Source organism: Variovorax sp. LjRoot175, from assembly GCF_964253805.1.
Lineage (GTDB): Bacteria > Pseudomonadota > Gammaproteobacteria > Burkholderiales > Burkholderiaceae_C > Variovorax.
Genome location: NZ_CAXURY020000002.1, coordinates 943,977 through 997,949 on the forward strand (window position 1 = coordinate 943,977; position 53,973 = coordinate 997,949).

Here is a 53,973-nt window from a genome sequence, read left to right on the forward strand (position 1 = left end):
CTTCGAGAACGGCGTGGCGGCCCGGCTGGACTTCAGCTTCTCGGGGCCGCAGGGTGCACGCCTGGCCAAGCTGGTGTCGGCCGGGCGCATCGAGATCGGCGCAATCCACACGTACCTCGAGCTTTTTGCGCGCTACTTCGTCGACCTGACGCCCAAGGTCGCGCTGGTCGCGGCGCAGGCGGCGGACGCCGAAGGCAATCTCTACACCGGCCCCAACACCGAGGACACGCCGGCCATCGTCGAGGCCACGGCGTTCTCGGGCGGCATCGTGATCGCGCAGGTCAACGAATGGGTCGACGGCAAGACCACGACGCTGCCGCGCGTCGACATCCCGGCCGACTGGGTGAGCTTCGTCGTGAAGGCGCCTCGCCCCAACTTCATCGAGCCGCTGTTCACGCGCGACCCCGCGCAGATCAGCGAGGTCCAGGTGCTGATGGCGATGATGGCGATCAAGGGCATCTATGCCGAGTACGGCGTGCAGCGTCTGAACCACGGCATCGGCTTCGACACCGCCGCCATCGAGCTGCTGCTGCCGACCTATGCCGAATCTCTCGGCCTCAAGGGCAAGATCGGCAAGCACTGGGCGTTGAATCCGCATCCGGCACTGATCCCGGCGATCGAGGCGGGCTGGGTCGAATCGGTGCATTCCTTCGGCTCCGAGCTGGGCATGGAGGACTACATTCGCGCGCGCTCCGACGTGTTCTTCACCGGGCCCGACGGCAGCCTGCGCAGCAACCGCGCCTTCTGCCAGGCGGCCGGGCACTACGCCTGCGACATGTTCATCGGCTCGACCCTGCAGATCGACCTCGACGGCAACAGCTCCACCGCCACGCTGGGTCGCATCGCCGGCTTCGGCGGTGCGCCCAACATGGGCGCCGATGCGCGCGGCCGGCGCCATGCCAGCCCCGCCTGGCTCAAGGCCGGGCGCGAGGCGCGTGCCGGGCGCAGCGGCGCGGCCGGCACGCCGCGCGGGCAGAAGCTGGTCGTGCAGATGGTCGAGACCTTCCGCGAGCACATGCAGCCGGCCTTCGTTGAAAAGCTCGACGCCTGGACACTGCAGGAGCAGGCCGGCATGGCGCTGCCGCCGATCATGATCTACGGCGACGACGTCTCGCACATCCTCACCGAGGAAGGCATCGCCAACCTGCTGCTGTGCCGCAGCGACGCGGAGCGCGAGCAAGCCATCCGCGGCGTGGCCGGCTACACCGCAGTGGGCCTGGCGCGCGACCGGCGCGCAGTCGAGAACCTGCGCGACCGCGGCGTGATCCGCCGGCCGCAGGATCTGGGCATCGACCCCCGCCAGGCCACGCGCAACCTGCTGGCCGCACGCAGCATGCGCGACCTGGTGCGCGCCTCGGGCGGGCTGTACCAGCCACCCAAGCGCTTCAGAAACTGGTAGCAGGAGATTCAACGATGAGCGACGTTCCCGCAGGGCTCGAAACCCTGGACTTCTTCTTCTCCGGCGGCCGGCCGGCCGGCGCTTTCCCGACGGTGCTGGTCGGCGTCGTCGGCTCCGGCAACCTCGAGGTGATGCTCGAGCCCGCCGCCGGCAATGACTGCGCGGTGCGCGTCGAGACCTCGGCGCGTGGCTTCGGCCCGATCTGGCAGGCCGTGATGAACGACTTCCACGCGCGCCATCCGCTGGCAGGCGTGCGCGTCTCGATCAACGACATGGGCGCCACGCCCGCGGTGGTGAGCCTGCGGCTCGACCAGGCCGTAGCCGAGATCACCGGAGGCAAGCCATGATCAGCTATGCCGAATGCTCGGCGCGCGAGCGGCTGGCGCTGCTGCTCGACCCCGGCAGTTTTCACGAGTGGCTGCCACCGAGCGAACGGGTCACCAGCCCGCACCTGGCGCAGCTCGGCGTGCCATCGGCCTTCGACGACGGCGTGGCGATCGGCCGGGCGACGCTCGACGGCCACGAGGTCTTCGTGGCCGCGCAGGAAGGCGCGTTCATGGGCGGCGGCGTCGGCGAGGTCCACGGCGCCAAACTGGTCGGACTGCTGCAGCGCGCCCTGCGCGACCGGCCGGCGGCGGTGCTGTTGCTGGCCGAATCAGGCGGCGTGCGATTGCACGAGGCCAATGCCGGATTGATCGCAGTGTCGGAAGTGATGCGCGCACTGCTTGACGTGCGTGCCGCCGGAATCCCGGTGATCGTGCTGATCGGTGGCGCCAACGGCTGCTTCGGCGGCATGGGCATCGTGGCGCGCTGTGCCGACCACATCGTGATGAGCGATGCGGGGCGCCTGGCGATGTCGGGGCCCGAGGTGATCGAGGCATCCCACGGCGTGGAGGAATTCGATTCGCGCGACCGTGCGCTGGTCTGGCGCACGACCGGCGGCAAGCACCGCTGGCTGACCGGCGACTGCGACGCGCTGGTCGAAGATGACGTCGCGGAATTCCGCGCGGCGGCTGTCGCGGCGATCGATGCGTCCAGGCCATTGACCCTGGCGGCGCTGGAGCAGGAGCACGCGTTGCTCACGGCGCGCCTGCACGCACTGCCCTCTGACACGGTCGGCCGCGATGAAGCGACGCTGCTCTGGAGCGCACTCGGCATCGCCGACGCGCAGCGGGTCCCGCAGCTTCCGGTGGAAGCCGTGCGCGCGCTGCGCGCTTACTAACCGAGGAGCATCACATGCAATGGAATTCCCTTGTCACCCAGCTCTTCGGCTCATACCACGGCATGCGCGCGGACGGCGACTTTCTACAGGGCGAGGTGATATTCGAAGGCGAACCGCTCACAGTGATCGGCACTACAAATCATGCGCCGATCGGGGTCCGTCTCGCGCTTGCGCAGGCCCGAGTGGTGCTCGACACCATCACGCAGCACGCAGGTCGGCCTATCCTGCTGCTGATCGACACCCAGGGTCAGCAACTGCGCCGACGCGATGAATTGCTCGGCATCAACCGTGCGATGGCGCACCTCGGCGCGAGCATCGACCTGGCGCGGCGCCGCGGCCACCGCGTGATCGGCCTGGTGTACGACCAAGCCCTCTCCGGCGGCTTCATCACCTCGGGGTTGATTGCCGACGCCTGCTATGCGCTGCCGGATGCCGAGATCCGGGTGATGCGTATTCCCGCCATGGCGCGCGTGACCAAGCTGCCAGAGGACAAGCTCACGGCGTTGTCGAAGTCCAACCCGGTGTTCGCACCGGGCGTGCGGAACTACGTGGCGATGGGGGGCGTGCGTGCGCTGTGGGAGGGAGACTTGCAGGCCGCGCTGCACGATGCGCTGGCCCATACGCCGACGCAAGATCGGCGCGCGCAGGACGGCGCCGAGCGCGGTGGACGCCAGCTTGCCGCCGCCGTCGTGCAGCGGGTGCTGGACGCCGCCTGACCGTCGTAAGCGCCATGGTCTTCCTGCGCCGCCACCAACTCGCCCGGCTCTCGGAGGCTGGGTGGTCCGCCGTCCTCGCCCGGCCCTGGGACAGGCATGCGCGCGACTGCCTGACGCATTGGGCGACGCATCGACTGCCGCTGGTGGTGACACGTCAGTCCATCGACGCCGCCGCCAACGGATGGATCGCACTGGGTCTGCCGTCGCCTGAGCGTTGGGAAAAGCGTCGGCTGGCGCTGCAGGTGCCGCGCGCTGCGGTGCTTGGCCTTGACGAGTTCCCGCGCCTTGCCGAAATCCAAGGGCTGCTGCCGCCGTCGGCGCGACGCGCGGTGAGCGATCTTGGTGACGAGCTCGACGCGTGCCATGCGGCAGCGCGCGTCTTCGGAAGCTACGGCTGGCAAGCGATCAGCGGTCTCGATCACGTGCGGCCGGACTCCGATCTCGACATGTGTTTGGCGGTCGAAGGAGCGGCGCACGGGGACGCTGTGACGCGTGCGCTCCAGTCCTTCGGCACCACACGGCCCCGGCTGGACGGCGAGCTCGTGTTCGGCGACGGCGCGGCGGTGGCGTGGCGCGAATGGGCCGCGTGGCGCGCCGGACACGCGCGGGCGGTGTTGGTCAAGCGACTGGACGGCGTGACCCTGCAGCGCGACACCGCGTGGTGCGAACATGCCGCATCGGCGGAGTTGGCCGAATGAGAACCGCTGCGCTCTCATTGCAACCCGACCCGCGGCTCACGCCCACGGCGATCGGGCGCGCGGCCACGCTTGCGCTGTATGACGAGCTGTCGCTGACACCCAAGCCAGGACTGGTGACACTGATCGACCGCGGCAGCCACGAGGACATGGACGCGCACACCTTCATGCGCAGCCTGTTCGCGCTGCGCCGCTACTTCGCCCAGATCGCCGAAGCCGGCTTCGGCGGCGTAGATTTCGTCGTGCTGGAACGGTACGGTATTGCGGCGGAAGCACGCATGCTCGCCGCCACCGGTGGCATCAACACGCATCGCGGCGCGATCTTCATGCTCGGCCTGCTGTGCGCCGCGGCGGGCGCCGCCCTGCGTGAGCACGGCGGCGCATCGCATCCACTTCAACTGCGTGATGCGTTGCGCCGGCACTGGGGCGATGCCCTGGCCACGCGCAGCCGACGCCCGCCCACCCTGCCCGGGGGCATCGCCGCACGCCGTCACGGCCTGCGCAGCGCGTCCGAAGAGGCGGCGCTGGCGTTCCCGGTGCTGTTCGAGACGGCGCTACCCGCGCTGAGGGCCGCGCTGGCCCGCGGCCTGACGTCGCAACAGGCTCGGCTCGACACCTTGTTCCACATCATGGCCGTCCTGGACGACAGCAATCTCGCGCACCGCGGCGGCCTCGACGGCCTGCGCCACGCCCAGCGTGCTGCGCGCGGCTTTCTGGATCGAGGGGGCATTGCGCGGCCGGACGGCATTCAGGAGGCGAGAGCCATTGCAAAAGCCTTTGTCGCGAGGCGACTGTCGCCCGGTGGCGCGGCAGACACGCTCGCCGCGGCCTGCTGGATCACTCGCGTGTGTTCAAGCCGATGAGCTTTGCTCTGCTCTTTTCCGGCCAGGGAACCCAGCATCCTGCAATGCTGCCCTGGTTGGCGGACGATGAACGCGTGCGCGACACGTGCGTGCGCCTCGGCGTCGACGACTGGCGGCGCGCCCTCGCGGATCCTTTCTGGGCAGAGCGCAACGACAACGCGCAGACGCTGCTGACGGGCCTCGCCTTGGCGGCCTGGGGTCAACTGGCGCCACTCATCATCCCGTCGCCAGCGGCAGTGGCCGGCTATAGCGTGGGCGAGCTGGCGGCCTTCAGTGCGGCCGGTGTGATCGAGCCCGCCACAGCCGCGGCCCTGGCGCCGCTGCGGGCCGAGGCCATGGATCGATGCGCCGCCCGTGTGCCCGGCGGGCTCCTCGCCATCAGCGGCATTTCCGAGCCAGAGCTCGAGCGGCTGCGCGTCAAGGCCGGCGTTGAACTCGCCATCCGCAATGGCGGCCCGAACGTGATCCTCGGCGGCCCGCTGGTCGCGTTGGAAGACGCCGAACGCATGGCCGTGGCCGCTGGCGCGCAGTGCACGCGATTGCGGGTCAATGTGGCATCCCACACGTCCTGGATGCGCGAGGCGGCAGAGAGCTTCTCGCGCACGCTGGCGGATGTGCCGTTCCACGCGCCGCAAGTCGCGTTGTTCAGCAATGCGGCGGACCGCATCCGAGATGCAAGTTCGGGCCGGGCTGCGTTGGCCGCCCAGATCGCTCGAACGGTTCGCTGGGACGAATGCATGGAGAACGTCATGGCCCGGCAGGTGCGTTGCGTGCTGGAAATAGGTCCGGGCCAGGCGCTGGCGCGCATGTGGAATCAGCGCTGCCCCACCGTTCCGGCTCGCGCCTGCGACGACTTTCGCAGTCCCGCAGCGATTGCAGCGTGGCTGAGCAGCCACGCGGACCGATGAATCAACCCCGTCCATTGGATGTCTTAGCTCAAGGCTGCACAGGAGATCTACCGTGAACGAGAACGAAACAAAGACCCATCCGATTCCAGTCCCAGATATGAAGGACGCCCATGTGCCCGGCATAGCGGCCTACGACAAGCTGGTAGCCGAGGCCGATGCCGATCACAGCGCCTACTGGTCGCGCCTCGCGCGCGAGTTCCTGATCTGGAAGACGCCGTTCACGAAGGGGCTCGACGACAGCCGGGCGCCGTTCTTTGAATGGTTCGAGGATGGCACGCTGAACGTCTCGTACAACTGCCTCGATCGTCAGGTCGAGCGCGGCCTGGGCGACAAGACGGCGATCATCTTCGAGGCCGACGATGGGCAGGTGACGCGCGTCAGCTACCGCGAGCTGCTGGCGCGCACCTGCCGCATGGCCAATGCGTTGAAGGCGCGCGGCGTCAAGAAGGGCGACCGCGTGGTCATTTACATGTCGATGAGCATCGAGGGGGTGGTCGCGATGCAGGCCTGCGCGCGCATCGGGGCCACGCATTCGGTGGTCTTCGGCGGCTTCTCGGCGCAGAGCCTGCGCGACCGCATCCAGGATGTCGGCGCAGTGATGGTCATCACCGCCGACGAGCAGCTGCGCGGCGGCAAACAACTGCCGCTCAAGGCCATCGTCGACGATGCCATCGCGTTGGGCGGCTGCGAGGCGGTGAAAGATGTCATCGTCTACCGGCGCACAGGCGGCAAGATCGCCTGGGATCTGTCGCGTGACCGCTGGCTGCGCGAGGAGATGCAGAACCAAGCCGAGACCTGCGAGCCCGAATGGGTGAGCGCCGAGCATCCCCTGTTCGTGCTGTACACCTCAGGCTCGACCGGCAAGCCCAAGGGTGTGCAGCATTCCAGCGGCGGGTACCTGCTGCACGCGGCGTTGACCACGAAGTGGACCTTCGACCTGAAGGACGACGATGTGTTCTGGTGCACCGCCGACATCGGCTGGGTCACTGGCCACACCTACATCGCCTACGGCCCGCTCGCGCTGGGCGCAACCGAGGTCGTGTTCGAGGGCGTGCCCACCTATCCCGACGCAGGCCGCTTCTGGAAGATGATCCAGGACCACAAGGTCAGCGTGTTCTACACCGCGCCCACTGCCATCCGCTCGCTGATCAAGGCGGCTGAGGCTGACGAGGCGGTGCATCCGAAGCGCTACGACCTGTCGAGCCTGCGCATCCTGGGCTCGGTCGGTGAGCCGATCAATCCCGCTGCCTGGGAGTGGTTCCACCAGCACATCGGCGGCGGCCGCTGCCCGATCGTCGACACGTTCTGGCAGACCGAGACCGGCGGCCACATGATCACGCCGCTGCCGGGCGCGACGCCGCTGGTCCCGGGCTCCTGCACCCTGCCCTTCCCGGGCATTGCCGCGGCAATCGTCGACGAGACGGGCGCCGACGTGCCCAACGGCCGGGGCGGCATCCTGGTGGTCAAGAAGCCCTGGCCGAGCATGATTCGCACGATCTGGGGCGACCCGGAGCGCTTCAAGGCGAGCTACTACCCGCCCGAGCTCAAGGGCTACTACCTCGCTGGCGATGGCGCCATCCGCGATGCAACGACGGGTTACTTCACGATCACCGGCCGCATCGACGATGTGCTCAACGTCTCGGGGCATCGGATGGGCACGATGGAGATCGAATCTGCGCTGGTGTCTTGCACCGATCTGGTTGCGGAAGCCGCGGTGGTCGGCCGCCCCGACGAAACCACGGGCGAGGCGATCTGTGCCTTTGTCGTGCTGAAGGGTCCCCGCCCGAGCGGCGAGGAGGCGAAGAAAATCGCCAATGAACTGCGCAACTGGGTCGCCAGGGAGATCGGCCCAATCGCCAAGCCCAAAGACATCCGCTTCGGCGACAACCTGCCGAAGACGCGCAGCGGCAAGATCATGCGCAGGCTGCTGCGCTCCGTCGCCAAGGGCGAAACCATCACGCAGGACACGTCTACGCTAGAGAACCCGGCGATTCTGGAGCAGTTGGCCCAGAGGAACTGAGACGGTCGACGTGGCCTTCGGCCCGACCGATGAACCTCTCGACAAAATGCCCGCGCGTTCACCTCGATCCTGCGTGGAAGGTCGCCGACCCATCAATCAACAACCCATGCCCTTCGACAAAGTCTCCCCCGGCAAAGACGCTCCCGAAGCCTTCAACGGCGTCATCGAAATCCCGATGAACGCCGACCCGATCAAGTACGAAGTCAACAAGGAATCGGGTGCGATCTTCGTCGGCATGACGAAGTCGCCCAAGACCCCTGTCTACTCGTTGATCGAGCGCAGCTATGGGGTGCGCATCACCAAGGTGCAGCAGGACATCCACGGAACCCTGATCGCCGGGGCGAGCGCCGCAGCGCTGAATGTGTCCGACGGCGCGGCAGAACTCTTCATCATCCGCCGGTACTACATCGACGCTGAACTGGTCGAAGTGACCACCGGCCTTCATCCGGCGGATCGTTTCGTCTATTCGATGGCGTTCCAACTGGCCACGAAGTGAGCGGGTCGAATGCTCTAGGCGCAAGCCCCGCCAAGCAGGATGCAATGCACATGGGGGGGTGCGTCGGCGCTGATCCCCAGGACCCAAATGTCCATATCGATGGGCCTCGGTACCTTTCCAGTGCCCAAAGGACTGACCGCCCGGTCACCTTGGTCTCCACTTTCTGTCCGAGCCGCTCAACGCGAGCTTCCCTGCGCTCGTAGTCAGAGCAACGCTTCATTCAAGCTTGGCCCCTCGAGGTCGGGCCCTCGACCTTCGACCGTGATGGCAAGGAAACGTCCTACATTGTAGGCAAAATGGCTAGTTTTGGCTACAATGCACGGCATGCCTGCTCAGTCAACTCTTGAAAGTTCGCTTCAAAACCAGCTGCTGCGCCAGCTCGGTGAGCGCCTGCGCCTGATGCGAAAGGCCAAGCGCATATCGGCAGTTGAGCTCGCTCAAGCCGCAGGAATCTCGCGCTCGACGCTCCACGCAGTCGAGTCTGGGGCCGCATCCCCAACGATGGGCACCTATTTGAGAGTGCTCGCTGCCCTGGGGGCGGCTGCTGATTTGGCGTTGGTTGCAACCGCTGAGCCGGACCGCAGGCCCGCATCGCCCGCCAGCAATCACATCGCACAGGACTATCAGAGCTGGCTCATGCACCAAGAAGCGGTACGGCGCATCACCAACGACCCTTCGCTCGCGGGGCGCGCTGAAGCCACGCTCGAAAAGTGGATGGCCAAGGGCGATGCGCGGACCATGCCGCTGTGGACGAAGTGGCGCGAAATTCTTGCCGGACGTCGATGGGACCTGGCGTTGGCGACTTCAGAAGAAGCCCGTGAGCTGCGTCAAGCCTCACCGCTGTCGACGGTGCTTCCGCAGGAAGTCCGCCTTGACATCATCTCCAAGGTTCGAGGCCTCAAAGAGCTGAGCAGTGCAGAAGGCTGACTTGGAGCACATCATCCGCGCGGCGGCTGATGTCACCAACGAGTACGAGATCATCATCGTCGGAAGCCAGTCCATTCTGGGCTCGATTGCGCACCCGCCTGAGGTCTGCACGATGTCGGCCGAGGCAGACGTGCTGCCGATGAACGATGAGAAGCGGCTATCGGACCTTGTCGATGGCAATCTCGGAGAGGGCTCCCTGTTCCATGAAACGTACGGCTACTACGCCCAGGGTGTCGATTCGACCACCTCGAAGCTGCCCATCGGGTGGCGCGAGCGCCTCGTGCGCGTTCAGAATCAGAATACGAACGGCAAGGTCGGACTCTGCTTGGCCCCCCTTGACCTCTTCTTGGCCAAGTGCGTTGCGAACCGAGAGAAAGACCGGAATTTCAATCGTGCGCTGCTTGCGTCGGGCATCGTGAAGTTCGATGAAGCGGTCCAACGGGCTTCGTTGTTGCCGGTCAGCAAGGTTGCCCAGGAAAGGATCGTGGCGCTCATCCATCGGCTCGCAGCGGAGGCCGGTGTCAAGGTGCCCTAGCCCATCTGGCCCTGAAGTCGACAGCCTGATGTCCGGTGCGGGTCGCAGGCCTCAGTCGGTACTCTGGAACGACCCGGAAAAATGGCCTCCTCCCAGAAGCGAGTTGTCGGGAAAGGGTCAGCAAGCTCGCTTGTTGCGAACGTTTCTCACAGCACCGCTGACCCATTGCATGCCCAGCGACACGGGCGAGCGCTCCGCCGGTTTAGAAATTGCGGTGAAGATCGCCCAAGCGGCATCTGCCTCGGCTGGCACCATCCTTGGCGAAACGCCTCGGGTCGAAAGAGCCGGCTATAGCAGAGGTCGCTCCCGCTGGGGAATTCATGTCTGTGATGGCTGTCGTAGGCGCTCAAGGCGTCGCGTAGTTCCTCTTTCGCTCTCGTAGCAAGTCCGCGAAAGCTGTGCGGTGCTACCAGGAAGCGTCCCGTTAAGTCCGTGCGCCCTCGTCTCAGCAGACTGACCTTGACCTTCCGGTCGAGGTTGGGATGCGCGAAGATGATTGTCACGCACACGACGCGACGACAGGTCTGTTTACTATCCTGAACTACACTATGATCAATATATTGACTATCATTTAGTAAAGTAAATTTTACTTCCTGCACCATGCCTATCCTCAACGAACTCGCCACACTGGTGAAACGCCAGCGCGCCGAGATGGGCCTGACGCAGGAGCGCCTGGCCGAGCTTGCCGGTCTTTCCAGGGTAACCATCAACCAACTCGAAACCGGAAAAATTGGCAACCTGAGCCTTATCAACGCAGAGCAGCTCGCCAACGTTCTTGGCTATGGGTTGGGTGTGATCGGTGTGCGCAAGGCCAAGGATGACGTTTCCCAAGCATTGGAAATCGCTGCGAAGACGGCAAGCGTCAGCTACACCGATCCAATCCCGCCAGAAACGCTTCGATTGGCCATCCTGCATGGGGTTGTTGCTCCGAATTACATTCCGCAGTTGAGGGTGCTCCTGGACGAGGCCCCGGTGGGCGTGCTTTCGGACATCACGAGGCAACTCGAGCGAGAAGACGGTGTGCGCCCCCGGTCGACGTGGCAAAAAATGCGCCAGTTGGCGGCTGCCCTGGGTTGCACACGAGGAATCTGGTCGTGAGTGCCCCAGACTTCACGCGCCCGGGAGTCTGGCAAGAGTTGCTCGCGCAAGCGCTGCAACTTACCGATCACCTGGCCGATGTAGTGCGCAACCCAACCTGGAGTTTCGGTGGCGGCACCGTTCTCATGCTGCGTCTGAATCACCGCTTCAGCAAGGACATCGACCTGTTTGTGCCCGACCCGCAGTACCTTGGTCACTTCTCCCCTCGCCTCACAGACGTCGCCGAAGCCCTGACCACGGAGTACGAGGAGGCTGCAGAGTACACAAAGCTGTTCCTGCCGGCGGGCGAGATCGACATCGTCGTGGGCACTTCGCTGACCGACAACGCCTGGGACGCCGTGCAGTACCAGGGCCGAACCATACGCGTGGAATCCTGCGCGGAAATCGTCGCCAAGAAGATGCATCACCGCGGAAACTTGGCCAAGGCGCGAGACCTTTTCGACCTCTGCGCCGTCGCAGACATGGAGCCGGAGGCGATTGAAGTCGCGCGACCGTTCTTTGTGAAGCACGGGAAAGCATTCCTGCAGCGCCTGCGGGATTACAAGGACTTGGCGAATGACGAGTTCGACAAGATCGACCGGCTCGCGTACGACCGATCGTTTGACTACTGCTTGGGGCGTGCGGAAGGCCTATTGGCCAGTCCAGGATCCGGGCGGCCTTGAGTTCGCCGACACCCGGCACCTGATGCGTTCGACCAGAGCGAAAAGCGTCAACACGCCGGCGCGCTCGAGCCGGGCGGCGAGCGAAGGATGGAGCCAGGCCGCAACGCTGTCGACTAGCCCTGCCCACCGGGCCCTCGCGCCATCGCAACGCTTGCAGCTGGTGGTCGATGACTCGGGCGTGACGCTTGGCCCCCCTTGACCTCTTCTTGGCCAAGTGCGTTGCGAACCGAGAGAAAGACCGGAATTTCAATCGTGCGCTGCTTGCGTCGGGCATCGTGAAGTTCGATGAAGCGGTCCAACGGGCTTCGTTGTTGCCGGTCAGCAAGGATGCCCAGGAAAGGGTCGTGGCGCTCATCCATCGGCTCGCCAGCGTAGGCTGGTGCAAGGTGCCCTAGGACAGCTGGCCCTGAAGTCGTCAGCCTGATGTCCGGGCGGGTCGCAGGCCTCAGTCGGTACTCTGGAACGACCCAGATAAAATAGTTGGTGATGACGACCTCCGTGACCACGAACAAGCTTTCCAACGACGGCTTCCGCTATGTCAAGAAGACCGTCGGGACCATCATCGAAACCCCCCGCGCCGAATCCATGATGTCGTGCTTCCGCTGCGGCAAGTTCAAGCTGCGTAACCTTCTGGTCTCCAAGCGATTTCTCGGCAAGAACATGCTGGTGTGCGCAGAGAAGTGCACGGGTTAATTCCTGCGCGGCGACTCGCTCAATAGCAGCCCGGGTACACGGCTGGTTGACGGTCGAGCGTTCAGTTCCCTTGCTCGACGGCAGTGCCCTTGAGCTCCTGCCCAACCTCCTCGCACCGACGGCACAACGCCGACAAGAGCGACAACCGGTCATGTCGACGGCATCGCGGGCAGAGACCGCGGCTCGTTCGGCGAACACGGACCCCGACCGACGTGCCCGCAGCCACCCCGACGCGCGCGACACCGAAGAAATCCCTCATCTCGTCCGGCATCACCAGGAAGAGCTCCTCTGAGCAAGGCAGTGTGACCTCCAGCTCAAGCTGGGCTGCGCTCTTCAAACCGTTGGCCAGGCCCGCCTCCACATGTTGGTGGACCCGGTGTTTGAGACCGCTCAGCTGTTCGTAGGCCGCCCGCAACTCGACAGCTCGCTCCACCTTCGGCATTTGCAGTCCCTCGAGCGTCAGAAGCAAGGCCGAGGCCTCGGCACAGCCCATGGGCTTGCGGACCAACTGGAAGACTTCTTCAGCCGTGTATGGCAGCACCGGCACCAACAGCCGCATGAGCGTGTCCAGCACCCGGCCGAGCACGAACTGCGCTTCACGCCGGCGGGCAGAGTTCGCGGAGTCACAGTAGAGCGCGTCCTTGACGGCCGTGAAGTAGTCGCTTGAGACCGCGTCGGCGTACTGCATCAGGGCAGCCGTTGCACCTGCGAAGTCGTAGCGTCCCGCGGCGGCCCGCACCGTGGCCACGAGCTCTTGGAGTTTGACGAGCTGCAGCCGATGCATCGAGTGCGTGAGCTCGGCGGGCGCTTTGAACTCGAAGTCGACCAGGTTCTGCAGGCAGAACCGCAGCGTGTTACGCAGCTTGCGATAGCGCTCCACGGTACGTTCGAGCGACTGCGGGGATAGCTTCAACTCCTTGGTGAAGTCTTGCTGCAGGGTCCAGAGCCTGAGCACGTCAGGGCTGTATCGCTTGAACATCTCGTCCATCGGCAGATAGTTCTTGCTCGACTTCGAATACTTGCGGCCGTGCTCATCCACGACAAAGCTATGGGTGAGCAGCGCCTTGTAAGGCGCCGGCCCGCCTGCGGCCACCGCTGTGAGCAAGGACGACTGGAACCAGCCGCGGTGCTGGTCAGAGCCCTCCAAGTAGACGTCCGCCGTCCTGCCAAAACGTTTGCGCATCACGAGCTCGTGAGTCACGCCACTGTCGAACCAGACATCGAGGGTGCGGCGTGGCCCGTCCGCCTGCCATGCCTCGACGCCCTCCTCCGCGACCCGCGCGAGCAGCGCGGCGTCCGCGGCGTTGCCCGTGTCTGCAAGGGGCGTGCCCCACAGGCGATTGCGCGACAAGCACCAGGACGTCCGCGACCGCAGCATGTTCCCAAGCCGCTCGCGCGCCGTCTTCGGTACGAACTGCACCTCCTTCAACGCCGCGAGGGCGCGTGGCCCCACTTCCGCCAGTTCAAGAAACCATTCCTCTGAGGCCTTGAAGAAGACGGGCCGCTTGTGCCGCCAGCAGTGCGGGTACTCGTGCTGGAGGGTCGCGCGCGAGTGCACCAGGTCGCCCACACGCGCGAGGACGTGGTCCGACCCTTCGCGCAGCGTCATGCCCGCCATATCGCCGTGCAGGAAGCGGCCACCCTCGTCGACGTAGTGCTCAACGCCCAGCCCGTGAGCTTCTCCGACTCGGAAGTCGTCCATCCCAAAGGCTGGCGCCAAGTGCACCAGGCCGGTTCCGCTCGACGTCACATAGTCCGCCGCCAGCAGGGGCACGAGGTCGCCCGTGTAAGGGCTGCGCGCGTGAAGGCCGTGCAGGTCGACGGCCACGCCCGTCATTGCTTCACCTGGCGGCTGTGCTCGGACAAGGGTCCTGCCGCCCTCCTCGACCGCTGCGTAGTCGAGGGCGGGATTGAATGCGACCGCCTTGTTGGCAGGCAGGGTGTAGGGCGTGGTGGTCCACACCTGCAAGAACGTGTTTTCCCGTCCCTCCAGGGCGAAGAGGACCACCACGCTGTCTGATGCCCGCTCCTTGTACTCGACCTCCGCTTCGGCCAATGACGATGCGCAGTCCGGGCACCAGTGCACCGGACGCAGACGCTTCACCACCGACGGCAGCGCGCTGAAGAGGCGCGACGCGCCGGCTTCGAATTCGGGGTCGAGCGTGAGGTACGGCTGCTCCCAATCGGCTGCGACGCCGAAGGTACGGAACTCGGCTGTCTGGCTGGCCACCTGGCCCTCGGCGTAGGCTCGGCACGACTCGACAAAGTCGCGCGTGTCGGCTTTGGAGTGCCCGAGCTTCTCCACCTCGAGCTCCACGGGGAGCCCGTGGCAGTCGAAGCCTGGCACATAGGGCGCGAAGTAGCCATCCAGGCGCTTGAACTTCACCAGGGCATCCTTGAGTGTCTTGTTGACGAAGTGACCAAGGTGCAGGGCACCGTTGGCATAGGGCGGCCCGTCGTGCAAGAGGAAGGTCGGCCGCTCCCCGGGGCTGCGATGTAGCGCATCGACGGTGGCGGGCGCGCCCCACAGGGCGAGATAGGAGGATTTGTCCGAGTGCACTTGCGCGAGCTCGAACGACGACTTGAAAAGATTGAGGCTGTACATGATTTCGGGTCCAGAAAAGCAAAAAGGCAGCGAGGGTGAGTCGCTGCCTTGGGAGGTCGAGGTCGAAAGTGGGGCTAACCGCCCAACGTAATTCGCCCCCGGTGCTCGTTGGCAGAGGAGGTCGGAATAATCGGCATGGACCAGTGCTTGGACACGGTGAAATCGGGCGATGAGTTGAGGTTAGACGCGTTGTATCGCGTAGCCATTTTAGCGGGACGCCATGGTGCCGCGCAAATGCGCACCCCGAGCCCCTTCGGCCCTATCGAGCGCCCCCCGGCGCGTCGAGCCAATCGTCGTCCTGAGCCTTGGGAGGAGGAGCTCAAGGACTCCAAATCGTCCAGTGCCTCTCGCTTCAACCGAACGGCGTCGGTTCACCGAGGACGGCACGCTTGTTGGGTTTCGCTGAATCTAGGCTCACTCGAAGGCGGCGCATCACCTCGCTCGCGTCAACATATTCGCCGCTCGTTCTTGCATTGATGAGCGAGCTCATTCCACGGGCCACGAAGGCAGCTTGATCCTTGCGCCCACACACCGACACGCGCACCGCCGCCTCGACGAACTTCGACAACGGCTCTTCCGTACCCGGAACCCGATCGACTTCATCGCGAATTTCCCGGGTCACAGACAAATACATGGGTTCTTGTCGCTACTTGGGCTGCATCATTTTCTTGATCTCGTCCACGTGCTCGGCGGCACGCTGCGTGATATGGGCCATCGCATCGGACTGAGAGCGGCGCGCCATCTCGGCGAGTTCTTTCATATCGGCGATCGTCTTTTCGAATGCGCTGCGAACCACTTCAGTTTGCTTTGCCGGGTCTGTGCCCCCGCTGGCAGCGCCCTTGGCAACTTCCTGCATGACTTGCATCGCCTCGGCCATCATTTCGCTTTGCTTGCGGACCATGGCCTGCATGGATTCATAAGCTGCCTTGTTGGCCTCAACCAATGCTTCCACATCCTTGCGTCGCGCCTCGACGATGGCCGTCATGTCGATGCCCGGCATCTTCAACTGCTCGAGCATTTTCTTCATATCGCCAAACGGATTGATCTCTGTTGCCATAGCGTCTCTCCTGGTGATGGGCCGGAACAAAACCTGCGCCGGCGCAGCATCATTGCATATGGTGGCAGCTGTGGCATCCCCCGTCCGCTCACGGTGTGGTGCCGCTCTCCGGTGCCCCCGCGGCGTTCGACGGGCCGAACGGCTACGCGCGCAGCAACACGTTCAGCTGATCCACCATCTCGGCCCAATCGGCGTCCTCGCCGATCTCTTCCCGCAGGAACTGCGCTTGCCCAGGCGTCCAGAACGGAGCGTCCGCCAACTCGATCTCGCCGCGCAAGGGCCGATGCCTTGAGATGAATGAATCAATCTCGGGCTGAGTGCTTGGCAACCCAAGCTGACGAAACAGGTTCGGGAGGCTGTGGTCGGTGAGGTCCATTGACGGATTCTCCATCGAACGCGCATCTCCGATCGCGTCCAGGTGTGCCATTTCGCTCGACGGCAACCCTGGTTGTTGCAGCTCGAAGCGCGACGTGGCGTCCATGACATACGACCAATGCCAGGCCCCTTCTCGCTCGACCAATGTGATCGCAACGTCGTGACCGTTGTAGTGGAACTCGGTCTCCAGCTCCGCCATAGGCACCTCCACGGGATTGAGCCCACAAGTATGAGCTTCGCGACCATGGCGCGCGGCCTGTGCGGCCGCCATGGTCAGATCCGGTGCACAGGCGCAGCGCGTCCGCCCGCAGGGTCCTGGACGCAGATCCGCAGGGGTCCCGCCAGTGCTCAGGCGACGATCCGGGCCTTGCGGTTGAGCGGCGCGCACGAGACATCACGAAGGCGGATTGACTGCCCGAAGGCGCGCCACCTCATCTGTGACCATCGTGCGCCCACCACTGCTTCAAGCGGCGCAGCAGCTGAACCGGACGCTTGTCCGCTCGAACGCGGCTCAGGTGCTCGCGATAGAGCGCACGCTGGGTAGTCAGTGCTGCCCGGAGAGCGACAAGATTGTCCTCTGTGTACAGCCAAACGCCTTGGAGCACGAAGTTGCCGGGCTTGCTCGAGTCCGGCTTCGGTCGAACATGGACGTCCGTGGCGCCGATGCTTCGCAACAGGTCGGATCGGGCTGCGGCAACCATCATGCCCTCGCCATACATCTCTATCTCCCGCGTCAAAGTAAAGCACACGGTCTGGATGCTAGGGAAGCGCTCCGCCAGAAACATGGTGACCTCGACCAGCAAGAGCGGGCCGAAGTTGCGTTGCTCGCTGCCCAAAGCCGGCGAAGCCAAGAAGCGACTGACGTGAACATCCGACCTGTCGGCGCTGACTTCGATCGGATCGAGCGAGCCAAGAAAGCGACCCCGGTCATAGACGAACACGGGTTCACCCAGTTCATAGTTCGACAGGTCCGGGCCCGCGAGGTGCAGTTTCTCAAAGATCAAAATTCATCAGGGTCGATTTCAAGTCATCCGGCGGCTGAAGGTCAAACCGAGGATGACACATCCTCTCTCGGGCAGGTATCGCGCGTTTCGGTGATCAAAGCGGACAATGTGCCCCACTTCACGTTCGGGCCGAGATCGTTATAGAGCATAAGCACCGGCAACGCCAACGAGCCGCCTCGGTTTGGCAACATGCACCGGGGCCGCCGACGCCGATCTTGTTGAAATCCGCATTCGTGCGAACCCAGCCAATCTCCAATTTGGCCGAAGCCTCGTCCCTTTCCCCGCGGCGATGGCCGCTTGAACGGCCATGCCTCCGGCATCACCCCGTACTGTCAGCGCTATGGCTGCGAGACGCGACACGCGACACGCATAGCTTGACTGGTCCACGGCCGACTGGCCCAACCGGGCCACCACCGCCTTGTAGTACTCGATGCCCATCAAGGCGCTCTGGGCCCGATCGGCCGCGTTCTCGCGAATGATCAGCTTGCCGCCGCGCGCAAAGAAGGCCGACAGATCCGTGATCGCGCGCCTCGATCGGCGGCATGCGTTCCAAAAAAGCATTGGGGTCTTTTGATATCCCTGTGCAAATGGCGCGACACGGCACCCGCGTGCCTGCGGCGCCGACCGCGCCAAGGACGCCCATCGGCTTGCGGCGACCGCACTGCGCTTCAGCGAGCATGCGGTCCGACCTGGTCGAATTGCCAGCAGGGCTGCGCGCGTACAGCTGCGCTTCATTGAGGCCTTCGAAGCGGTTCTCCGTCTTGGCCTGGTACATGGGTGTCACTCGTTCAAGCGCTCGCCGTCGGGCAACCTCACCGATCACCTTCTGCTAGCCTGAGGGCGATGGATGGACCTTGTCCAACTCGGCGGCGATTCGGCATGTGGACTGCGGTCTGCGCAGCTCTCGCCGCTTCCGGCATGGCCGGCTGCAGCTATCTCCCGCGCGCCGCCGTGGTCCCCATGCCCACGCGACTGGACAAGAGCAATTGCACGGCGGATGCCCGGACTCTCCTGGTCATCCTGCCGGGGCGCGGCATGAATTTGCGCGAGTTGGAGAGGGAGGGCTTCGTCGCGGCGGCCCGCTCGCTCGGGCTCGCAGTCGATGTAATGCGCGCCGACGCACATCTGGGCTATTACAAGGACCGCAGCATCCTCGAGCGCCTGCGCACCGACGTCATCGCGCCCGCGCAGGTGAAGGGCTACCGGTCAATCTGGCTGGCGGGCATCTCGATGGGTGGTCTTGGCGCACTGCGATATGCCGAGGCGCACCCTGCAGACGTTGCCGGGATCCTGGCGCTCGCGCCCTACCTCGGTGAGCCGGAAATGACCCAGGCGATCGTCGACGCCGGCGGTCTGATGCGGTGGAAGGCACCGGCCGGCCCGCTCCTCGACGGGGAAATCGCTCCGCAGGCCTGGCGCAGCGTACGGAGCGTCTTGCTACGGGGCGAAGCATCCGCACGACCTCCCCTCTACCTTGGCTACGGGCTCTCGGACAGCCTCGCGCCCAGTCACCGCGTGCTTGCGCAGGTGTTGCCGCCTGGCCGAGTCTTCACCGCATCGGGTGGGCATGACTGGAAGCCGTGGCTGGGCTTGTGGCAACGCATGCTCGCAGCGTCGGAGCTGCCGCGCTGCTAACCCACCGGAAGGCTCAGGGCTGCGCGAATCTGCAAAACAAAGCCGCACCCCGCTCGTTGCAGCTAATCTGCGCGGCGATGGGAGGTTCTGTGAGTTTCAGGGCGGCGCACGTCGGCGCAGAACCTCAACCGGCCCCACGCCCTGATAGATGGTTTCGCCCGTCTTCAAGGATGTCACAGTCCAGCGCTCGCCCGGCGTGACCTTGTAGTCTCCGGGCGCAAGCGGCAATTCGCGCTCTTCGTGAACGTCCGGCCCGAGCCACGACGGCATTCGAAGCAGGGTCGACGATTCCCGAAGGAGATCTTGCTGATTCATGGATTCTTTCAAGGTTCGTACTTGCCGCGTCGCACGGGCCGGCGAAGAAGCGCGCCGCCCATTTCGCGCGCGTGGCGCTCGTACTCGCGCCGGCGCGCGTCGGCAGGGGAAGGCGACCTGGCTCTGCGCGTCGGATTGATCTCGCACCACCACGTCTGCGGGAACATCGGCCCCGTGCCCTTGGCGCTGCGCGCCGGATGGACTTCGGTGCCGGTGATCAGCAAGCCGTGCGCGTTGATATCGAGCAGCGTCACCTTGTCGAGCAGCGGTATCAGGTAGCTCTCCCGATCCGGTCCCACCAGCACGGCCACGCGCTTCATCCCCTTCCGATACACCAGCAGCTCGCCTGGCACAGGGTCAGCCTCGATGTCCTCGGGGTGCATCTTTTGCCCCTCTCGCCGGCAGCGGCAAATGATGGCGAGCACATGCGGAACATACCGAGTATGGGCGTATGGGGTATCCAGTTGGCCCCAGTGAACGGACAAGAACTGGATGCGCATCCATGCTTCAGCGCCAAACGCAAGTCGGATGCGGATGGAAACGACCGCCATTGACCGCCCGCCCCTTGCATACTATGGTGCGCTCACGACCGGCACTGAGCGCGAGCCGCACCAGCAGGTCGGAGGTATCTGCGCTGAAATCAAGCGGGGGATGAACAAATGTTTGTCGACCTCTCCCACGTATTCCACGACGGGATGCCCGGCGTCCTCTTCAAGGCTGAGAACGGCGAAACAGTCGAACTCACGGCGCACATTCGACCCTACATGACGCATGCGCAGTCGCTCCCCCACTACGAGAACAAGGCCTCGTTCGAGATCTCTGACGTGGCATTCCAAAGCTCCGTCGGCACGAAGATGGATGCCCCGCGTCACCGTTTCGAAGGCGCGAACGATGTCGCTTCCATCGAACTCGGCCGCCTGATTCTGGACGGCGTCGTCATCGACGCCCGGCACGCGGGTCCCAGGCAGCAGCTGAGGTTGACAGACCTGCAGTTTCCCGAGCATCTCGCAGGCCGGGCAGTGCTGGTGAACTTCGACTGGGATCGCCATTGGGGAACGGAGACCTACCGATTGCACCCGTTCGTCTCGCATGAAGTGGTGACCTGGCTCTGCGATGCGGGAATTGCCCTTTTTGGGGTGGACTGCGCGAACGTCGACTCCACGCAGGATCCAGAACGTCCAGCACATACCCGGTTTCTAAGGCAAGGCATCCTCATCGTGGAAAACCTCACCGGACTGTCGCGCCTGCACGGCGCGGCGTTCCGCTTTTTCTCCATGCCGCTGAAGGCGAGGGACGCGGCAGCCTTCCCGGTCCGTGCTTTTGCAGAGGTGCGTGAATAAACACAGGCGAAACCGCATCTTGCACGGGCTGGTGAGCGCAAGCTGCGTCGACCCGCTGCAGCTGGAGGACATTGCCGCGGACCTTTGGCGCGACGCCCGTCTGCGCGCCATGACGCCGGCCGAAGCTGCCCAAAACTGGCTCGAGCCGGTAGCATGTGCCGATGGCCATCCTCGTCGGCACAGCCTCCTGGACTGACAAGACGCTGATCGACTGCGGGCGCTTCTACCCGAAGGAAGCGAAGACGCCCGAGGCGCGTCTGCGCTACTACGCGTCGCTCTTTCCTTTGGTCGAAGTCGATTCGAGCTACTACGGGATCCCCACGCCGACCAACGCCCACAACTGGGCCGAGCGCACGCCCGAGGGCTTCGTATTCAACGTGAAGGCCTTTCGCCTGTTCACCGGCCACCAGACCGACCCGAAGGTGCTGCACAAGGACATCAAGGAGGCGCTGGGCACGAGCCAGACGCTGTACTACCGCAGCACGCCGCCGGAGATCCGCGCCGAGCTCTGGCGCCGGTTCGTCGATGCAATCACGCCGCTCAAGGCGGCAGGCAAGCTCGGCCTGGTCCACTTCCAGTTCCCGCCCTGGCTGATGTGCAACCGCGAAGGGCATGCGCATGTCGAGCACTGCATCGAGCAGATGGAGGGGCACACCTGCAGCGTCGAGTTCCGGCACAAGTCCTGGTTCGACGAGGCGAGCCGCGCCGGCACGATCGACTTCTTGCGCGCGCTCGGCGCCGTGCACACCATCGTCGACGGGCCGCAGGGCTTCGCCAACAGCGTGCCGCTGCTGGCGGAAACCACGAACCCCGACTACGCGCTGGTGCGCCTGCACGGCCGCAACGTGGACACCTACAACATCAAGGGGGCGTCTTCAGCAGCCGAGCGCTTCGACTACGACTATCCGGACCAGGAACTGCGCGAGATCGTGATCGAGGTGGTGCGGCTGGCCTACAAGGTGCGCAACACTCACCTGATCTTCAACAATTGCGACGAGGACAAGGGCCAGCGCAACGGGCTCACTTTCCTGAAGATGCTGCTGGCGCACGGTTGAGCGAGCCAGGGCGATGGGGCGTCGGCTCTCAATCCTGGCGTAACACTGGTGCCTCATGCTTGGAGGTGACAGTCGATCTCCAGCCGCGCCTCGAACTGGGCGATCAGGCTGCGTTCCAGGCGACGCTCCTGCGTGTAGCCGAAGACATCGAAAATGCCACCGCGCAGCACCTTGCCCCGCGCGAGCCACGTCATGGACGACTTCTCATCCTCACCCTTAATTCACGATTCTTCGATCGCCTTGATGTAGTCCATGATGTCAATCGCCGGCATCTCCAATGCCTTGCGACGATCTCGCTCCGGCAAGGTATCGCGCACGAAGTCGATCTGCTTCCAGTTGGGAAACGGCGTTTCTCGCCCTGGCGCGGGCACGAACGGCGAACTCGAGACTCGCCGAAGCTTGGGGATGTATCGAGGACAGTTCAGGAAGATCTCGCTGACGGCAACCCGGACCACGAACTGGGCTTGCGGGTACTCGGAGATCAACGGGTCATCCCTCATCACGGACGCCTCTCCGCTGATCCGCAGGCGGTTGGGCTTCTCGAAGTCGATGAACAGGATGCCGACCTTTGGATTGGCCAACACGTTGCCCATGGACAGGTACATGCCGTTCCCGTCGTAGCAAGGGAAGGCCAGAGTCCGTTCGTCGACCACCTTGACGAAGCCCGCCGGACCGGCCTTGAAGGAGCAGCTTGGCTTTCCCGATCCATCGGCCGTCGCGAGAAAGAAGAAATCCTTCGTCGCGATGAACGCGGTGTCCAGCGGGTTGAAGGTGTCGTGCAGGTTGTGGGTCTCGATGACATCCGCCAGCCGGCGCGTGTCGAACGCGTCCTGCAACTGGCGCTGTTGGTCGTGATAGATGCTCATGCGGTTCTCCGCTCAGGCGGACAGGGCCTGCGCCGCGGCGGGTTCCGCCACGGGGGTGGCCTCCGTCATCTCAGCCGCGGGAGAAGTCTGGACCACGACGGCTTCCCGCCGGGTCTTGTTCAAGAGCAGCTGCGTCACGTCGGGCCGCGCGTAGTGGCCGCTGGGGTCGGCGGCCGCCTTGGCCAGTGAGATCAGCCCGAGGTCGATGTCCGCGACGACGAAACCCTCCTCGGTCTCGGCCAGGTTCGTGCCGAGCGGAGAGCCGTCCGGCCCGTAGATGCGCGCGAAGCCACCACCGGCGAGCAGCAGCTGCTTCTTCGTCGGGTCGGTGCACAGCAGGTCGACCATGGGGCTCGATACCGTGGCGCATGGCGCGATCACGAAGCACTGGCCCTCGGCGGCATAGAGCTGGCTGGCGCCGTTGTTGACCTCCGGGCCGAGCGCGTAGGCGCCGCCCCGATAGAGGGAGAAGCTCGGCCAGGCGGCACAATGGATCTGCTCGTTCTGCGAGTACATGGCGTACTTGGAAAGCGGCTGCAGATGCTCCCAGCAGCACAGTGAACCGATGTTGCCGATCTCTGTTTCGCACACGCTGAGGTCGGAGCCGTCGCCCTCGCCGAAGACGGTGCGCTCGACGTGGGTGGGCTTGAGCTTGCGGCGCGTCTGCACGACGTTGCCCTTGTCGTCGATCAGGAACTGAGCGATGTAGAGGCTGCCTCCGGCCTTCTCGCTGAAGCCCGACGAGATCCAGATGCGATGCTTGCGTGCGGCGTCCCTGATGCGCTCGAACTCGGGCGATCCGATCACCAGCGAGTTGTCGTGGTAGCGCTGCACGAACTGCATGCCCCAGGCCGGCGAATCCAGCCAGATCCACCAGGGGTAGCCCGGCAACCAGGTCTCGGGGAATGCAAGCAGCTGGATGCCATCCTTCGCCGCACGGCCCATCAAGTCGATGGTCTTGTCGATCGTCGCGTCGAGGTCGAGGAACACAGGGGCGGCCTGGACCGCGGCGACGCGTAGCCTGGGGTGGGTCTTGCTTGTCATGATGGAAAACTCCGGTGGATTTCGAGCGTGGTGCCCAAGGGCTGAGGGGTTGTCCCCGCCTTGTCAGCAGGTTGACCGAAGACTAGGGCGGCTTCGGCTTTGACGCTTGTCCAGGCGTTGCAGCGTTCTTGTCTAAAAATCGCGCATCGTCGGATTTCGCTGCTGGCACATCCGGCACAGAATGCGGCCGATCAACACCCCTCCGTCGTCGCCGCAGCCGCTTACGTATGGCGGCTTGCTCATGACCTGATCGACCAAACGCTCGAAGGGCGCGATGCCTGTGGTTGCTTCGCAGCGGCCGAACACCTTGGCGCGATGCACGCCCAACGCCGCCAAGTACGCCCAGGCGCCGGCGCGTTCGTACTCGTGCTCCACGCGCATTGACTTTCCCGCCTCGGTGGGCAGGCTCGGATGCATGCGCAGCCGAGCCTGGATACTGGTCTTCTCGTCGGTCGAGATGACGAACTCGTCCTTGCGCAGCGACTGCCCTTGCCAGCGTCGCTCGTACAGGTCCAGGATGCGGCCGGCCTTGGCCTGGAAGTGCGGGTCGCGCGCAAAGATCCAGCATCGGTGCCGCCACGGGCGAATCGCGTCCTCGTGCAACCAATGCCAGACCGTGCTGTCGCTGATGCGCGCCACCAGGCCCGAGCGCTGCGCGTGTCGCGCCACGTCGGCGACGCTCAGGCACGACAGCGGCAAGCCCAAGGTGGCCGGCAACTCGCATGCGAGCGCCTTGATCTCAACCGTGACCTCTGGGGGGAAAGACCCGAGGGCGTCCCGGGCGGGTTCTCTCTTCGAGACCCGCCAATCGCTCCTTGAAGAAACGCTGGCGCCACTGACTGACCACCTCGCGCCGGGTGTCCAGCCGCGCGGCGATCTCGTCGTTGTCCAAGCCGTTGGCGGCCATCAGGATCATCTTGGCTCGAACAACTTCGAAATGCGGCAACGTATATCTGGTTGCACGACGATTCAACTCGGCCGACTCATCCAGCGTCAACTCGATATGGAACGGACTCTTCCTTGGCATATGCAACCCCTGGTCGAAGGATTGCATCAAGACGCCATACGCGGCCGAACTTATCAAGAATACACGTGGCCGTATTTATGAAACTGCCTTCTTAGTCAGGCAATTGCTGGAGTTCGGCGAGCGTCGCTCGCAGGGTGCCCAACGCTTTCACGGCGGCAGCGAACTCACCCACTTCCACGCCCTGATCGCTCAGGCTCTGTAGCACGAACTGCTCAAAGGCGTCGCCGGTCTTTCCCTCAAGCAACTGGTGATCTTCGAGGATCACATTTCCAAGCAACAGCAGCTCTGCCAGCGCGCGAGCAGGCCGGCGATGGGAACGTTCGAACTCGACTCGCAGGGCTGCGATCTCATCACTGGTGGCCGTCATGAGCGTAGTTTGCCCCAGCCTTCAGCCATTCTCCAAACGAGATATTCCGCAAGCGGTTCGCACCAGCTTGCTGGCAAAGGATGTACTGACCTAGGCCGGAAGTGCAGCGGACAAACACCATCGCTCGAAACATACTTTCCTATCCAAGTCCTGATCGGGCCGGCAGATGGAAACTGGAAAGCTGCTCGCGATTGTGGAGGTTGCACAAGCCAGACGGTTTGCATGTCAGGCCGCAGGCTGTGGCCGCACTGTTTTTCGGCAGCTTTACGTCGTCGTCCACAGCGAGGGAATCATCGTCCTGGGCGCAGGCTGCTATCGAAAGATGCTCGGCACCGAAGTCTCAGCTCGGCCGCTGCATGGGACGCCTGATGTCCGCCGTCTCACCGAGCGGGAGTGCAGCTTGCTCGCGGAGAATCCGGCTCAGCTGATGGCGGAGTTCGACACGGGACACGCATCCGCCTTCGGTGCTCTCTCGGCGCGTCCGAGCCCGCGCGAGGCCACCCCGCGCGCGCGAACTCCTCGCTTGCCCATTTGGACCAGACGCCAGTTTGGTGCGCAGGCGGAGAAAGAGGTTGAAGCGCAATACGGGCGAAGCTCGGACCTCAAGGGCTGGCGTTCGCTGGTCGACCTCCGCATCAGGGAGCTCGCGGACCGGGTCACCGCGTCGAAGGCGTAGCGGCCCAGCAGGGTGCAGATCTGACTCAAGGATGGCGGGTGCCGCAACCCTCCATGGCTCAAGCTGTCGATCGGCGGCCAGGATCGAAGGCCGTGGCGTTGCGCATCAAGGACTTTGGAGCAGCTCTGCCAAGCTACTTTGAACGCGCTGGGCAACACACTTTGAATTTTCCGGTGGGTTTTTCACCCATCTTTGAATTTTCCGGGGGCCGCGAGGGGATCTCGAGCCGCCGCCGGTTAGGTCGCAACCGCCGGTTGGGGCCCGTTGCGGTCCTTCACGTCTGTGAAGCGGAAGTTCGGTGCGATGGTCGACAGAATGCTGCGCAGGGCTAGCCGCCCGCATGACGACGACAGTTTCTTCACCCGGCCCTCGCCAGTCCAGGGAGGCAATCTCGGCCAGCGATTGCCGGGCTGAGATGGCAGCCTCAAACCCAGAGACGCTGTCCGCCTCCACCGGGACCTACTTCGTCGCCGCGGCCACCTTGGCCAGCCGCTCGATCTGCTCCCGTCCCTCCTTCAGCAGCGCATTCCAGCTGTCGGGCGGGTTGCCATCCTTGAGCATCTTTCGGAAGGTCTTGTAGGCATCTGTATCACTCTCGTAGGCACGCCTTGTGTCCTCGTCGTTCACCCAGGCCAGCAAGATCGTCTTGGTCTCGGCGTGGTAGCGGAAGAACAGGCGGTACTGCTGCAGGAACTTGGCACGGAACCAATGCTTGTACTCGTCTCCCAGGGTGTCGCCCTGGCGGAACTGCGGATGCGTAGGGTCTTGAGGGATCAGTTCAAACGCGACCTTCGTTACCGCAGCCAGGCGCTTGGCCGCATTCTTCTTCATCCAGCCCTTCGAGTCGCGCTTCTTCAGCGCCTCCACCTTTTGCGCGAGTTCCTCGAGTTGGTCCAGGAAGAGCGGGTGCGCGAAGATGTTCCAGCCGTTGATGATCAGAGGCCTCGGTTCAGCGGCCTCGGTCATTCGTCGTCACACGACAGCGCAGCATCCAGGTCGACATCGACGCCTTCGGTAAGGCCACGCAGGCGCTCCACGAACCCCGCGTCCACGGCCTTCACGCGCTCCGGGTGGGCAGCGATGTCCTTGGCCAGGAAATTCAAGAACTGGCCCATGACAGGATCCGCCTCGGCGGCTGCTTCGGCACGGCTGATCACGACGTTACCATCCTTCAACTCGTAGTGGATCTTGTCGCGCTTGCCCAACCGCAACGCCTGCCGAATTGGCTCGGGCACTGTGGTCTGGTAGCGGTCGGTGAGGGTGCTTTCAGCTTCGAGGGTGGCAGCCATTTCGGCCTCCTGAAAATTTTGCTTCCCCGGATAGTAATGCAATTGCATTGTCTTGGCAATGCACTGCATTGTCAGCAGCGCTGCTCACCGGTCCCGCGGGTTCTGAGGTGCCGTCGCACGCCCGCTTATGGCCGGCTGCGGCTGGCCTAGGGGTCGAGACCCTCAACACTCACGAGGCGCGCCGAACTGCATTCGTCCCGAATCGTCTTCAGGCCTTGGTAGACAGGACCGTTGTAGAAGGTCTCCCACGCCGACACCGAAGGAAATTCGAGGATGACCATTCTTCGAGGTAACCAGTCTCCCTCGTATACCTTGTGGGCGCCACCACGGGCCAAGTACCTCGCGCCAGCGGCTTCGAGCGCTGGCTTCACTTGGCGCATGAAATCCTGATATCGCTCAGCATCGCGAATCTCGACGTCAAAGACAACGTAGGCGGCCATGCCATCTCCAATATTCGGGAACGCAGCTTACAGCGTTCGTGTCTCGAACGAATGGGCGTGCGCGCGAGCACGGAGCTGGGCGAGCGCACCCGCCTCTGGTCGTTCTGATCCGCGGGAGAATCGTCATGCGGCGCATGCGGCCGCATGCCAAGGCAGGAATCATGAGCGCATCGATCGTCCCGGACAACCTGAATGCCAAGGCGCTCTACGAACGCCTGGGATTCCAGATGGAGGGCGTCAAGCGCAGATCTTTCCGGGTCGATGGCACCGTACCACGATGCCTACGCGATGGCGCCGCTGCGAGAAGCCTGACGCTCAGGCGGGCCCTGCCATCTTCCTGTTCTTCTTCCTCGGCTTCTCGCCGGCCGCAAGGCAGCGCGCGAGACGCTCGCTCGCGACGCGCAGCCGCTGCTTCAGCGCGGCGGGCTCCAGCACCTCGTAGTCCACGTCGAGCGCCATCAGCCAGTAGACCAGCGAATGGAGCGCGTTCGCGCCGCACTGGAGGAGGCATCGCTTCGCATCGATCTCTTCCAGCAAGCCGGCCGATGGCGGAATGCGCCGCGCCATCGCCGCGCGCGGCGCGTGGAGCACCACGCGCGCCTGCTCGGAGTAGGGGTTGACCGCGAGCGAGCGCGACACATAGGCGCGCAAGTCGCCGCCCTCGGGTGCGGGGCGCGGCGCGAAATGGGCGCCGGTGGCGAGCGTGCCCGCGATGCGATCGATGCGGAAGGTGCGCCAGTCCTGGCGCGCCGGGTCCCAGGCCACGAGGTACCAGCGCTGGCCGGTGTGCACCACGCCTTGCGGCTCCACGGTGCGGGCGCTGGCGCGGCCCTGGCTGTCGGCGTAGTCGAAGGACAGGCGCAACTGCTCGCGGCAGGCGGCCGCTAGCCCATCTTTCTCAACTCAACCCCGATTTCGACGATTTTGGGGGTGTTGAGCGACGCAAGTGCTTGATGCGTATAGGGGTGACGCGGCAAAACGCTTGTGGTGGAGACCTTGGTCCTTGGCGTGCGGGCGAGCGGTTCCTAAACTGCGGCGCATGTTTCTGCGCTGCAACCGACGCCTGAAGGACGGCAAGACGCACGATTACTGGAGCGTGGTGGAGAACCGCCGACTGGCCGATGGTCGTGTGGTGCAAAGGCAGGTGCTCTACCTGGGCGAGATCAACGCGAGCCAGCGCGAAGCCTGGCGCAAGACCATCGAAGTGCACGACGAGGGAACCAGGCGCCAAGTGGCGCTGTTCCCGGCCGGCTCGATGCCCGCCGATGACGCGAATGCGGTGGGTATCCGTCTGGACGAACTGCGCCTCGAACGCCCGCGCCAGTGGGGCGCGTGCTGGCTGTCATGCGTGTTGTGGCAGCAACTCGAACTCGACGCCTTCTGGAGCGCTCGGCTGCCGCCCTCGCGCGAAGGCACCCCGTGGCTGCAGGTGCTGCAAACGCTGGTGGCCTACCGGCTGATCGATCCTGGCAGTGAATGGCGCTTGCACCGTCACTGGTTCGACGCCAGCGCGATGGCCGATCTGCTGCACGCCGACTTCGCGTTGGCCGAGAAGAACACGCTGTACCGTTGCCTGGACAAGCTCACAGCGCACAAGGACGAACTGTTCAAGTTCCTGTGCCGGCGCTGGGGCGAGCTGTTCGGCGCGAAGTTCGACGTGCTGCTGTACGACCTGACCAGCACCTACTTCGAGAGCGATGCGCAGCGCAGCGAGCACGACAAGCGCCAGTACGGCTACAGCCGCGACAAGCGAGGCGACTGCCGCCAGGTGGTGATCGCGCTGATCGTCACCCCTGAAGGCTTCCCGCTGAGCTACGAGGTGCTCTCGGGCAACACGGCCGACTCAACGACGCTTGGCGACTTCCTCGATCGCATCGAGCAGCGCTACGGCCGAGCCAACCGGATCTGGGTGATGGACCGCGGCGTGCCCACCGAAGACAGCCTGGCACAGATGCGCCGCATGGGAGCGTCGTATCTCGTGGGCACCCCCAAGGGGCGGCTGAGCAAGCTCGAGCAAGGCTTCCTCGCACAGCCGTGGCAGCGCGTGCGCGAAGGCGTCGATGTCAAGCGCCTGGCCGGTGACGAAGACACCTACGTGCTGGCGCAAAGTGCAGCACGCATCGACAAGGAGCGTGCGATGCGGCAACGCCGCCTGCGCCGCTACGTGCAGCGCCTGCAGGCCTTGCAGGGCCAGGCGCTCACGCGCGATCAACTGCTCATGAAGCTCGGCGCAGCCAAGCACGACGCCGGGCGCGCCGCCCATCTGGTCACGGTTCAGCTGCCCGAGGCCAGCAGCAGTTCCAAGACAGCATCCTTCGAGTTCGAACTCGATCGCGCCCGGCTGCGCCAGGTGCGCCGCCGTGAAGGGCGCTATCTGCTGCGCACCAACCTCGCAGCGCACGATCCCGCGCAGCTGTGGACGTTCTACATCCAGCTCACCGAGGTCGAGCAGGCGTTCAAGGAGCTCAAGCACGACCTGGCCGTACGCCCGATCTACCACTCCAGCGAGAAGCGCATCGAGGCCCACATCTTCGTGGCCTTCCTCGCCTACTGCCTGCAGGTCACCTTGAAGGCCCAACTCAAGCGCCTGGCGCACGGCATCACGCCTGCGGAGGTCATCGCCAAGTTCAAGACCATGCAGATGGTGGACGTGCACCTGCCCACCACCGACGGCAGAGAGCTCGTGCTGTCGCGATATACCCAGCCCGAGGCCGATCACCGCATGCTGCTGGACCTGCTGCGGCTGAAGCTGCCCGATCAACCCCCGCCGAAGATCACTGCCAAACACGCCCGCATCACTGCCCAACCCATCCCGCTGTAGTGGAGACCTTCGAGCTCGTGCTGAATCAAATCAAGCACTTAGCCGGCTTCGCACCTGCCAGTTGAGAAAGACGGGCTAGTTGCGCGAGCTGGGCCGCGTCGACCACCGGCCCGGCCCGATCGAGCGGGACGATGGCGGAGCGCAGCGCGTCGATCCGGCGGTGCAGGCGCGACGGCATCACCTGCTCGAGCTTGACGAGCGCGCGCAGCGACGCCTCCTCGATGCCGGTGACGGCCCCGGCCGTCGCGGTGCGCAGCGCGATCGCAGTGGCGAGCGCCTCCTCGTCATCGAGCAGCAGCGGCGGCAGCGCGTGGCCCGGGCGGAACGCGTAGCCGCCCGCCACGCCGCTGCTGGCATGCACGGGGTAGCCCAGTTCGCGCAGGCGGTCGATGTCCCGGCGCAGCGTGCGCGGGTGGATCTCCAGCCGCTCGGCGAGCTCGGCGCCGGCCCAGTGGCGGCGGGTCTGCAGCAGGGAGAGCAGGCGAAGAAGACGCGAGGAGGCGGTCAGCATAGCAGGACTGTAGCTCGCATCGAGGGCGGAATCTGTCCGCAATGACATCTAGAGTTCACGACATCGCAGCTGCGGCCGCGACAGTCCCCCGAAACCCCAACCCAACCAGGAGCCCACCATGTCCCTCGTCCTCTACTGGCACCCCATGTCCAGCGCCACCCCCATCGCTTGCGCCCTCGCCGAGCTCGGCGTGCCGCACGAGCGCGTCAAGATCGACATCCGCAGCGGCGAGCAGCGCAAGCCCGACTACCTCGCGCTCAATCCCAACGGCAAGGTGCCCACGCTCACGGTAGACGGCGCGTCGATGTTCGAGGCGCTCGCGATCCACCTGTGGCTAGGCGAGCGCTACGGCGTGGCGCGTGGCCTGTGGCCGAAGGCGGACACGCCTGAGCGGCTGCAGGCGACGTCCTGGTGCGCATGGTCCTACGTCACCTACGGCGCGGTGCTGGTGCGCCTGCAGGTCGCGGCGCATGGCGAGGAAGCGCTGCGCAGCGCGGCCCATGAGGAAGCCGCGCGCGAAGGGCTGAGCCAGTTGCTTGCGCTGCTCGACGCACGCCTGGCGAAGCAGCCCTGGATGCTGGGCGCGGACTACTCGCTCGTGGACCTCGTGGTCGGCTCGGTGATCGGCTACAGCGTCTACATCGGTGCGCCGGTGTCCTCGCACCCGCACGTGCAGGCGTGGCTGCAGAAGGTGCAGGCGCGGCCCTCGATGCAGATCGAAGCCTAGGGGAGGCGACATCGCCCGCGCACCGCGCTGCAGCCGGCTCGCCTCGGCCTGCGCGCAGCGCTTGCGCCGCCAGATGACCACGCCGGAGACGCTGAGCATCGCGACGGCCCATGGCCGAGATCAGGATGCGGACGGGCAGCCCGAGGAGGCGGCCCGAATGGATCGGGAACTGGGCCTGCACGAAGAGGTCGGCGGCCGTGCCCTTCCACGGTTCGCGCTCGCCGAGTACACGGGCGTCGAGGCTGTCGACGTAGAGCGTGCGGCGGCCGACGCCGCCGCTGCCGTGCCAGCGCAGCTTGCGTCATCTTGCTGGGTCGCTTCTCGATTGGGGCTTGGGTTGAACGTCCAGTCCTGGCCGACTGTAGCCAGTAGCGGTCTCGGAGCTTCGGGCCCAAACGCGACTTCCCGCTTTCTACAAAGAAGTGGACCTTCGGCGCTCACGTCTTCTCGTCGTCCGCGAGCGTCCGGCGAACCCACCTTGAACGGCTCGCCTGCGGCGGCCAGGGCGACGGCTGTGCATCGCTTCGACCGCGCCGGCAGCGGCGGCCCCGTCAGCCCTCCGGCAAGGAGGCGGCGTTGATCGCCAGTTGCGCGGCGAACGCCCGCTGGTAGGCCGGCCGCGCTTCGCCGCGAGCGACATAGGCGGCTAGGCTGGGAAACTCGTTCAGCAGGCCGGACGGTCTCAGCCGGAGCAGCACCGACACCATCAGCAGGTCGCCCGCGCTGAAGCCGCCGTCTAGCCAGTCGCCGTCGCCCAGGCGGGCGGCCAGCTGGTTCAGTCGGGCGCGCACCCGGTCCTCGACGAGGGGCAGGCGCTCGGCCTTCCAGGGCCTGTCGCCTTCCACCAGCTTGACGGTGACGAGTTCGAGGATGGGAGGCTCGACCGTATTGAGCGCCGCGAACATCCACGTGATGGCGCGCGCCCTTGCGTTGGCATCGGCGGGGAACAGGCCCGAGTGGCGCTCGGCGATGTGCAGCACGATGGAGCCGGTCTCGAACAGCGCGAGGTCGCCTTCCTCGTAGGTGGGGATCTGGCCGAAGGGATGCAGCGCCAGATGCGCGGCCTCCTTCATCGCGCGGAAGGCCACCAGGCGCACCTCGTAGGGCAGGCCGGCTTCCTCCAGCGCCCAGCGGACCCGCGTGTCGCGCGCCAGACCCTTGCCGCCGTCGGGCGACCGTTCAAAGGCGGTGATGGTGATGGTCATCGTGTGTGTCCTTTCGTTCGCCGCGGATCATCGCTCTGCAGGAAAGGGCTGTGCGCTCATGCGATCAGGATTCGACTCGTTAGTCGAAAGACCGGTTCTGGCCGGTGACGGCTGTTGGGCGAATTCTGCTTTCAGCATTCTTCTATCGAAAGCAACGGCCACCGCTCGCCGAACCGCTTTGATTGCACTCGCTGCCGGTACGTAGCGGCGCTCGCTCTGAGCGGGTTGTGCCGAACGAGCAGTTCGAACAGGTCGTCGAGCCCGTGCGGAGCCACGACCCCAATCGATTCCTCATCATTCAGGTTGACGCCCACACATGTGGCGAACTCCGGCCAGGTGCCCACGCCTTCTTCGAGGGACCGAACCGGCGGTACCACCTGCCCGAAATTGTTGGCGAACCAGTCGTGGACCGTGGCTTGGTTCGTGACCTCCCAACGCAACGCCGGCATTGCCTCGCGGAGGCGACGTTCAAGGTCCGCGTCCTGCCCGGGACTGTCCGCCGCGTCGTCGAAGTAGACGACGTCGACGTCTTCAATCGCTGAAGGCCGTTCATAGCCATGGAGCGCGTCCCACACGAGCGAACGCACGGCGCCGGCGCCGATGCACCAAGAGTTCAAACCAAGTGAGCGCACCACCCTCAATGCCGCCATCAAGCTGCTCGACGAGCGCACCATGGCGACAAGCCGTGCCCCGAGTTCAGGCTGAGAGTGGACGTTCATGGTTTGTGGCGAAGGCAGAAGCTGTCCGCGACCGTCGGCTCTTGGCCGACTACGGTAGCACGCGAGCATAGACCCAAGGACCGCTCCCGTTGCGAAGCTGCCTCGAGCCGAACTTTGCTTCAAGACTGGCTGCAGTCATTCGGCTCCTCACCGTATGCGGCGCGTGTGCGCTCTTTTCTGCCGGCCAGCCCCTGACGAAGCGGTCAGCCACGAAATTCGGCGGCCAATAGCTGCCGCGCTCTCCCACCGGCGAACTCGCTCGATACCTGCCGTTCGGCTTGACCATAGACCGGACCTTTGCGGTCGGTGCGGTGCCAGAGTGGGAGCCCGCGTCGGGCCTGTCAGCCTGCGGGGCTCCCGTCGGCACGGGCGACCGGCGTGATCTGGGCGAACATGCTGCGGGCGTTCCAGGTTGGGAAGGCTCTTACGAGCGACATGGGGCCGTGGAGTCGGATGCGGCCCTCGCGGGTGGCTTGGGCCCAGGTGAGATGGCCGGCGTGCCATTTGACGAAGGCTTCGGCTTCCGCCGTGATGTAGAGGTCCTCGTCGCGGCCGGGGCACGTCTTGCAGATCTCGGTGTCTCCGAGCTCGATGAGTAGCCAATAGCGCTCAGGGCGCGGCCGACCGGTGAAGTCGAAGCGGATGACGATGCGTCGATCCGGGAGCCGGTCTCGGCGGAGCGCGTGGCACATCGACCACAGGGCCACATACGGGTCGAGGTTCTCGGGGGCGATCTCGAGCCAACGCGCACCCCACTCACCGAGTACCTGGCAAACTGTGAAGAGCTCGTGGCCCGCGGACGTGAGCTTGTAGTGGCGCCCGCGCCCGTCGGGCTTGGGTGCCGACTCGACGATACCGCGCCGTTCGAGCTGCCTGAGCCGCTCTGAGAGCAGGGTACGCGACAGTCCGGGCGCGCCCTCCAGGATCTCACTGAAGCCTCCGCACCCCAGGTGCAAGTTGCGGATGATCAGCGGCGTCCAGCGCTCGGCGAAGATCTCGGCACCACGGGCGATGGGGCAGTATTGGCCGTACGTCCTCATAATCCCAGTGTCGCGCACCCACCTTCGGCTGTGAAGTCCAGATTTTTGACTTTACGGCCGCGGTCCGCGGTGGTTCGATGTGGTCCTCGAAGTGGAGGACACCATGACGACACCAACGACCGCGGAATTGGGCCACCGGAGCAAGCAGCCAACCCTCGTTGAAATCGACGGGTTTCGAGGCCGGCTGATCAGTGCCCACCACGCCGACTACGACATCGCGCGTGCCGTGTGGAACGGCGCCATCAACCGGCACCCGCGTCTGATCGCCCGATGCATCGGAGTCGCCGACGTGGTCGCGGCTGTGCGGTTCGCCCGCGACCACGATCTGGAGATCGCCATACGAGGGGGAGGCCACAACGTGGCGGGCACCGCCGTTTGCGACGACGGGATCGTCATCGACCTCTCGGCCATGCGGGCCGTGCGGGTCGATCCCGCCCATCGCAGGGCCTGGGTGCAGGGCGGTGCGCTGTGGGGCGACGTCGACCACGAGACGCAGGTGCACGGTCTGGTCACCACCGGTGGAATCGTGAGCCACACCGGCGTCGCCGGGCTCACCCTCGGCGGTGGCGTCGGATGGCTGATGCGCAAGCATGGACTTACGGTCGACAACCTTCTCGCCGCCGATGTCGTAACAGCCGACGGCGAGCTGCTGCGCGCGTCCGAGGACGAGCACCCCGACCTGTTCTGGGCGCTGAGCGGCGGCGGCGGCAATTTCGGCGTGGTCACCTCGTTCGAGTTCCGCCTTCACTGCGTCGGGCCGACCGTCCTGGCCGGGCCCATCCTCTGGGACGCGAATGACGCCAGCGAGGTTCTCCGCTTTTACCGCGACTTCGTCCGCGACGCTCCCGACGAGCTCGGCACAGTAGTGAGGTTTGGCACCGCGCCACCGCTGCCGGTTATTCCCACGGATCTGCACTGGCGCCCGGTGATGATGGTCGGCAACTGCTATGCCGGGCCGATCGAGGACGGTGAGCGGGCGCTCGGCCCGCTTCGCGTGTGTCGGCCTCCTCTTGTCGACCTGGTCGGCCCCACACCATACGTGGGATTCCAGAGCGCACTCGATTCGACCGTCGTCCACGGCTGGAACTACTACTGGAAGTCAACGCACCTCCCCGATCTCAGCGATGACCTCATTGACGTGATTGCCGAGCACGCGTTCACCTGCGCGTCGCCACGGTCGTACGTGGCGATGTTCCATCTGAAGGGCGCGGTGAGCCGAGTGGCCGAGGGCGGGACAGCGTTTGGGAACCGGCAGGCTTCGCACGCGATCACGCTCGATGCGGTATGGCGGCCCGGCGAGGACTTCGCCACGCGGGACACCGCTTGGGCAAGGGGGTTCTTAGCCGCCCTCGGCCGGTTCCGGGAAGGCGTCTACGTCAACTTCCTCGGCGGCGACGAAGACCCCGGCCGGGTCCGCGAGGCGTACGGCGCCTTCGTCTATGACCGGCTGGTGGACGTAAAGACTAAGTACGACCCCGACAACGTCTTCCACAACAACCAGAACATCCGCCCGCGGTTGAGTCATGCGTGAGCAATGGCGACTGCCTGCTGCGAGGCCCAGAGGCAGCCATTCGATCGGCCGCTCTGGGATGCCAGTGGATTGGGACCTTGAGATCCACGAAGGACCGCGACGGGTCGAGCGGCGCCAAGCGGCCGCTATCTGACGCCAGCAGCGAAGGGCTGGTGCTGGCCGAATCCGGCCATCGGCCGCATTCTGCCCTGCCCTGCCGATTTCCCCGCCTGGGGTCGCACCGCGGGCTCAGTGCTGGATCGCCCCCGCGGGCGCGAGGCCAAACCTGAGCATCCTCGAGAGTAGTGATGGCAAGTCCGATGAATGTCACCAAGCTCCAGACGAAATCCCATGACGAACCGGATGAGGTTCGGGAGCCGGAAAAGACTCGGGTCGAAGTGGTCCGCCTCGAGGGGTACACGCTTGGACGCTTCAAGTTTCAGCCCGGGTGGCGCTGGTCGAAGTGCATCAAGCCGGTCGTCGGCACGGATAGTTGCCAAGTAGCTCACGTTGGGTACGCGGTTTCCGGTCGAATCACCGTGCAAATGAATGACGGCTCGAAGACCGCAATTGAGGAAGGCATGTCGTACACCATTCCTCCGGGCCACGACGCATGGGTCGAAGGCAACGACCCGTTCGTTGGCTTCGAGATGATGAGCGCAGAGGAATACGCAAAGCCCAAGAGCTGACCCCGACTGGTCTGACCACCCTTCAGTGATGAGCGGATCGCGAGCTACTCGAGCCGGCGGCGATGGCTGCCGTCGGCTGGACCGAAGGTGGCGCGCCTAAACAGCATGCTCGGGAGCGAGGCTTCTTTCGAGCTCGTCGCCGCTCAGGACGAGAGGTCGTAGTTCCAGTCGCCGGCAGCCCAGGAGGCGGGCTGCGGATGCGGACTCGAACTACTGCGCGTACCAGCCCTAGTCCGGGACCACGCCGCGCACAGCCCAAGACGAGGTTGTAAGTGCGCGCGGACCGTCGGGAACACCACAAAGATACGCTGCCCGGACATGGCGCTGCTGCTGTCAGTGACGGCGTACACCTCGACGGCGCCGCCTTGCCCCGGAACGACGCCGCCCCGAGGGGCTCGACCGGAATGCGTCCAACGAGTGCCATGCAGGTTGCCGGATCGATCAGGATCATCCGCTTCGCAAGCTTGGTGTGCGCCTCGAGCCGTGCGGCAAGGTTCACCGTGCCGCCGATGCAGGTGTAGGTCGCGCGCTGCTGCGTGCCGGTGTAGCCCGCCACCATTTCGCCGGTGGCGATTCCCACGCCGATTCGGATCGCAGGCTTGTCCGCAGCGATGCGCTCTGTGTTCAGCAGCTCGATCATGTCGAGCGCCGCGCGCACCGCGGCCGCGCTGTGGTCGGGCAGCGGCAGTGGGGCGCCGAAGATGGTCATCAGCCCGTCGCCGTCCAGCGGCGACCTGCGCTGAAAGCGAAAAAGCCACACGGTCGCCTCTGGGACCGCCTCGAGTTTTTCAACAGAATCCTGCGGCGAGCTGACGATCGACAGCCCCCACTTCTACGGCAGTGCGGCGTAGTCGACAATGGGCCGCTCTCCGCAACCCCTGGAGTCACTCATGTCGCCGATCAGAAGCCTCGTCTGCGCCGCGCTGCTCGCCACCGCAACGCTCCTGTCGGCCTGTGCCACGCATGGCGCGGCAACGAGCCCAGCGACGACGAGCGTAGAGGCGAAAGCGTCTCCTGCGCTCGTGCCGTTTGCGTCCGATGAAGGCCTGGCACGTCTTGGCCGCTCGGGCGCAAAGATTGATTTCGCGGCGCTCGCCAACCAATTTGAAGCCCAGTACAACGGCACTTTCTGCGGGCCCACCTCGGCCGCGATCGTGCTCAACGCCGTGCACAGCCGCAGTGCCGACCTGCCACGCGACCACACGCGGCTGCGCAAGGACGATGTGCAGTTCATGCGAGCCGGCGCCGATCCGATCGTCCCGCGGTTCACGCAGGACAGCGTGATCGACAGGGGCCCCAAGACACGTGCGCAGGTGCTTGGCGAGCCGATCACCATTGGCGGCAAGCAGGTCAAGGATTTCGGCTACCAGCTGCGCCAGTTTGACGCAATGCTGCGCGCAAACGCGCTCGTCACCAGAGTTGTCGTCGTTGACGATGCGCTTTCCGAGCAGGCCATCCGCGCTGACCTGGCAAACAACCTCGCGCGCGGCGGCGACTACGTGATCGTGAACTACAGGCGTGAGGCCGTGGGCCAGAAGGGAGGTGGCCACATCTCGCCGCTCGGCGCCTATGACGCTGCGTCAGACTCGTTTCTCGTGCTCGATGTCAACCCGGCTGTAGCGGGCTGGGTCTGGATGCCGACGGCCACGCTGGTGAAAGGCATGCGCACTTTCGACACGGTGGAGAACCGTGGCTACGTGCTGGTCCACGCGCCATAAGCCCTCGGGCAACGCGAAGAAGTGTCGCTAGCTCATGTCCGTGCGTCAGGTGGCTCAGTCGCCATTTTCTGGCACCAGTGGCCGCGGTCCCCGCTCGCGCATTGACCGACCCACCGGCACGGTTCCCTGCCGCTCTGTGAGCAGCTCGACTGCCATCGCCTCTGCGGCAGACGAGCCCGCCATCTCGTGGGCACTTGTCGCGCCCCCCGACAACGATCGCCAGCGACTGCGCCGGCGCCCTTGCCTTGATGCAGCTCATGAAATATCGGATCGACCGCGCCTAGACTGCGCGCAGACCTCCGCCGCGCGGCGCGGGATGGCCCAGGAGCCGAATTTGCTGACCGCTTACATCACTCACCCCGACTGCGCACGCCATGAGATGGGCGCCGGCCATCCGGAATGTCCAGAACGGCTTTCGGCCATCCACGACCGGCTTCTGATCAGCAGTCTGCTCGACTACATGGTCCCGTACGACGCTCCGCTCGCCACCGATGATCAACTGGGGCGGGCACACTCGCTCGCCCATGTGCGCGAACTTGCTGCGGCTTCGCCGGACGAAGGGCATCACCAGGTTGACCCCGACACCAGCATGAACCGATACACCATGCAGGCTGCACGGCGCGCGGCGGGCGCCTCGGTTCTGGCTTGCGACCTGGTTCTTTCGGGCAAGGCGCCCGCGGCGTTCTGTTGCATCCGGCCCCCGGGCCATCATGCCGGGCGCGCCGCCGCCATGGGCTTCTGCTTCTTCAACAACGTGGCCGTCGGCATTCGGCACGCGCTCGATGTGCACGGCCTGCAGCGCGTGGCGCTGATCGACTTCGACGTCCACCATGGCAATGGCAGCGCCGACATCTTCAAGGGCGACGAGCGTGTGCTCATGTGTTCCATATTCGAAAAAGGGATCTATCCTTTCTCGGGCGAGGAAGACGAGGGTCCGAACATGGTCAACGTCGGCTTGCGTTCGCGCTCGGGCAGCGACGCTTTCCGCGCAGCGGTCATCCACCAATGGCTGCCGGCGCTCGAGGCCTTCGCCCCCGAGCTCATCTACATCTCCGCCGGCTTCGATGGCCACCAGGAGGACGACATGGGAAATCTGGCGCTGGTGGAAGGCGACTACACATGGGTGACGCAGCAGATCATGGCCGTCGCGCAGCACCACTGCCGGGGCCGGGTCATCTCCTGTCTCGAAGGCGGCTATGCACTGAGCGCGCTGGCGCGCAGTGCCGCGGCGCATGTCAAGGTCCTGATGGGTGCAGACTAAGGTCATGGACAAGCACTACCTCACGCCGCTGCTGGCGCCGGGCTCAGTCGTTGTCTTCGCGGGCCACGCCGAAGACCCGGTAGGCCAGACTTCGCACGCCCGGGCCGTGCGCGAAGCGCTTCGCGCAGACCGGTTCAACGGAACGCTGCAGTTTCTGGACGTCCGCACCAGCGGCACGCTGGGGGATCTGGCGCAGACGCGCTCCGATCTCGCGATCATCGCGCTGCCGCCACAGGAGGTCGCCTCTGCACTGGAGGTTGTCGGCCGCATCGGCTGCCGCGCCGCGCTCGTCATCTCCAATGGCATCGCCACCGAGCAGGCTGCGCAGCTGCGAAAGATCGCGCGCCGCGACGGCGTTCACCTCCTCGGTCCGAATTCGCTCGGCTTTCAGCGCCCCCCGTTGACGCTCAATGCCAGCACGGCCGGCCCGCTGGCCAAGGCCGGCCCGCTCGCGCTGGTGTCGCAGTCGGGCGCCCTGACGGCATCGATGCTCGATTGGGCGCGCGAGAACGCGGTCGGGTTCTCCAGCGTCGTTTCGCTCGGCCGCCATACGGCGGTGGACATCGCCCAGGTGCTGGACTTCCTGGCCAACGATGCCGCCACCCACAGCATCATCGTCTACCTCGAAGGGATCTCCAGCGCACGTCGCTTCATGAGCGCCCTGCGGTCGGCCTCGCATGCCAAGCCGGTGGTGGTGCTCAAGGCCGGTCGCAAGCCCGCCGGCAACGAAGCTGCGCACACGCACAGTGGCTCGACCGTCGGCAGCGACGATGTCTTCGACGCTGCGCTGCGACGCGCCGGTGCGGTGCGGGTGCGCTCGTTCGTCGAACTGTTCTCGGCCGCCAAATGCCTGGCCTCGCGCTATCGCCCGGTCGGCCGGCGCCTGGCCATCGTCACCAATGGCGGCGGCCCGGGTGTTCTGGCGGCGGACTGGGTCAACGAGATCGGCCTGCAACTCGGCAAGCTGTCACCCGACTCGCTCAAGACGCTGCAGCCCCGGCTGCCCGCGTCGGCTTCGCTCACCGATCTGATCGACCTTTCGGAGGAAGCCGAGCCGGCGCACTTCCGGGCCGCGGTCGATGCGGCCGCCGCCGACCCGCAGATCGACGGTGTCCTGGCAATCTTCTCGCCCAAGACAGGGGCCGATGCGGTCGCGGTGGCGCGCGTGCTGGCCGACATCCCGCGGCCGATGAGCAAACCGCTGCTGTCATGCTGGATGGGCGACGCCTCGGTCGGCCCCGCGCGTGCGGTGCTGGGGGAGGCCACCATCCCGAGCTTCCGCACGCCGGAAGCGGCGGTTGGCGCGTTCGGCAACATCGCGGCTTTCTATCGGAACCAGGCGCTGCTCCAGCAGACCCCGCCGCCGCTGTCGGCGCTCGCCAAGCCGGATATCGAGGGTGCGCGGCTGCTGATCGAGAGCGTGCTGGCGGAACGGCGCAAGGTACTGACCGAGATGGAGTCGAAGACCTTGCTGTCTTCCTTCCATATCCCGATCACCCGCACCTTGCTGGCGCGCAGCGCCAACGAAGCGATGATGATCGCCGCCCAGCTGGGCTTCCCCGTCGCGCTCAAGATCGATTCGCCCGACATCAGCCACAAGTCGGATGTGGAGGGCGTGGCGCTGAACGTCATGAACGGCGCCGGTGCACGCGACACGTACAGCGACATGATGGAACGCGTGGCGCGCCTGGCGCCCGACGCGCGCATCAACGGCGTGACCGTTCAGAAGATGGCCACGGCCCGGCGCGGGCGCGAAATCCATGTGGGCCTGGTGACGGACGATCCCTTCGGCCCCGTCATCGTGTTCGGCGCAGGCGGCACCATGATCGAGCTGCTGGACGACCGTGCCATGGAGCTGCCGCCGCTCAACCAGTTCCTGGCGCGCCGGCTGATCGAACGCTCGCGGGTCGCCGAAACCCTGCACGAATGGCGCGGTGCCGCAGCCGTGGACATGGAGGCGCTGGAACAGGTGCTGCTGCGGGTTTCCGAGATGGTGTGCGAACTTCCCGAACTGCGGGAGATGGACATCAACCCGATCATCGTCGACGAAACGGGCGCAGTGGCGGTCGATGCTCGCATCGTCGTCGACAGCACGCCGCAAGGCGCAAGCGGCCTCATCAACAGCTACCAGCACCTGGCCATCCTGCCCTACCCTGCGCGCTACCAACGCGAGTGGCCTTTGCCCGGTGGGGGCACCTACACCGTGCGAGCCGTTCATCCCGACGACGCGCAGATGCTTCAAGCCCTGGTGCAGCAGCTCTCGCCGGAAAGCCGCTGGTTCCGGTTTGTCTCGCGCTTCCACGAGTTGCCGCCGTCCATGCTTTCGCGCTTCACCTTGATCGACTACGACCGCGAGATGGCGCTGGTCGCAGTGGTGCGGGAGCGTGGCGTCGCGGACGATGGCGCGGTCCGCGAGACCGAACGCATCGTGGGCGTGTCGCGCTACATCACCAATCCAGATCAATCGAGTTGCGAGTTCTCGTTGGTGGTTGCAGACGACTACAGCGGCAAGGGACTGGGATCACGCCTGTTGGAGGCGATCATCGATGTGGCCCGCGACAAGGGCCTCTCGGAGATCGATGGGCTGGTGCTGAGCAACAACGCCGATATGCTGAAGCTCGTGAAGAGGTTGGGTTTTTCGATCAAGTCCTTTGCCGAAGATCCGGACTTCAAACTGGTGAGTCGGGCCTTGTGACTCGATCTCGCTGAGCATCAATGCGCCGAGGGCTGCTGCGGCTCGGACCGAACCGGGGTTGCGCGGAGCTCTGTGATCGCGTCTGCGCGTTGCCGTTTGCAGGATCGAATCGCGAGTTCCGCAGATGCAAGGTAGTTCGCGCGGATGCCTTCACTTCCCATCCGCGTATCGCATCGCCATGCCTATCCCCTCGTTGAGGGCATCAGCCCGCGAGCGGGCCGGCCGCTCGTGGGTGCGAACGCGAGAAGTGCCCGCGCTTTCACCACTTCAGCCTGCAACTTCTTGAAGCGCGCCGATGCGAAGCCGGCGTCCTGCTCCTCCATGAAGCTGCGAGCGGCATGCAGGCACGCCAGAAAGTTCGGAACCGCCCGAACCCTTGCGTTGACAGGAATGCTCACGACGCCGGTGCGACGCCGAGTGCCTGGTCCAGTTCCTCGTCAGACACGAACTGCCTCGCCAAGGCTTGCCGCAGACCGGTGATGGCGTCTTCAGCCTGCACCAGATTGGCATGCTCCAATTCAAGCGCATGGTAGTAGTCCAGCCGGCGCGCGTCGATCAATGCCACGTAGCTCGCACCGTTCTTGGTCAGCACTTTCTCAGAGCCGCTGCCCACCACGTCTTCGGCGAGCTCGGTGAGTCTGGCGCGCGCTTCGCTGATGGGAACGATGTCTGATGCTCGCAACGGCATTTTGCAGTATCCGTTAAGGTTGGCGTTAATCCTAGTCTAGCGACCAAACCCTGTCCTCGGCAATCGGTGCTGGACATGCTCGGTTCCCCTTTGCGGCCACCCGCATCGCCAGTGGCTGGCTGCCGGGACAACGGACCGTGTGGGCATTTGGCAAGTCCTTTTCTCGCGCGCCAGGCACGATAGGCTTTCGCTTCGCGATCGAGACGTCGAACGCGATGCGGTAGCCGGCCTATTGCAATGACACTTTGAGCCACAAATTCGATTGCTGACCGACGGCAGTGGGCCCAGCCGAAGTTCGGGTCTCTCGAAAGCGGTTGGCTGCGCCAGAATCGCGACGGCGCTTTGCTGTCCGAACCCTAGCTGCTGCGTTCGGCCAGCCGCAGCGACGTCTGCTCTCCAGTGCGCGTTCAGGTCGGCGCTTCGCAAGACAACATTGATGCTTTAGGCTCCCACGAAGGTGAGCCGCACCTCGTGCGCCAGCCCATCGCGAACGATGTTTCGAGCATCGTCGTCTGCGAATTCGAAGAGTGCATCGGGGATATCGTCCTCCTCGAGCGCGAAAAGGATCTCGATGGCCCCTTGCTGGGCTTCGGAGAAGGTGCCGACCTGGGTCAAGCGGTTGAACTTCGCAGCCGTCTCCTGCGGCGCCAGCTGGCGCAACTCGAGCAACTCGAGCACGAGCTCGATCTGCGATGGGGTGAGGGGCTCGGGGACAGCGGAAGACATCATGGCGTTCGATCCTTTTCGGTGGGGCTCGGGACTGTTCCTTTGCTGAGAATCAGTCTCTTCGTCGATCCTTAAGCGTCGCTGAAAAGTGCTCGCTTCCCGGCTCGGCAGCGATCAAGAGCACGCAGCGTTTGACTCAGGCCCAAATGTGGGGCGTACAGAGGTACTGACGTCCTCTCCGGGGCGCACCCGGATCAATCGTCCCAATCCCGACGGTGGTGATGGCGATGGCGCCAACGCTCGCCCGGCCCGTCATAGACCTGCGCCGGCGGCCCGTAGTACACCGGTGCTGGGCGGTAATAAGCTGGCGGCGGCGGCCGGTAGTACACGGGAGGAGCCGGCTGATAGTAGGTTGGTGCAGGACGCGAATAGACAGGTGCCGGCTCGTAGTACACGGGGCCAGGCTCGGCAACGCCGATCGCCACGCCCGGAGCACTGATGCCGACGGACCAGTTCACCTGGGCATTCGCTGACGCGGCGGCGAAGAGTGCACCAGCGGCCACAGCACCGGCCGCGGACCACTTGAAGAAGGCTGAACGATTGAGGTTCACAGAGACTCCTGAAGGGGCGAAAACTGCCCCATGCCGTACACAACGCACGCCACGGGAGCGAAGTCACGTCTGCTCTGTGAAGTTGGTTGCCGAACGTGACCGATCCGCGCTTGTGCCTTCGCTGCGAGATCCTGTCGCTTGCCGCCAGCGCCTACGATCGGGGGATGATCCGACTGATCGCCTGCCTACTTTTCGCCCTTCCATTCTTCGCGCAAGCCCAGCCCCGCCTCTGTCTCGTCGTAGGTGTCTCTGACGGCGACACCCTCAGCGCTCGCTGCGGTGCTCCAGGAGCCTATGAGCAGGTCAAGGTGCGCGTTGCGGCGATCGATGCTCCTGAATCACGCCAGCCCTTCGGCCAGCGCAGCAAGCAGGCTCTCAGCGGGCTCTGCTACATGGAGCAAGCGCGAATCTCGCCGCGCGACACCGATCGATATGGCCGCACCGTCGCCGATGTGAAATGCAGGGGCGAAGATGCCGGCCGGCACCAGGTGGCCGGCGGATGGGCCTGGGTCTACGAGAGATACGCGAGTCGCGACGACGGCGCGCTGTTCAAGATGCAGTACACAGCCCGCGCGCAGCGTCTAGGGCTATGGGCCGATGCGAAACCTGTAGCACCGTGGGATTGGCGAAAGGCGCAGCACGGCGGCTGACGCTGAGGATGCCAGGGATTGCAGGCATATGCACAAGTGAAACCGGGACCCGACGCGTCTGTCATTTGACGTCATCTGCGCCCGGGTGAACGCGCCGTCGTCGGTCGTCGGCCGCATCCAGGACAGATCTCGCCAAAGTCTTTAGAGGAAAAGGCCGTGCTTCTTAGAGCATCGTCTGCGCCGTTTCAGAATGGCCGCGCCGCGCTACCCTACTCCTTGTCGCGCGGCTCAGCCGCTTTGACCTGGAGATCGTTGGGCTATCCCATGGCGTACCCCCGAAAAGACAGACGCTGAAAAGCAGTCTGGTACACGCAAGCTTGGGCGCTCCCCCGAAAAACTCGTCGCGACCCGCACCAGCACTCGCTCTCCCCCTGGGCCAGTCGGCACAGGGCGCTCCAGTCGTCTCGGGGCCGACTCAGGTGGCGTAGACCGCTTCCAGGTCGCGAAACCCCTTGATCTCGATCGGATTGCCGAAGGGGTCGAGAAAGAACATCGTCCACTGCTCGCCGGGCTGGCCTTCAAAGCGCACCTGCGGCACCAGCACGAATTGCGTGCCTGCATTGACGAGGCGCTCGGCCATGGCCTTCCAGTCGGCCAGCGCCAGGATCAGTCCGAAGTGCGGCATGGGCACCAGCTTGTCGCCCACGTGCCCGGTGGCCGCGGTGGCGAAGGGCTGCCCCAGGTGCAGGGAGATCTGATGGCCGACGAAGTTGAAGTCGACCCAGGTGTCGGTGCTGCGGCCTTCCTGGCAGCCGAGCACGTTGCCGTAGAACTGCCGCGCGCGGTCCAGGTCGGTGACGTTGAAGGCGAAGTGGAAGATGGATTGCATGGGGTTGAGGTGTTGTGGATGTGTGATGAACAGGACAGGTTTGATGCCGAGTGCCGCGTCTCAGTACCCCTTGCCGAGGTCGACGACGCCGCTCAGCGTCGGGCTCTCGAGTCCGGCGCTGACCTTGGTTGCGATCTGGGCGATGGCCTCTCGCACCACCGTCTGCGCGGCAATGTGAGGTGTCAGGACGATCTCCGGGCGCCGCCAGAACGCATGGCCGGGCGGCAGGGGTTCCTCTTGCGTGACGTCCAGCGTCGCGCCCGCCAGATGCCCCTCGTCGATGAGGCGCAACAGATCCTCCTCGACCAGATGCGCGCCACGAGCCACGTTGATCAGATAGCCACCCGGCTTCAGCTGCGAGAGCGATGCGTGCGACAGGATGCCCTGCGTGGCGGGTGTCAGCGGCAGCATGCACACGAGGATGCGGGTCTCCGACAGGAAGCGATCGAACTCGTCGGCGCCCGACAGGCAGGTGACGCCGTCGATCGTCTTGGGGGACTGGCTCCAGCCGAACACCGGGAAATCGAACTGCGCCAGGCTCCAGGCGACCCGCTTCCCGAGCGCCCCAAGGCCCATGACGCCGACCGGGAAATCGCTGCGGATCGGCGGCTTGCGGGGTGCCCATGCACCGGAGGCTGCACTGAGCTCGTACCGATCGAACTCACGGAAGTGGCGCAGTATCGCGTGGCTGACGTACTCGGCCATCTGCACGGCCATGCCACCGTCTTCAATGCGCACGATACGAGCCTGCGGCGGAAGCCGGAGTTTCATCAGCGCGTCGACGCCCGCACCCATGTTGAAGATGATCCGCAGGCGCGGATGGGCGTCCATGAACGCCTGCGTGGGCGACCACACGATGGCGCATTCGGCCTGCTCGTCAGTGTGGGGCCAGGCGCTGATCGTGGCATGGGGCAGTGCGGCCCGCAGGCCGAGCTCCCAGGTGGTGGCTTCCGTGTGGCTGCAGCACAGCGCGATCCTGTCACGGACCTCCTGTGGTCCGGATGCGTCGCCTTGCGACGCGGTGGCAGCAGTAGAGGTGGAGAGGGATGCTTGCATGAAAAGGTTCGTGAAAGGGTTGATCGCGGGGTGCGATCGGTGGCGAATGTCAGGCGGCCACCGCCGCAGCGGATTTGAGACAGTTTGCGAGCATGGGCAGGTCGACGTTTCCGCCCGAGAGCACGATGACGCTGTCGCGCCCGCCCATCGACAAGTGACCGGCCAGCAGCGCTGCCAACGCGACCGCGCCACCGGGCTCGACCAGCATATGGAGTTCCTCGAGCGCGAAGCGCACGGCGACAGCCACTTCAAGGTCCGTCACGGCCACGGCCTTGTGCAGGAAACGCCGGTTGATCTCGAAAGGCAGTTCGGCCGGCGTGGCCGCCTGCAGCGCATCGCAAAAGGTCGCCGCGCCGGGCTCGTTCACCTCGCGCCGACCACTGGCGAGTGAGCGCACGGTGTCGTCGAAGCCCGCGGGCTCGGCGGCCACGAGACGCGTTGCAGGGCTCATCGTGTCGACGACCAGCCCACACCCGGCCAAGAGGCCGCCACCGCCGCAAGGAGCGGCGAAGGTTCCCAGATGGCGCAGCGCATCGTCGGGCAGATCCTGGAGCGCTTCCAGCGCGACGGTGCCCTGCGCGGCGAGCACATCGGGATGGTCGCCCGGCGGAACGAGCGTGCCGCCCGTCTCGGCCAGCAACTGCATGCCGATCGTTTCACGGCTCTCGCGACGGCGGTCGTAGTGCACGACGCGCGCACCCTGGTCCAGAGCACGGGCCACCTTGTTGCGTGGCGCGTCGATCGGCATCACGATGGTCGCGATCACCCCCAGCTGCCGAGCAGCCCAGGCGATGGCCTGGCCATGGTTGCCCGTCGAGTACGCGACGACGCCGCGCATGCGCTGCTCCTCCGAGAGGCCCAGCAGGGCATTGAAGGCGCCCCTTGCCTTGAAGGAACCGGTGACCTGCAGGTTCTCGGCCTTGAGCCACACTGGCGCACCCGCGATCTCGTCGAGTCGAGCCGATCGCAGCAAGGGCGTGCGGCGAACATGTAACGCGATGGCGCGGCCGGCACGTTCGACGTCCTCGAAGGTAGGCACCCGCATGGCGCCGAACATTTCGTGCGTGATCGAAGGCGATGGACGGGTTCTGGTTTCTATCGTGCTCATGGGCATAGAGGCATGGAGTTACACAAGCGCGCGTACCGGTGATCGGGCGCGCGACATTCCGGACAAGGGCTTCGAGGCGCTCACGTCGCCGCGATGGCGATACCGTCGGCCAGTAGCGCAGCACGGATTCGCTCTGCGAAAACGACGGCGCCGGGCTGGTCGCCGTGGATGCAGAGCGTGTCGGCGGCGACCGGCACGTCCACACCGTTCACGGAACGCACGACACCGTCCAGCACCATGCGCCGGACCTGCGCAATGGCCTGTTCGACGTCCTCGATCATGGCGCCCGGCCTGGATCGCGGCGTCAGGGTGCCGTCGTCCTGGTAGCTGCGGTCCGCAAAGACTTCGAACCGGACCGTGAGCCCCTTGTCGCGCGCCGCCTGCGCAATGTTCTTGTTCGCCACGAAGAGCTGCAGCGCCGGATTGAAATCGAACACCGCCTGCGCCACCGCCTCGGCGAGTGCCGGCTGCTGCACGGTCATGTTGTAGAGGGCCCCGTGCGTCTTGACGTGATGCAGGGTTGCACCCTGGGACTGGGCAACGCCCTGGAGCGCACCGACCTGGTAGATGACCAGCGAATAGACCTCGCTCGGCGACATCTCCATCGCCCGTCGACCGAAGCCCTGGCGGTCGGGCAGGCCGGGATGGGCACCCAGCGCCACACCGTTGGCTATGGCGGCCCGCACCGTTTTTAGCATCGTGTCGGGGTCGCTCGCGTGAAAGCCGCAGGCGATGTTCGCGGAGGTCACGTGCGGGAGGATCCGGAGATCCTGTCCCATGACCCAGGGGCCGAAGCTCTCGCCCATGTCGCAGTTGATGTCGATGGATGGCATGAATGGATTCCTTGTGGGTGAAGCGGTTAGCGAGATGCAGCGGTCAGGTCAACGCCCGTCCGGCCGCCTCGCGCACCAACGCCAGTTGGTCTTCGACCAGCAGCCAGGCGTGCTCGGCGGCCTGCTGATCGATCGGGGTGAAGCGAATGGAGGCGCCGGGCAGCGCTTGAGCCAAGGCAGGCAGGTCGGCACTGGCGACATAGGCGATCTTGGGGTAGCCGCCCGCGCTCTGCCGGTCAGCCATCAGGACGATCGGCTGGCCGTTGGGAGGCACCTGCACCGTGCCGAAGCTCGTGGCCTCGGAGATCATCTCGAGCGGTCGCGACAGGACAAGATCGGCCCCTTCGAGCCGGTAGCCCATCCGATCGGATTTCGAGGAAATCGTGAACGGCGTGCGCACGAACCGTTCGCGCGCTTCCTCCGAAAAATCCTGCCATTGCGGGCCCGGGATGAAGCGCAGGCCTTCGAGCGCCGCCGACGGCGGTTCCGCGTCGACGCATGCCGCCGTCACGAACGGCAAGCCGCTCTGCACCAGCGTGCGTTCCAGCGCCAGCGTGGGGTCGGCCCTGCGCGGGCGCGCCACGGGCACGCGGTCGTCCTTGCGCAACGCCCGCCCCTCGTGGCCGCCGAAAGCGCCCGGCCGATAGGTGCTGCGGCTGCCGAGCACCGGCGCCGTCGCGAAGCCGCCGCGCACCGCCAGGTACATGCGTGCGCCACGCGTGCGTTCACCGAACTCCAGCGTGACGCCACGGCGCAGTAGCACCGCGCAATTCATGGGAACCGGCCGGCCCGCGGCCGTGATCCTGACGCGAGCGCCGCAGATGGCCAGCAGCATGTCGCAGGCAAACTGGACGCTGGGACCGGTCAGCGTGCACTCCAGCGTTGCCGCGTCGTCTTCATTGCCGACGAGCATGTTCGCCGTGCGATGCGACCACTCGTCCATCGCGCCAGTGACCGGCACGCCGAGGTGCTGATGCCCGACGCGCCCCTGATCCTGCAGAACCGAGAACATGCCAGGCCGCAACACCAGCATGTGCGCCACGGATGCCCGGGTCATGGCGGCCGCTCCTGCATCCGCTCCAGTTCGGACGCCGAGATCGGATAGAAGCGCACCCGCGCGCCCTGCGGCATCCTCGTGGGTGGGGTCTTCGTCACGTCGAACAGGTCCCAAGGCGTCCGTGCGATCACGTTCCAGCCCCCTGGCAGCGCCATCTGGTAAATGGAGGAGATGCCATTGGCGATGGCGACCGACCCCGCCTCCACGCGCAGGCGCGGCGTGCTGCGGCGAGGCACATTCAGCCGCGGGTCGAGGGGGCCGAAGAAGGGGTTGCCGGGCGCGAAAAAGTAGGCGTAGAGCGACAGCGGCGTTCCCGAATGCAGGGCGATGACCTCTTCGGCCGTCAGGCCGCAATGGCGGGCCACGTCGTCCAGGTCCGGACCGTAGTCGCCGCCGTAGCAGGCGGGAATCTCGATCACCTCCTCGTTGACCGGCCGCTCGGGAACGCGGCCTGCGAGGAGTTGCTCCACCAGGCGCGTCAATTGAGACGATGCCACGCCCTGCCGGCGATCGAACGCGAGTGGCCGGTAGTGCAACGCGACGGTAGTGAATGCGGGCACCACATCGACGACGCCGGGCAGTTGCGCCGACGACAGGTGTGCGGCCACCGCCTGCACGGTCCGGCTGGTGTCGGCGCCGACGCGGTCGCCCAGGCGCACCTGCAAGCAGCGGTCGCCCACGGGTTCGATCCGCCATCCCGAGATGGAAAGCGACGGTGTCTTGGAAGAAGTTCTCATGATGTCTGTGGCTGTGCAGCGCCCTCGCTCAGGCCTGAACCAGTCGGCCGCAGGCAGTGACGATGCGTTCGCAAGCCGTCTGCAAGCGGTCCTCCGACACCGCATAGGCGAAACGCAGGTAAGAAGCCAGGCCGAATGCAGAGCCCGGGACGCACGCCACGCCCGCGCTGTGCAGCAGATAGTGGGCGAGGTCGGCATCGCTGTCGATGGTTCGACCCTCCGGCGTGCGCATTCTGATGGCGCCAGCGCAGTCGGCGCACAGGTAGAAGGCCGCCGGCGGTGTATCGACCCGCAGCATCGGACTGGCGGCCGCCAGCAGCTCGACCGCCAGATCGCGCCGCCCACGCAACCGGCTGCGCCATGTGTCCAGAAAATCCCTCGGCCCCTCGAGTGCGGCCGTTGCCGCGACCTGGCTGACCGCGCTCGGATTGCTGGTGCTCTGAGACTGGAGGAGCTCCAGTGCCTTGATCAGCCATGCAGGCCCGCCCGCATAACCCAACCGCCACCCCGTCATCGCGAAGGCCTTGGACACGCCGTTGACGGTCAGTGTCCGATCGATCATGTCGGGCGAGGCCTGCGCAAACGACTGAAAGACGCCATCGAACACGATCTCTTCGTAGATGTCGTCGGAAATCACCAGCACCCGTGGATGGCCGCGCAACACGTCCGCCAGCGCGCGCAGTTCATCGGCCGTGTAGAGCGCACCCGATGGATTGCACGGTGAATTGAGCATGAGCCATCGGGTGCGCGGCGTGATCGCGCTCGACAGCATCTTCGGCGTCAACTTGAAACCGTTGGCGCTGCCCGTCGTCAGCACGACCGGCTCGCCGCCGGCGATGCGCACCATCTCCGAGTACGACACCCAATAGGGCGCAACCATGATGGCCTCATCGCCCGCATCGATGGTCGCCAGCATGGCGTTGAACAGGAGCTGCTTGGCGCCGGTTGCGGCCATCACCTGCGTGCTGTCGTAGTGCAGGCCGTTGTCTTGGCGGAACTTGCGGACGATGGCCGCCTTGAGCTGCGGCGTGCCGCCCACGTTGGTGTAGCGGGTGTGCCCTTGCTGGATGCCGGCGATCGCGGCCTGTTGGATATGGAGCGGTGTGTCGAAGTCCAGTTCGCCTTCGCTCAGGCTGATGACGTCTCGGCCCTCAGCAAGCAGCCGGCGGGCGGCTTCGGCCATGGCGCCGGTGGCCGACGGCTTCGCCACAAGCATGCGTGCGGACAGGTGACTGTGAACGGACGGACCTGGAAATTCGTGGCGTGAGTTCATGGTACCGGACGGAAACAATGGCGACTCGAACGCACCAGGACTAGCGATCGACTTTGGTGCGCGCACAGCAAGACGGTGCACGAAATGCCAGGAGCCAGTCGTCAAACTGGCGCGCGGCAGCGCTCAAGTCGTCCTGACGCAGCGGCTGCCCTGCGCATGTCCAGAAGGCAAGCGCTCCTGCGTTTCCCTTGGATAGACATCTGCGTCGCATCCTGCATTTCGGTCTTCGGTTCTGGTTCATTTTTAAGTTTGGTATGCCATTGGCATGCAACATGCATGCCACGGAGCAGGCCCGGCAATCCGCAACGATTGCCGCCGTATTCGTAACCTGTACCAATCGGAGAGAGAGATGAAAAGTAAGTTGCTGACGATGGGCCGCATCGTGATCGCGACCGCGGTCCTGCTGGCTGGCGCCGCGCAAGCCGCCGAACTGAATTTCGCGAGTTGGGGTGGCGCCTACCAAGGCGCGATCCGCGACGCGTGGCTCAAGCCCTTCGCCAAGGAAACCGGCATCAAGGTGACCGAGGACACCGATCCGCAGGTCGCGAAGATCCGCGCCATGATCGACACCAAGACCGTCGCCTGGGACGTAGTCACGGAGAACAGCGCCCGCCTGACGCGCGGCATCAAGCTCGGTGTGTTCGAGAAGATCACGCCGGAAATGGTCGACCAGAAGCACGTCATTCCCGGCGCGCGCAACGAGTACGGAGTGCCCTCGGAGATCTTCTCGACGAACGTCGGCTTCTCGACCAAGGCATTCCCCGCGGGCAAGCCGCAGCCGGTCAGCTTCGCCGATTTCTGGGACGTCGTGAAATTCCCCGGCAAGCGCACGCTGCAGGACGATCCGTCCGCCGTGATCGAGGCTGCACTCATCGCCGACGGCGTCGCGCCCGGGGATGTCTACAAAGTGCTGTCCACGCCGGCAGGCATCGACCGCGCGATGAAGCAGATCGAGAAGATCAAGCCGCACGTGGCCATGTGGTGGAAGAACGGCGCCGAGCCGGTCAACGCACTGGGCAGCGGCGAGGTGGTGATGGCGCTGGGCTGGAACGGCCGCTTCCAGGCCGGCATGGATTCGGGCCTTCCGATCCAGATGGGCTGGGGCAATGCGGTGGCGCAGGTCGGCTACTTCGCGCTGGTCAAGGGCGCACCGAACCGGGCCGAAGCCATCAAGCTGATGAACTACATCACCGCGCCGAAGAACCAGGCCGAGTTCAGCAAGTACATCGCCTACGGCCCGACGACCGAAGCGGCATTCCCGCTGATCGACGACGCGCGCAAGCAGCGCCTGCCTTCGACGCCGGAACGCCTGAAGTCCGCGCTCTTCATGGATTCGGAGTTCTGGGACAAGAACGGCCCGGCCATCACCGAGCGCTACAACCAGATCCGCGCACGCTGACCCCTGCATCATGGCAAGCACCGCCCTTCCCCTTCCCCACGCCGCGACGCCGCCCGCGGCGATTCCCGCGCGGCGTGGCTGGAACCGCGCTGCGGTGTTCGCCGTGCTGCCGCTGCTGGTGTTCCTCCTGTTGGCCTTCGTCGGACCGATCGCGGGCTTGCTCAAGGAGGGTTTCCTTCGCGACGGCGCGCTCACGCTCGCCAACTACCGCCATCTGCTAGACACGCCGATCTACCGGATCGTGCTGGGCAACACCTTCACCATCGCCGCCGCGGTGACCCTGTCGTGCATCGTGATGAGCTACCCGTTGGCCTACCTGATGGCCACGGTGCGACCGGGCGTCGCGCGGCTGCTGTTCTTCGCCGTCCTGCTGCCGTTCTGGTCGAGTGCGCTCGTGCGCACCTCGGCATGGATCGCGCTGCTGGGCAAGAACGGGCCGCTGAATACATTGCTCACGACTGTTGGCATCCTCGATGAGCCGATGGCGTTCCTCTACAACTTCACCGGCGTGATGATCGGGATGACGCACGTGCTGATGCCGTTCGTGGTCCTGCCGCTCTACGCCGCGTTCCGCGCCATGGACACCACGCTCGTGCAGGCCGCGCAGAGCCTCGGGGCGAGTTCGGTGGGCATCTTCCGCCACGTGGTACTGCCCTTGACCAGCCCGGGCGTGGTGGCCGGCGGCATCATCGTTTTCATGAACGCGGTGGGCTACTACATCACGCCGTCGCTCATGGGGGGGCCCGCCCAGCGCATGGTGGCGGAGCTAATTTCGCACAACATCTCGGAAGAGCTGAACTGGGGACTGGCGGCCGCACTGGCCGCCATCTTGCTGGCAACG

Annotated in this window: 59 protein-coding genes and 2 pseudogenes (2 of these 61 running past the window's edge); 28 read left to right on the forward strand and 33 right to left on the reverse strand. The window is 65.2% G+C overall.

Going from position 1 to position 53,973, the window contains the following annotated elements; genetic code table 11:
• From mdcA to ACSQ89_RS34810, 14 genes are all read left to right on the forward strand, one after another.
• Window positions 1-1,399, forward strand: partial view of a malonate decarboxylase subunit alpha gene (gene mdcA / locus ACSQ89_RS34745; RefSeq protein ID WP_436296922.1) — the 3' portion only. 284 nt of this gene lie to the left of the window's left edge; 1,399 of the gene's 1,683 nt are visible here — the last part of the coding sequence; its start codon lies beyond the left edge, outside the window; its stop codon occupies window positions 1,397-1,399.
• A 14-nt stretch (window positions 1,400-1,413) separates the two neighbouring features.
• Window positions 1,414-1,746, forward strand: a complete 333-nt coding sequence (gene mdcC / locus ACSQ89_RS34750) for a malonate decarboxylase acyl carrier protein (RefSeq protein WP_436296923.1) — start codon at window positions 1,414-1,416, stop codon at window positions 1,744-1,746.
• Window positions 1,743-2,621 (forward strand): biotin-independent malonate decarboxylase subunit beta, encoded by an 879-nt coding sequence (locus ACSQ89_RS34755; protein ID WP_436294890.1) that lies wholly within the window; start codon window positions 1,743-1,745, stop codon window positions 2,619-2,621. Before mdcC ends, ACSQ89_RS34755 begins: the two co-directional genes overlap by 4 nt.
• 14 nt (window positions 2,622-2,635) lie before the next feature.
• Window positions 2,636-3,337, forward strand: coding sequence for a biotin-independent malonate decarboxylase subunit gamma (mdcE, locus tag ACSQ89_RS34760; protein ID WP_436294891.1), 702 nt, complete (start codon window positions 2,636-2,638; stop codon window positions 3,335-3,337).
• A gap of 14 nt (window positions 3,338-3,351) precedes the next feature.
• A complete protein-coding gene (gene mdcG, locus ACSQ89_RS34765) occupies window positions 3,352-4,035 on the forward strand; it encodes a malonate decarboxylase holo-[acyl-carrier-protein] synthase (protein WP_093110454.1) in 684 nt (227 codons plus the stop codon).
• Window positions 4,032-4,895 (forward strand): triphosphoribosyl-dephospho-CoA synthase MdcB, encoded by an 864-nt coding sequence (mdcB, locus tag ACSQ89_RS34770; RefSeq protein ID WP_436294892.1) that lies wholly within the window; start codon window positions 4,032-4,034, stop codon window positions 4,893-4,895. Before mdcG ends, mdcB begins: the two co-directional genes overlap by 4 nt.
• A complete protein-coding gene (locus ACSQ89_RS34775) occupies window positions 4,892-5,803 on the forward strand; it encodes an acyltransferase domain-containing protein (RefSeq protein ID WP_436294893.1) in 912 nt (303 codons plus the stop codon). The genes mdcB and ACSQ89_RS34775 overlap by 4 nt, the downstream gene beginning before the upstream one ends.
• A 97-nt stretch (window positions 5,804-5,900) precedes the next feature.
• The gene (acs, locus tag ACSQ89_RS34780) at window positions 5,901-7,823 is read left to right on the forward strand and encodes an acetate--CoA ligase (RefSeq protein ID WP_436294945.1); all 1,923 of its coding nucleotides are present in this window, start codon (window positions 5,901-5,903) and stop codon (window positions 7,821-7,823) included.
• A 106-nt stretch (window positions 7,824-7,929) separates the two neighbouring features.
• Window positions 7,930-8,319, forward strand: a complete 390-nt coding sequence (locus ACSQ89_RS34785; protein ID WP_436294946.1) for a UTRA domain-containing protein — start codon at window positions 7,930-7,932, stop codon at window positions 8,317-8,319.
• Between the two features lie 324 nt (window positions 8,320-8,643).
• Window positions 8,644-9,246, forward strand: a complete 603-nt coding sequence (locus ACSQ89_RS34790; protein WP_436294894.1) for a helix-turn-helix domain-containing protein — start codon at window positions 8,644-8,646, stop codon at window positions 9,244-9,246.
• 1 nt (window position 9,247) lies between these two features.
• Window positions 9,248-9,781, forward strand: coding sequence for a DUF6036 family nucleotidyltransferase (locus ACSQ89_RS34795; protein WP_436294895.1), 534 nt, complete (start codon window positions 9,248-9,250; stop codon window positions 9,779-9,781).
• Window positions 9,782-10,381: 600 nt separating this feature from the next.
• The gene (locus ACSQ89_RS34800; RefSeq protein WP_436294896.1) at window positions 10,382-10,879 is read left to right on the forward strand and encodes a helix-turn-helix transcriptional regulator; all 498 of its coding nucleotides are present in this window, start codon (window positions 10,382-10,384) and stop codon (window positions 10,877-10,879) included.
• Complete coding sequence (locus tag ACSQ89_RS34805; protein WP_093110458.1) at window positions 10,876-11,541, forward strand: nucleotidyl transferase AbiEii/AbiGii toxin family protein; 666 nt, start codon at window positions 10,876-10,878, stop codon at window positions 11,539-11,541. The genes ACSQ89_RS34800 and ACSQ89_RS34805 overlap by 4 nt, the downstream gene beginning before the upstream one ends.
• A 486-nt stretch (window positions 11,542-12,027) precedes the next feature.
• A complete protein-coding gene (locus ACSQ89_RS34810; RefSeq protein WP_436294897.1) occupies window positions 12,028-12,234 on the forward strand; it encodes a hypothetical protein in 207 nt (68 codons plus the stop codon).
• 61 nt (window positions 12,235-12,295) lie between these two features.
• Here ACSQ89_RS34810 and ACSQ89_RS34815 read toward each other — a convergent pair whose 3' ends face one another.
• From ACSQ89_RS34815 to ACSQ89_RS34840, 6 genes are all read right to left on the reverse strand, one after another.
• A complete protein-coding gene (locus ACSQ89_RS34815; RefSeq protein ID WP_436294898.1) occupies window positions 12,296-14,839 on the reverse strand; it encodes an isoleucine--tRNA ligase in 2,544 nt (847 codons plus the stop codon).
• Between the two features lie 352 nt (window positions 14,840-15,191).
• Window positions 15,192-15,473 (reverse strand): prevent-host-death protein, encoded by a 282-nt coding sequence (locus ACSQ89_RS34820; RefSeq protein ID WP_436294899.1) that lies wholly within the window; start codon window positions 15,471-15,473, stop codon window positions 15,192-15,194.
• Between the two features lie 12 nt (window positions 15,474-15,485).
• A complete protein-coding gene (locus tag ACSQ89_RS34825; protein ID WP_436294900.1) occupies window positions 15,486-15,896 on the reverse strand; it encodes a phasin family protein in 411 nt (136 codons plus the stop codon).
• Window positions 15,897-16,038: 142 nt separating this feature from the next.
• On the reverse strand, window positions 16,039-16,272 hold the full coding sequence (locus ACSQ89_RS34830) for a DUF2789 domain-containing protein (RefSeq protein ID WP_436294947.1): 234 nt from the start codon (window positions 16,270-16,272) through the stop codon (window positions 16,039-16,041).
• Window positions 16,273-16,702: 430 nt separating this feature from the next.
• A complete protein-coding gene (locus ACSQ89_RS34835; RefSeq protein WP_093110463.1) occupies window positions 16,703-17,275 on the reverse strand; it encodes a hypothetical protein in 573 nt (190 codons plus the stop codon).
• Between the two features lie 138 nt (window positions 17,276-17,413).
• Entirely contained in the window at window positions 17,414-18,010 is a 597-nt protein-coding gene (locus tag ACSQ89_RS34840) for a tannase/feruloyl esterase family alpha/beta hydrolase (RefSeq protein WP_436294901.1), read from the reverse strand.
• Window positions 18,011-18,235: 225 nt separating this feature from the next.
• Between ACSQ89_RS34840 and ACSQ89_RS34845 the strand changes: the two genes are divergently transcribed.
• Window positions 18,236-18,910 (forward strand): alpha/beta hydrolase-fold protein, encoded by a 675-nt coding sequence (locus ACSQ89_RS34845; protein WP_436294902.1) that lies wholly within the window; start codon window positions 18,236-18,238, stop codon window positions 18,908-18,910.
• Between the two features lie 96 nt (window positions 18,911-19,006).
• On the opposite strand, the gene ACSQ89_RS34850 is transcribed toward ACSQ89_RS34845, so the two are convergent.
• Both ACSQ89_RS34850 and ACSQ89_RS34855 read right to left on the reverse strand, forming a co-directional pair.
• Window positions 19,007-19,225, reverse strand: coding sequence for a hypothetical protein (locus ACSQ89_RS34850; protein ID WP_093110465.1), 219 nt, complete (start codon window positions 19,223-19,225; stop codon window positions 19,007-19,009).
• 8 nt (window positions 19,226-19,233) lie between these two features.
• Window positions 19,234-19,608: a hypothetical protein gene (locus ACSQ89_RS34855; protein ID WP_436294904.1), complete on the reverse strand. Its 375-nt coding sequence runs from the start codon at window positions 19,606-19,608 to the stop codon at window positions 19,234-19,236.
• 276 nt (window positions 19,609-19,884) lie between these two features.
• On the opposite strand from ACSQ89_RS34855, the gene ACSQ89_RS34860 reads away from it, so the two are divergent.
• Window positions 19,885-20,565: a cyclase family protein gene (locus tag ACSQ89_RS34860; RefSeq protein ID WP_436294905.1), complete on the forward strand. Its 681-nt coding sequence runs from the start codon at window positions 19,885-19,887 to the stop codon at window positions 20,563-20,565.
• A 161-nt stretch (window positions 20,566-20,726) separates the two neighbouring features.
• On the forward strand, window positions 20,727-21,620 hold the full coding sequence (locus tag ACSQ89_RS34865) for a DUF72 domain-containing protein (RefSeq protein ID WP_436296924.1): 894 nt from the start codon (window positions 20,727-20,729) through the stop codon (window positions 21,618-21,620).
• A 53-nt stretch (window positions 21,621-21,673) separates the two neighbouring features.
• Here ACSQ89_RS34865 and ACSQ89_RS34870 read toward each other — a convergent pair whose 3' ends face one another.
• The 6 genes from ACSQ89_RS34870 to ACSQ89_RS34895 all read right to left on the reverse strand — a co-directional run bounded on the left by ACSQ89_RS34870 (window position 21,674) and on the right by ACSQ89_RS34895 (window position 24,924).
• Window positions 21,674-21,814, reverse strand: coding sequence for a DUF6537 domain-containing protein (locus ACSQ89_RS34870; protein WP_436294907.1), 141 nt, complete (start codon window positions 21,812-21,814; stop codon window positions 21,674-21,676).
• A 27-nt stretch (window positions 21,815-21,841) separates the two neighbouring features.
• Window positions 21,842-22,486, reverse strand: a complete 645-nt coding sequence (locus ACSQ89_RS34875) for a pyridoxamine 5'-phosphate oxidase family protein (RefSeq protein WP_436294908.1) — start codon at window positions 22,484-22,486, stop codon at window positions 21,842-21,844.
• 12 nt (window positions 22,487-22,498) lie between these two features.
• A complete protein-coding gene (locus tag ACSQ89_RS34880) occupies window positions 22,499-23,530 on the reverse strand; it encodes a carbon-nitrogen hydrolase family protein (protein WP_093110469.1) in 1,032 nt (343 codons plus the stop codon).
• Window positions 23,531-23,662: 132 nt separating this feature from the next.
• Window positions 23,663-24,169 carry a hypothetical protein gene (locus ACSQ89_RS34885; protein WP_436296925.1) on the reverse strand — a complete coding sequence of 169 codons (507 nt, stop codon included), beginning with the start codon at window positions 24,167-24,169 and terminating at the stop codon, window positions 23,663-23,665.
• A 100-nt stretch (window positions 24,170-24,269) separates the two neighbouring features.
• Window positions 24,270-24,584: a helix-turn-helix domain-containing protein gene (locus tag ACSQ89_RS34890; RefSeq protein WP_436294910.1), complete on the reverse strand. Its 315-nt coding sequence runs from the start codon at window positions 24,582-24,584 to the stop codon at window positions 24,270-24,272.
• Window positions 24,585-24,648: 64 nt separating this feature from the next.
• Complete coding sequence (locus ACSQ89_RS34895; RefSeq protein WP_093110472.1) at window positions 24,649-24,924, reverse strand: hypothetical protein; 276 nt, start codon at window positions 24,922-24,924, stop codon at window positions 24,649-24,651.
• 166 nt (window positions 24,925-25,090) lie between these two features.
• Between ACSQ89_RS34895 and ACSQ89_RS34900 the strand changes: the two genes are divergently transcribed.
• Window positions 25,091-25,600 carry a hypothetical protein gene (locus ACSQ89_RS34900; RefSeq protein WP_436294911.1) on the forward strand — a complete coding sequence of 170 codons (510 nt, stop codon included), beginning with the start codon at window positions 25,091-25,093 and terminating at the stop codon, window positions 25,598-25,600.
• 459 nt (window positions 25,601-26,059) lie between these two features.
• Here the strand turns inward: ACSQ89_RS34900 and ACSQ89_RS34905 are convergent, their stop codons facing one another.
• From ACSQ89_RS34905 to ACSQ89_RS34920, 4 genes and pseudogenes are all read right to left on the reverse strand, one after another.
• Complete coding sequence (locus ACSQ89_RS34905; protein ID WP_093111161.1) at window positions 26,060-26,566, reverse strand: type II toxin-antitoxin system YhaV family toxin; 507 nt, start codon at window positions 26,564-26,566, stop codon at window positions 26,060-26,062.
• The gene (locus tag ACSQ89_RS34910; RefSeq protein ID WP_436294912.1) at window positions 26,563-26,889 is read right to left on the reverse strand and encodes a type II toxin-antitoxin system PrlF family antitoxin; all 327 of its coding nucleotides are present in this window, start codon (window positions 26,887-26,889) and stop codon (window positions 26,563-26,565) included. The genes ACSQ89_RS34905 and ACSQ89_RS34910 overlap by 4 nt, the downstream gene beginning before the upstream one ends.
• Window positions 26,890-27,035: 146 nt before the next feature.
• Window positions 27,036-27,329, reverse strand: a complete 294-nt coding sequence (locus ACSQ89_RS34915) for a DUF1330 domain-containing protein (protein WP_093110476.1) — start codon at window positions 27,327-27,329, stop codon at window positions 27,036-27,038.
• 315 nt (window positions 27,330-27,644) lie between these two features.
• Window positions 27,645-28,217 (reverse strand): annotated as a pseudogene (locus tag ACSQ89_RS34920) (helix-turn-helix transcriptional regulator); the annotation flags it as partial.
• A 151-nt stretch (window positions 28,218-28,368) separates the two neighbouring features.
• Between ACSQ89_RS34920 and ACSQ89_RS34925 the strand changes: the two are divergent.
• On the forward strand, window positions 28,369-30,150 hold the full coding sequence (locus tag ACSQ89_RS34925; RefSeq protein WP_436296001.1) for an IS1634 family transposase: 1,782 nt from the start codon (window positions 28,369-28,371) through the stop codon (window positions 30,148-30,150).
• 73 nt (window positions 30,151-30,223) lie between these two features.
• Here ACSQ89_RS34925 and ACSQ89_RS34930 read toward each other — a convergent pair.
• A pseudogene (locus ACSQ89_RS34930) lies at window positions 30,224-30,661 on the reverse strand (helix-turn-helix transcriptional regulator); the annotation flags it as partial.
• Window positions 30,662-30,779: 118 nt separating this feature from the next.
• On the opposite strand from ACSQ89_RS34930, the gene ACSQ89_RS34935 reads away from it, so the two are divergent.
• Window positions 30,780-31,388, forward strand: a complete 609-nt coding sequence (locus ACSQ89_RS34935) for a glutathione S-transferase family protein (RefSeq protein ID WP_093110478.1) — start codon at window positions 30,780-30,782, stop codon at window positions 31,386-31,388.
• A 551-nt stretch (window positions 31,389-31,939) separates the two neighbouring features.
• Here ACSQ89_RS34935 and ACSQ89_RS34940 read toward each other — a convergent pair.
• From ACSQ89_RS34940 to ACSQ89_RS34950, 3 genes are all read right to left on the reverse strand, one after another.
• Window positions 31,940-32,593, reverse strand: a complete 654-nt coding sequence (locus tag ACSQ89_RS34940) for a glutathione S-transferase family protein (protein WP_093110479.1) — start codon at window positions 32,591-32,593, stop codon at window positions 31,940-31,942.
• 131 nt (window positions 32,594-32,724) lie between these two features.
• The gene (locus ACSQ89_RS34945; RefSeq protein WP_436294914.1) at window positions 32,725-33,312 is read right to left on the reverse strand and encodes a nucleotidyltransferase family protein; all 588 of its coding nucleotides are present in this window, start codon (window positions 33,310-33,312) and stop codon (window positions 32,725-32,727) included.
• A 341-nt stretch (window positions 33,313-33,653) separates the two neighbouring features.
• Window positions 33,654-34,352, reverse strand: coding sequence for a winged helix-turn-helix transcriptional regulator (locus tag ACSQ89_RS34950; RefSeq protein WP_093110544.1), 699 nt, complete (start codon window positions 34,350-34,352; stop codon window positions 33,654-33,656).
• Between the two features lie 103 nt (window positions 34,353-34,455).
• On the opposite strand from ACSQ89_RS34950, the gene ACSQ89_RS34955 reads away from it, so the two are divergent.
• The gene (locus tag ACSQ89_RS34955) at window positions 34,456-35,883 is read left to right on the forward strand and encodes an FAD-binding oxidoreductase (protein ID WP_436296926.1); all 1,428 of its coding nucleotides are present in this window, start codon (window positions 34,456-34,458) and stop codon (window positions 35,881-35,883) included.
• A 287-nt stretch (window positions 35,884-36,170) separates the two neighbouring features.
• A complete protein-coding gene (locus tag ACSQ89_RS34960; RefSeq protein ID WP_214697029.1) occupies window positions 36,171-36,551 on the forward strand; it encodes a cupin domain-containing protein in 381 nt (126 codons plus the stop codon).
• Window positions 36,552-36,573: 22 nt separating this feature from the next.
• On the opposite strand, the gene ACSQ89_RS34965 is transcribed toward ACSQ89_RS34960, so the two are convergent.
• Window positions 36,574-37,260, reverse strand: a complete 687-nt coding sequence (locus ACSQ89_RS34965; protein WP_436297273.1) for an adenylate/guanylate cyclase domain-containing protein — start codon at window positions 37,258-37,260, stop codon at window positions 36,574-36,576.
• Window positions 37,261-37,441: 181 nt separating this feature from the next.
• On the opposite strand from ACSQ89_RS34965, the gene ACSQ89_RS34970 reads away from it, so the two are divergent.
• The 3 genes from ACSQ89_RS34970 (at window position 37,442) to ACSQ89_RS34980 (ending at window position 42,225) form a co-directional block, all read left to right on the forward strand.
• The gene (locus ACSQ89_RS34970) at window positions 37,442-38,269 is read left to right on the forward strand and encodes a phytochelatin synthase family protein (protein ID WP_436296927.1); all 828 of its coding nucleotides are present in this window, start codon (window positions 37,442-37,444) and stop codon (window positions 38,267-38,269) included.
• 334 nt (window positions 38,270-38,603) lie between these two features.
• A complete protein-coding gene (locus tag ACSQ89_RS34975) occupies window positions 38,604-39,530 on the forward strand; it encodes a histone deacetylase family protein (protein WP_436297274.1) in 927 nt (308 codons plus the stop codon).
• A 4-nt stretch (window positions 39,531-39,534) separates the two neighbouring features.
• Window positions 39,535-42,225, forward strand: a complete 2,691-nt coding sequence (locus ACSQ89_RS34980) for a bifunctional acetate--CoA ligase family protein/GNAT family N-acetyltransferase (RefSeq protein ID WP_436294917.1) — start codon at window positions 39,535-39,537, stop codon at window positions 42,223-42,225.
• Window positions 42,226-42,619: 394 nt separating this feature from the next.
• Here ACSQ89_RS34980 and ACSQ89_RS34985 read toward each other — a convergent pair whose 3' ends face one another.
• The 3 genes from ACSQ89_RS34985 to ACSQ89_RS34995 all read right to left on the reverse strand — a co-directional run bounded on the left by ACSQ89_RS34985 (window position 42,620) and on the right by ACSQ89_RS34995 (window position 44,190).
• Window positions 42,620-42,913 (reverse strand): type II toxin-antitoxin system Phd/YefM family antitoxin, encoded by a 294-nt coding sequence (locus tag ACSQ89_RS34985; RefSeq protein ID WP_436294918.1) that lies wholly within the window; start codon window positions 42,911-42,913, stop codon window positions 42,620-42,622.
• A 441-nt stretch (window positions 42,914-43,354) separates the two neighbouring features.
• Window positions 43,355-43,642: a hypothetical protein gene (locus ACSQ89_RS34990; protein ID WP_436294919.1), complete on the reverse strand. Its 288-nt coding sequence runs from the start codon at window positions 43,640-43,642 to the stop codon at window positions 43,355-43,357.
• A gap of 191 nt (window positions 43,643-43,833) precedes the next feature.
• Complete coding sequence (locus ACSQ89_RS34995; protein WP_436294920.1) at window positions 43,834-44,190, reverse strand: hypothetical protein; 357 nt, start codon at window positions 44,188-44,190, stop codon at window positions 43,834-43,836.
• A gap of 164 nt (window positions 44,191-44,354) precedes the next feature.
• Between ACSQ89_RS34995 and ACSQ89_RS35000 the strand changes: the two genes are divergently transcribed.
• Window positions 44,355-44,840: a thermonuclease family protein gene (locus tag ACSQ89_RS35000; RefSeq protein ID WP_436294950.1), complete on the forward strand. Its 486-nt coding sequence runs from the start codon at window positions 44,355-44,357 to the stop codon at window positions 44,838-44,840.
• A 415-nt stretch (window positions 44,841-45,255) separates the two neighbouring features.
• Here the strand turns inward: ACSQ89_RS35000 and ACSQ89_RS35005 are convergent, their stop codons facing one another.
• The 7 genes from ACSQ89_RS35005 to ACSQ89_RS35035 all read right to left on the reverse strand — a co-directional run bounded on the left by ACSQ89_RS35005 (window position 45,256) and on the right by ACSQ89_RS35035 (window position 51,676).
• Window positions 45,256-45,669 carry a VOC family protein gene (locus ACSQ89_RS35005; protein WP_436294921.1) on the reverse strand — a complete coding sequence of 138 codons (414 nt, stop codon included), beginning with the start codon at window positions 45,667-45,669 and terminating at the stop codon, window positions 45,256-45,258.
• Window positions 45,670-45,729: 60 nt separating this feature from the next.
• Window positions 45,730-46,725: a 2-hydroxyacid dehydrogenase gene (locus tag ACSQ89_RS35010; protein ID WP_436294922.1), complete on the reverse strand. Its 996-nt coding sequence runs from the start codon at window positions 46,723-46,725 to the stop codon at window positions 45,730-45,732.
• 49 nt (window positions 46,726-46,774) lie between these two features.
• Window positions 46,775-47,833 (reverse strand): threonine ammonia-lyase, encoded by a 1,059-nt coding sequence (locus ACSQ89_RS35015; RefSeq protein ID WP_244504051.1) that lies wholly within the window; start codon window positions 47,831-47,833, stop codon window positions 46,775-46,777.
• 80 nt (window positions 47,834-47,913) lie between these two features.
• Window positions 47,914-48,666 (reverse strand): LamB/YcsF family protein, encoded by a 753-nt coding sequence (locus ACSQ89_RS35020; protein WP_093110490.1) that lies wholly within the window; start codon window positions 48,664-48,666, stop codon window positions 47,914-47,916.
• A gap of 43 nt (window positions 48,667-48,709) precedes the next feature.
• On the reverse strand, window positions 48,710-49,708 hold the full coding sequence (locus ACSQ89_RS35025; RefSeq protein ID WP_093110550.1) for a biotin-dependent carboxyltransferase family protein: 999 nt from the start codon (window positions 49,706-49,708) through the stop codon (window positions 48,710-48,712).
• 11 nt (window positions 49,709-49,719) lie between these two features.
• Window positions 49,720-50,460, reverse strand: a complete 741-nt coding sequence (gene pxpB / locus ACSQ89_RS35030; protein WP_093110491.1) for a 5-oxoprolinase subunit PxpB — start codon at window positions 50,458-50,460, stop codon at window positions 49,720-49,722.
• 28 nt (window positions 50,461-50,488) lie between these two features.
• A complete protein-coding gene (locus ACSQ89_RS35035; protein WP_436294923.1) occupies window positions 50,489-51,676 on the reverse strand; it encodes a pyridoxal phosphate-dependent aminotransferase in 1,188 nt (395 codons plus the stop codon).
• Window positions 51,677-52,082: 406 nt separating this feature from the next.
• Here ACSQ89_RS35035 and ACSQ89_RS35040 point away from each other — a divergent pair, with 406 nt between their 5' ends.
• Both ACSQ89_RS35040 and ACSQ89_RS35045 read left to right on the forward strand, forming a co-directional pair.
• Complete coding sequence (locus ACSQ89_RS35040; RefSeq protein ID WP_436294924.1) at window positions 52,083-53,132, forward strand: ABC transporter substrate-binding protein; 1,050 nt, start codon at window positions 52,083-52,085, stop codon at window positions 53,130-53,132.
• A gap of 10 nt (window positions 53,133-53,142) precedes the next feature.
• Window positions 53,143-53,973: the beginning of an ABC transporter permease subunit gene (locus ACSQ89_RS35045; protein WP_436294925.1), read on the forward strand. It continues 876 nt past the right edge of the window; the window shows 831 of its 1,707 coding nt (coding positions 1-831); the start codon lies at window positions 53,143-53,145; the stop codon falls past the right edge of the window.

Excerpts from the sequence above, each read along its gene's own strand:
- ACSQ89_RS34910 (WP_436294912.1), bottom strand. The coding sequence starts at position 26,889 with ATGGCTGCCACCCTCGAAGCTGAAAGCACCCTCACCGACCGCTACCAG.
- ACSQ89_RS34905 (WP_093111161.1), bottom strand. The coding sequence starts at position 26,566 with ATGACCGAGGCCGCTGAACCGAGGCCTCTGATCATCAACGGCTGGAAC.
- ACSQ89_RS34825 (WP_436294900.1), bottom strand. The coding sequence starts at position 15,896 with ATGGCAACAGAGATCAATCCGTTTGGCGATATGAAGAAAATGCTCGAG.
- ACSQ89_RS34970 (WP_436296927.1), top strand. The coding sequence starts at position 37,442 with ATGTCGCCGATCAGAAGCCTCGTCTGCGCCGCGCTGCTCGCCACCGCA.
- ACSQ89_RS34960 (WP_214697029.1), top strand. The coding sequence starts at position 36,171 with ATGGCAAGTCCGATGAATGTCACCAAGCTCCAGACGAAATCCCATGAC.
- ACSQ89_RS34895 (WP_093110472.1), bottom strand. The coding sequence starts at position 24,924 with ATGACGGCCACCAGTGATGAGATCGCAGCCCTGCGAGTCGAGTTCGAA.
- ACSQ89_RS34845 (WP_436294902.1), top strand. The coding sequence starts at position 18,236 with ATGCCCACGCGACTGGACAAGAGCAATTGCACGGCGGATGCCCGGACT.
- ACSQ89_RS34820 (WP_436294899.1), bottom strand. The coding sequence starts at position 15,473 with ATGTATTTGTCTGTGACCCGGGAAATTCGCGATGAAGTCGATCGGGTT.
- ACSQ89_RS35010 (WP_436294922.1), bottom strand. The coding sequence starts at position 46,725 with ATGCAAGCATCCCTCTCCACCTCTACTGCTGCCACCGCGTCGCAAGGC.
- ACSQ89_RS34950 (WP_093110544.1), bottom strand. The coding sequence starts at position 34,352 with ATGAGGACGTACGGCCAATACTGCCCCATCGCCCGTGGTGCCGAGATC.
- mdcE (WP_436294891.1), top strand. The coding sequence starts at position 2,636 with ATGCAATGGAATTCCCTTGTCACCCAGCTCTTCGGCTCATACCACGGC.
- ACSQ89_RS35040 (WP_436294924.1), top strand. The coding sequence starts at position 52,083 with ATGAAAAGTAAGTTGCTGACGATGGGCCGCATCGTGATCGCGACCGCG.
- ACSQ89_RS34900 (WP_436294911.1), top strand. The coding sequence starts at position 25,091 with ATGGAAACTGGAAAGCTGCTCGCGATTGTGGAGGTTGCACAAGCCAGA.
- ACSQ89_RS34810 (WP_436294897.1), top strand. The coding sequence starts at position 12,028 with ATGACGACCTCCGTGACCACGAACAAGCTTTCCAACGACGGCTTCCGC.
- ACSQ89_RS34940 (WP_093110479.1), bottom strand. The coding sequence starts at position 32,593 with ATGACCATCACCATCACCGCCTTTGAACGGTCGCCCGACGGCGGCAAG.
- mdcC (WP_436296923.1), top strand. The coding sequence starts at position 1,414 with ATGAGCGACGTTCCCGCAGGGCTCGAAACCCTGGACTTCTTCTTCTCC.
- acs (WP_436294945.1), top strand. The coding sequence starts at position 5,901 with ATGAAGGACGCCCATGTGCCCGGCATAGCGGCCTACGACAAGCTGGTA.
- ACSQ89_RS34855 (WP_436294904.1), bottom strand. The coding sequence starts at position 19,608 with ATGCACCCCGAGGACATCGAGGCTGACCCTGTGCCAGGCGAGCTGCTG.
- mdcB (WP_436294892.1), top strand. The coding sequence starts at position 4,032 with ATGAGAACCGCTGCGCTCTCATTGCAACCCGACCCGCGGCTCACGCCC.
- ACSQ89_RS34980 (WP_436294917.1), top strand. The coding sequence starts at position 39,535 with ATGGACAAGCACTACCTCACGCCGCTGCTGGCGCCGGGCTCAGTCGTT.
- ACSQ89_RS35020 (WP_093110490.1), bottom strand. The coding sequence starts at position 48,666 with ATGCCATCCATCGACATCAACTGCGACATGGGCGAGAGCTTCGGCCCC.
- ACSQ89_RS34790 (WP_436294894.1), top strand. The coding sequence starts at position 8,644 with ATGCCTGCTCAGTCAACTCTTGAAAGTTCGCTTCAAAACCAGCTGCTG.
- ACSQ89_RS35000 (WP_436294950.1), top strand. The coding sequence starts at position 44,355 with ATGATCCGACTGATCGCCTGCCTACTTTTCGCCCTTCCATTCTTCGCG.
- ACSQ89_RS34875 (WP_436294908.1), bottom strand. The coding sequence starts at position 22,486 with ATGAGCATCTATCACGACCAACAGCGCCAGTTGCAGGACGCGTTCGAC.
- ACSQ89_RS34830 (WP_436294947.1), bottom strand. The coding sequence starts at position 16,272 with ATGGACCTCACCGACCACAGCCTCCCGAACCTGTTTCGTCAGCTTGGG.
- ACSQ89_RS35015 (WP_244504051.1), bottom strand. The coding sequence starts at position 47,833 with ATGAGCACGATAGAAACCAGAACCCGTCCATCGCCTTCGATCACGCAC.
- ACSQ89_RS34870 (WP_436294907.1), bottom strand. The coding sequence starts at position 21,814 with ATGACGTGGCTCGCGCGGGGCAAGGTGCTGCGCGGTGGCATTTTCGAT.
- ACSQ89_RS34935 (WP_093110478.1), top strand. The coding sequence starts at position 30,780 with ATGTCCCTCGTCCTCTACTGGCACCCCATGTCCAGCGCCACCCCCATC.
- ACSQ89_RS34890 (WP_436294910.1), bottom strand. The coding sequence starts at position 24,584 with ATGCAATCCTTCGACCAGGGGTTGCATATGCCAAGGAAGAGTCCGTTC.
- ACSQ89_RS34785 (WP_436294946.1), top strand. The coding sequence starts at position 7,930 with ATGCCCTTCGACAAAGTCTCCCCCGGCAAAGACGCTCCCGAAGCCTTC.
- ACSQ89_RS34860 (WP_436294905.1), top strand. The coding sequence starts at position 19,885 with ATGTTTGTCGACCTCTCCCACGTATTCCACGACGGGATGCCCGGCGTC.
- ACSQ89_RS34800 (WP_436294896.1), top strand. The coding sequence starts at position 10,382 with ATGCCTATCCTCAACGAACTCGCCACACTGGTGAAACGCCAGCGCGCC.
- ACSQ89_RS34990 (WP_436294919.1), bottom strand. The coding sequence starts at position 43,642 with ATGATGTCTTCCGCTGTCCCCGAGCCCCTCACCCCATCGCAGATCGAG.
- ACSQ89_RS34945 (WP_436294914.1), bottom strand. The coding sequence starts at position 33,312 with ATGAACGTCCACTCTCAGCCTGAACTCGGGGCACGGCTTGTCGCCATG.
- ACSQ89_RS34840 (WP_436294901.1), bottom strand. The coding sequence starts at position 18,010 with ATGAAGCGCAGCTGTACGCGCGCAGCCCTGCTGGCAATTCGACCAGGT.
- ACSQ89_RS34865 (WP_436296924.1), top strand. The coding sequence starts at position 20,727 with ATGGCCATCCTCGTCGGCACAGCCTCCTGGACTGACAAGACGCTGATC.
- ACSQ89_RS34955 (WP_436296926.1), top strand. The coding sequence starts at position 34,456 with ATGACGACACCAACGACCGCGGAATTGGGCCACCGGAGCAAGCAGCCA.
- ACSQ89_RS34925 (WP_436296001.1), top strand. The coding sequence starts at position 28,369 with ATGTTTCTGCGCTGCAACCGACGCCTGAAGGACGGCAAGACGCACGAT.
- ACSQ89_RS34915 (WP_093110476.1), bottom strand. The coding sequence starts at position 27,329 with ATGGCCGCCTACGTTGTCTTTGACGTCGAGATTCGCGATGCTGAGCGA.
- ACSQ89_RS34985 (WP_436294918.1), bottom strand. The coding sequence starts at position 42,913 with ATGCCGTTGCGAGCATCAGACATCGTTCCCATCAGCGAAGCGCGCGCC.
- pxpB (WP_093110491.1), bottom strand. The coding sequence starts at position 50,460 with ATGAGAACTTCTTCCAAGACACCGTCGCTTTCCATCTCGGGATGGCGG.
- ACSQ89_RS34755 (WP_436294890.1), top strand. The coding sequence starts at position 1,743 with ATGATCAGCTATGCCGAATGCTCGGCGCGCGAGCGGCTGGCGCTGCTG.
- mdcG (WP_093110454.1), top strand. The coding sequence starts at position 3,352 with ATGGTCTTCCTGCGCCGCCACCAACTCGCCCGGCTCTCGGAGGCTGGG.
- ACSQ89_RS34880 (WP_093110469.1), bottom strand. The coding sequence starts at position 23,530 with ATGACAAGCAAGACCCACCCCAGGCTACGCGTCGCCGCGGTCCAGGCC.
- ACSQ89_RS34775 (WP_436294893.1), top strand. The coding sequence starts at position 4,892 with ATGAGCTTTGCTCTGCTCTTTTCCGGCCAGGGAACCCAGCATCCTGCA.
- ACSQ89_RS35005 (WP_436294921.1), bottom strand. The coding sequence starts at position 45,669 with ATGCAATCCATCTTCCACTTCGCCTTCAACGTCACCGACCTGGACCGC.
- ACSQ89_RS34850 (WP_093110465.1), bottom strand. The coding sequence starts at position 19,225 with ATGAATCAGCAAGATCTCCTTCGGGAATCGTCGACCCTGCTTCGAATG.
- ACSQ89_RS34815 (WP_436294898.1), bottom strand. The coding sequence starts at position 14,839 with ATGTACAGCCTCAATCTTTTCAAGTCGTCGTTCGAGCTCGCGCAAGTG.
- ACSQ89_RS35035 (WP_436294923.1), bottom strand. The coding sequence starts at position 51,676 with ATGCTTGTGGCGAAGCCGTCGGCCACCGGCGCCATGGCCGAAGCCGCC.
- ACSQ89_RS34965 (WP_436297273.1), bottom strand. The coding sequence starts at position 37,260 with ATGACCATCTTCGGCGCCCCACTGCCGCTGCCCGACCACAGCGCGGCC.